The sequence below is a fragment of the Sphingobium sp. DC-2 genome, assembly GCF_000722555.1.
Taxonomy (GTDB): domain Bacteria; phylum Pseudomonadota; class Alphaproteobacteria; order Sphingomonadales; family Sphingomonadaceae; genus Sphingobium; species Sphingobium quisquiliarum.
On sequence record NZ_JNAC01000035.1, the window covers coordinates 1 to 56,278 of the forward strand.

Annotated in this window: 56 protein-coding genes (1 of these 56 cut by a window edge); 20 read left to right on the top strand and 36 right to left on the bottom strand. The window is 64.1% G+C overall.

All coding sequences use genetic code 11. The features are described from left to right. Window positions 1-244 (top strand): hypothetical protein (locus ET21_RS28395; protein ID WP_237751500.1); only part of this gene is annotated, 244 nt, incomplete at its 5' end. Window positions 245-404: 160 nt separating this feature from the next. Here the strand turns inward: ET21_RS28395 and ET21_RS0106555 are convergent. Then, window positions 405-833 (bottom strand): CBS domain-containing protein, encoded by a 429-nt coding sequence (locus ET21_RS0106555; RefSeq protein WP_030539016.1) that lies wholly within the window; start codon window positions 831-833, stop codon window positions 405-407. A 75-nt stretch (window positions 834-908) separates the two neighbouring features. Between ET21_RS0106555 and ET21_RS0106560 the strand changes: the two genes are divergently transcribed. After that, window positions 909-1,208, top strand: a complete 300-nt coding sequence (locus ET21_RS0106560; protein ID WP_030539017.1) for a hypothetical protein — start codon at window positions 909-911, stop codon at window positions 1,206-1,208. After that, window positions 1,198-1,578 carry an acyl-CoA thioesterase gene (locus ET21_RS0106565; protein WP_030539018.1) on the top strand — a complete coding sequence of 127 codons (381 nt, stop codon included), beginning with the start codon at window positions 1,198-1,200 and terminating at the stop codon, window positions 1,576-1,578. Before ET21_RS0106560 ends, ET21_RS0106565 begins: the two co-directional genes overlap by 11 nt. 129 nt (window positions 1,579-1,707) lie before the next feature. On the opposite strand, the gene ET21_RS0106570 is transcribed toward ET21_RS0106565, so the two are convergent. The 4 genes from ET21_RS0106570 to hisS form a co-directional block, all read right to left on the bottom strand. Beyond that, window positions 1,708-2,466 (bottom strand): DUF4167 domain-containing protein, encoded by a 759-nt coding sequence (locus ET21_RS0106570; RefSeq protein WP_030539019.1) that lies wholly within the window; start codon window positions 2,464-2,466, stop codon window positions 1,708-1,710. A 312-nt stretch (window positions 2,467-2,778) separates the two neighbouring features. After that, window positions 2,779-3,609 carry a peptide chain release factor N(5)-glutamine methyltransferase gene (gene prmC / locus ET21_RS0106575; RefSeq protein ID WP_030539020.1) on the bottom strand — a complete coding sequence of 277 codons (831 nt, stop codon included), beginning with the start codon at window positions 3,607-3,609 and terminating at the stop codon, window positions 2,779-2,781. After that, window positions 3,606-4,700 (bottom strand): peptide chain release factor 1, encoded by a 1,095-nt coding sequence (gene prfA, locus ET21_RS0106580; protein ID WP_193378966.1) that lies wholly within the window; start codon window positions 4,698-4,700, stop codon window positions 3,606-3,608. Before prfA ends, prmC begins: the two co-directional genes overlap by 4 nt. Continuing rightward, entirely contained in the window at window positions 4,697-5,959 is a 1,263-nt protein-coding gene (gene hisS, locus ET21_RS0106585) for a histidine--tRNA ligase (RefSeq protein ID WP_021238524.1), read from the bottom strand. Before hisS ends, prfA begins: the two co-directional genes overlap by 4 nt. A gap of 152 nt (window positions 5,960-6,111) precedes the next feature. Here hisS and ET21_RS0106590 point away from each other — a divergent pair, with 152 nt between their 5' ends. Continuing rightward, the gene (locus ET21_RS0106590; protein ID WP_030539022.1) at window positions 6,112-8,025 is read left to right on the top strand and encodes a M61 family metallopeptidase; all 1,914 of its coding nucleotides are present in this window, start codon (window positions 6,112-6,114) and stop codon (window positions 8,023-8,025) included. 40 nt (window positions 8,026-8,065) lie between these two features. Further along, window positions 8,066-8,608, top strand: a complete 543-nt coding sequence (gene ppa / locus ET21_RS0106595) for an inorganic diphosphatase (RefSeq protein WP_021238526.1) — start codon at window positions 8,066-8,068, stop codon at window positions 8,606-8,608. A 77-nt stretch (window positions 8,609-8,685) separates the two neighbouring features. Here ppa and ET21_RS0106600 read toward each other — a convergent pair whose 3' ends face one another. Both ET21_RS0106600 and ET21_RS0106605 read right to left on the bottom strand, forming a co-directional pair. Further along, on the bottom strand, window positions 8,686-10,155 hold the full coding sequence (locus ET21_RS0106600) for a PLP-dependent aminotransferase family protein (RefSeq protein ID WP_030539023.1): 1,470 nt from the start codon (window positions 10,153-10,155) through the stop codon (window positions 8,686-8,688). A gap of 154 nt (window positions 10,156-10,309) precedes the next feature. Continuing rightward, complete coding sequence (locus ET21_RS0106605; protein WP_021238528.1) at window positions 10,310-10,795, bottom strand: hypothetical protein; 486 nt, start codon at window positions 10,793-10,795, stop codon at window positions 10,310-10,312. A gap of 86 nt (window positions 10,796-10,881) precedes the next feature. Between ET21_RS0106605 and gyrB the strand changes: the two genes are divergently transcribed. Beyond that, a complete protein-coding gene (gene gyrB, locus ET21_RS0106610; RefSeq protein ID WP_030539024.1) occupies window positions 10,882-13,389 on the top strand; it encodes a DNA topoisomerase (ATP-hydrolyzing) subunit B in 2,508 nt (835 codons plus the stop codon). A 2-nt stretch (window positions 13,390-13,391) separates the two neighbouring features. Further along, the gene (locus tag ET21_RS0106615) at window positions 13,392-13,931 is read left to right on the top strand and encodes a COG3650 family protein (protein WP_237751501.1); all 540 of its coding nucleotides are present in this window, start codon (window positions 13,392-13,394) and stop codon (window positions 13,929-13,931) included. On the opposite strand, the gene ET21_RS0106620 is transcribed toward ET21_RS0106615, so the two are convergent. Next, on the bottom strand, window positions 13,928-16,336 hold the full coding sequence (locus ET21_RS0106620; protein WP_030539026.1) for a ligase-associated DNA damage response DEXH box helicase: 2,409 nt from the start codon (window positions 16,334-16,336) through the stop codon (window positions 13,928-13,930). The genes ET21_RS0106615 and ET21_RS0106620 overlap by 4 nt on opposite strands. A gap of 199 nt (window positions 16,337-16,535) precedes the next feature. Between ET21_RS0106620 and ET21_RS0106625 the strand changes: the two genes are divergently transcribed. Continuing rightward, window positions 16,536-17,861, top strand: coding sequence for a cystathionine gamma-synthase family protein (locus ET21_RS0106625; RefSeq protein ID WP_030539027.1), 1,326 nt, complete (start codon window positions 16,536-16,538; stop codon window positions 17,859-17,861). Between the two features lie 114 nt (window positions 17,862-17,975). Here ET21_RS0106625 and ET21_RS0106630 read toward each other — a convergent pair whose 3' ends face one another. After that, entirely contained in the window at window positions 17,976-18,650 is a 675-nt protein-coding gene (locus ET21_RS0106630; RefSeq protein WP_030539028.1) for an HAD family phosphatase, read from the bottom strand. Between the two features lie 99 nt (window positions 18,651-18,749). Between ET21_RS0106630 and ET21_RS0106635 the strand changes: the two genes are divergently transcribed. From ET21_RS0106635 to ET21_RS0106650, 4 genes are read left to right on the top strand one after another with little or no spacing between them, the layout of a single operon-like run. Further along, window positions 18,750-19,859: an MlaE family lipid ABC transporter permease subunit gene (locus ET21_RS0106635; RefSeq protein ID WP_030539029.1), complete on the top strand. Its 1,110-nt coding sequence runs from the start codon at window positions 18,750-18,752 to the stop codon at window positions 19,857-19,859. Continuing rightward, the gene (locus ET21_RS0106640; protein WP_030539030.1) at window positions 19,859-20,731 is read left to right on the top strand and encodes an ABC transporter ATP-binding protein; all 873 of its coding nucleotides are present in this window, start codon (window positions 19,859-19,861) and stop codon (window positions 20,729-20,731) included. The genes ET21_RS0106635 and ET21_RS0106640 overlap by 1 nt, the downstream gene beginning before the upstream one ends. A 3-nt stretch (window positions 20,732-20,734) precedes the next feature. After that, window positions 20,735-21,697 (top strand): MlaD family protein, encoded by a 963-nt coding sequence (locus tag ET21_RS0106645; protein WP_030539031.1) that lies wholly within the window; start codon window positions 20,735-20,737, stop codon window positions 21,695-21,697. 14 nt (window positions 21,698-21,711) lie between these two features. Next, window positions 21,712-22,326 (top strand): ABC-type transport auxiliary lipoprotein family protein, encoded by a 615-nt coding sequence (locus tag ET21_RS0106650; protein WP_030539032.1) that lies wholly within the window; start codon window positions 21,712-21,714, stop codon window positions 22,324-22,326. Window positions 22,327-22,356: 30 nt separating this feature from the next. On the opposite strand, the gene pepN is transcribed toward ET21_RS0106650, so the two are convergent. The 7 genes from pepN to ET21_RS0106685 all read right to left on the bottom strand — a co-directional run bounded on the left by pepN (window position 22,357) and on the right by ET21_RS0106685 (window position 30,726). Continuing rightward, window positions 22,357-24,957 carry an aminopeptidase N gene (gene pepN / locus ET21_RS0106655; protein WP_030539033.1) on the bottom strand — a complete coding sequence of 867 codons (2,601 nt, stop codon included), beginning with the start codon at window positions 24,955-24,957 and terminating at the stop codon, window positions 22,357-22,359. Window positions 24,958-25,025: 68 nt separating this feature from the next. Beyond that, window positions 25,026-25,949, bottom strand: coding sequence for a ParB/RepB/Spo0J family partition protein (locus ET21_RS0106660; protein WP_030539034.1), 924 nt, complete (start codon window positions 25,947-25,949; stop codon window positions 25,026-25,028). Further along, the gene (locus ET21_RS0106665; protein WP_030539035.1) at window positions 25,946-26,728 is read right to left on the bottom strand and encodes a ParA family protein; all 783 of its coding nucleotides are present in this window, start codon (window positions 26,726-26,728) and stop codon (window positions 25,946-25,948) included. Before ET21_RS0106665 ends, ET21_RS0106660 begins: the two co-directional genes overlap by 4 nt. Beyond that, window positions 26,725-27,366, bottom strand: a complete 642-nt coding sequence (rsmG, locus tag ET21_RS0106670; RefSeq protein ID WP_030539036.1) for a 16S rRNA (guanine(527)-N(7))-methyltransferase RsmG — start codon at window positions 27,364-27,366, stop codon at window positions 26,725-26,727. The genes ET21_RS0106665 and rsmG overlap by 4 nt, the downstream gene beginning before the upstream one ends. Then, a complete protein-coding gene (gene mnmG / locus ET21_RS0106675) occupies window positions 27,363-29,210 on the bottom strand; it encodes a tRNA uridine-5-carboxymethylaminomethyl(34) synthesis enzyme MnmG (RefSeq protein ID WP_030539037.1) in 1,848 nt (615 codons plus the stop codon). Before mnmG ends, rsmG begins: the two co-directional genes overlap by 4 nt. 60 nt (window positions 29,211-29,270) lie before the next feature. Further along, the gene (gene mnmE, locus ET21_RS0106680; RefSeq protein ID WP_030539038.1) at window positions 29,271-30,464 is read right to left on the bottom strand and encodes a tRNA uridine-5-carboxymethylaminomethyl(34) synthesis GTPase MnmE; all 1,194 of its coding nucleotides are present in this window, start codon (window positions 30,462-30,464) and stop codon (window positions 29,271-29,273) included. Between the two features lie 4 nt (window positions 30,465-30,468). Further along, the gene (locus ET21_RS0106685; protein WP_021238544.1) at window positions 30,469-30,726 is read right to left on the bottom strand and encodes a DUF6489 family protein; all 258 of its coding nucleotides are present in this window, start codon (window positions 30,724-30,726) and stop codon (window positions 30,469-30,471) included. 152 nt (window positions 30,727-30,878) lie between these two features. Between ET21_RS0106685 and ET21_RS0106690 the strand changes: the two genes are divergently transcribed. Both ET21_RS0106690 and ET21_RS0106695 read left to right on the top strand, forming a co-directional pair. After that, complete coding sequence (locus ET21_RS0106690; protein ID WP_030539039.1) at window positions 30,879-31,577, top strand: dienelactone hydrolase family protein; 699 nt, start codon at window positions 30,879-30,881, stop codon at window positions 31,575-31,577. A 15-nt stretch (window positions 31,578-31,592) separates the two neighbouring features. After that, the gene (locus tag ET21_RS0106695; RefSeq protein WP_030539040.1) at window positions 31,593-32,561 is read left to right on the top strand and encodes a quinone oxidoreductase; all 969 of its coding nucleotides are present in this window, start codon (window positions 31,593-31,595) and stop codon (window positions 32,559-32,561) included. A 45-nt stretch (window positions 32,562-32,606) separates the two neighbouring features. Here ET21_RS0106695 and ET21_RS0106700 read toward each other — a convergent pair whose 3' ends face one another. Beyond that, on the bottom strand, window positions 32,607-33,329 hold the full coding sequence (locus tag ET21_RS0106700) for a YjbE family putative metal transport protein (protein WP_030539041.1): 723 nt from the start codon (window positions 33,327-33,329) through the stop codon (window positions 32,607-32,609). A 110-nt stretch (window positions 33,330-33,439) separates the two neighbouring features. After that, window positions 33,440-34,696 carry a transcription termination factor Rho gene (rho, locus tag ET21_RS0106705; RefSeq protein WP_030539042.1) on the bottom strand — a complete coding sequence of 419 codons (1,257 nt, stop codon included), beginning with the start codon at window positions 34,694-34,696 and terminating at the stop codon, window positions 33,440-33,442. A gap of 270 nt (window positions 34,697-34,966) precedes the next feature. Here rho and ET21_RS0106710 point away from each other — a divergent pair, with 270 nt between their 5' ends. Beyond that, complete coding sequence (locus tag ET21_RS0106710; RefSeq protein ID WP_030539043.1) at window positions 34,967-35,917, top strand: retroviral-like aspartic protease family protein; 951 nt, start codon at window positions 34,967-34,969, stop codon at window positions 35,915-35,917. Window positions 35,918-35,919: 2 nt separating this feature from the next. Here the strand turns inward: ET21_RS0106710 and ET21_RS0106715 are convergent, their stop codons facing one another. From ET21_RS0106715 to ET21_RS0106740, 6 genes are all read right to left on the bottom strand, one after another. Beyond that, window positions 35,920-37,992, bottom strand: a complete 2,073-nt coding sequence (locus ET21_RS0106715) for a transglycosylase domain-containing protein (protein WP_030539044.1) — start codon at window positions 37,990-37,992, stop codon at window positions 35,920-35,922. Window positions 37,993-38,102: 110 nt separating this feature from the next. After that, window positions 38,103-38,507, bottom strand: coding sequence for a peptide-methionine (R)-S-oxide reductase MsrB (gene msrB, locus ET21_RS0106720; protein ID WP_021238551.1), 405 nt, complete (start codon window positions 38,505-38,507; stop codon window positions 38,103-38,105). A 77-nt stretch (window positions 38,508-38,584) separates the two neighbouring features. Next, window positions 38,585-39,610 (bottom strand): DNA polymerase III subunit delta, encoded by a 1,026-nt coding sequence (gene holA, locus ET21_RS0106725; protein WP_030539045.1) that lies wholly within the window; start codon window positions 39,608-39,610, stop codon window positions 38,585-38,587. Continuing rightward, window positions 39,607-40,101: an LPS assembly lipoprotein LptE gene (gene lptE, locus ET21_RS0106730; RefSeq protein ID WP_030539046.1), complete on the bottom strand. Its 495-nt coding sequence runs from the start codon at window positions 40,099-40,101 to the stop codon at window positions 39,607-39,609. Before lptE ends, holA begins: the two co-directional genes overlap by 4 nt. Window positions 40,102-40,155: 54 nt before the next feature. Beyond that, complete coding sequence (gene leuS / locus ET21_RS0106735; protein WP_030539047.1) at window positions 40,156-42,687, bottom strand: leucine--tRNA ligase; 2,532 nt, start codon at window positions 42,685-42,687, stop codon at window positions 40,156-40,158. An 84-nt stretch (window positions 42,688-42,771) separates the two neighbouring features. Then, the gene (locus tag ET21_RS0106740; protein WP_021238555.1) at window positions 42,772-43,221 is read right to left on the bottom strand and encodes a DUF3576 domain-containing protein; all 450 of its coding nucleotides are present in this window, start codon (window positions 43,219-43,221) and stop codon (window positions 42,772-42,774) included. Between the two features lie 222 nt (window positions 43,222-43,443). On the opposite strand from ET21_RS0106740, the gene ET21_RS0106745 reads away from it, so the two are divergent. Continuing rightward, window positions 43,444-44,172, top strand: coding sequence for a hypothetical protein (locus tag ET21_RS0106745; protein ID WP_021238556.1), 729 nt, complete (start codon window positions 43,444-43,446; stop codon window positions 44,170-44,172). A 207-nt stretch (window positions 44,173-44,379) separates the two neighbouring features. On the opposite strand, the gene ET21_RS0106750 is transcribed toward ET21_RS0106745, so the two are convergent. Next, window positions 44,380-44,937, bottom strand: coding sequence for a thiamine phosphate synthase (locus ET21_RS0106750; RefSeq protein WP_030539048.1), 558 nt, complete (start codon window positions 44,935-44,937; stop codon window positions 44,380-44,382). Between the two features lie 23 nt (window positions 44,938-44,960). Between ET21_RS0106750 and ET21_RS0106755 the strand changes: the two genes are divergently transcribed. Beyond that, window positions 44,961-45,695: a YggS family pyridoxal phosphate-dependent enzyme gene (locus ET21_RS0106755; RefSeq protein WP_030539049.1), complete on the top strand. Its 735-nt coding sequence runs from the start codon at window positions 44,961-44,963 to the stop codon at window positions 45,693-45,695. Here the strand turns inward: ET21_RS0106755 and ET21_RS0106760 are convergent. Together ET21_RS0106760 and pdeM are read right to left on the bottom strand one after the other, a co-directional pair. Next, window positions 45,673-48,438, bottom strand: a complete 2,766-nt coding sequence (locus ET21_RS0106760) for a TonB-dependent receptor (RefSeq protein WP_030539050.1) — start codon at window positions 48,436-48,438, stop codon at window positions 45,673-45,675. The genes ET21_RS0106755 and ET21_RS0106760 overlap by 23 nt on opposite strands. Window positions 48,439-48,631: 193 nt before the next feature. Then, the gene (gene pdeM / locus ET21_RS0106765; protein ID WP_021238560.1) at window positions 48,632-49,291 is read right to left on the bottom strand and encodes a ligase-associated DNA damage response endonuclease PdeM; all 660 of its coding nucleotides are present in this window, start codon (window positions 49,289-49,291) and stop codon (window positions 48,632-48,634) included. A 64-nt stretch (window positions 49,292-49,355) separates the two neighbouring features. On the opposite strand from pdeM, the gene ET21_RS0106770 reads away from it, so the two are divergent. Next, window positions 49,356-50,171 (top strand): rhodanese-related sulfurtransferase, encoded by an 816-nt coding sequence (locus ET21_RS0106770; protein ID WP_051768031.1) that lies wholly within the window; start codon window positions 49,356-49,358, stop codon window positions 50,169-50,171. Here ET21_RS0106770 and ET21_RS0106775 read toward each other — a convergent pair. The 3 genes from ET21_RS0106775 to ET21_RS0106785 are packed head-to-tail and all read right to left on the bottom strand — an operon-like array spanning window position 50,168 to window position 51,941. Then, window positions 50,168-50,878 carry a M48 family metallopeptidase gene (locus ET21_RS0106775; RefSeq protein WP_030539052.1) on the bottom strand — a complete coding sequence of 237 codons (711 nt, stop codon included), beginning with the start codon at window positions 50,876-50,878 and terminating at the stop codon, window positions 50,168-50,170. The two genes, ET21_RS0106770 and ET21_RS0106775, sit on opposite strands and share 4 nt — an antisense overlap. Further along, window positions 50,859-51,284, bottom strand: a complete 426-nt coding sequence (locus ET21_RS0106780; protein WP_021238563.1) for a YcgN family cysteine cluster protein — start codon at window positions 51,282-51,284, stop codon at window positions 50,859-50,861. The genes ET21_RS0106775 and ET21_RS0106780 overlap by 20 nt, the downstream gene beginning before the upstream one ends. Before the next feature lie 3 nt (window positions 51,285-51,287). Further along, a complete protein-coding gene (locus ET21_RS0106785; RefSeq protein WP_021238564.1) occupies window positions 51,288-51,941 on the bottom strand; it encodes an SCO family protein in 654 nt (217 codons plus the stop codon). Between the two features lie 71 nt (window positions 51,942-52,012). Between ET21_RS0106785 and ET21_RS0106790 the strand changes: the two genes are divergently transcribed. After that, on the top strand, window positions 52,013-52,612 hold the full coding sequence (locus tag ET21_RS0106790; protein ID WP_021238565.1) for an ankyrin repeat domain-containing protein: 600 nt from the start codon (window positions 52,013-52,015) through the stop codon (window positions 52,610-52,612). 87 nt (window positions 52,613-52,699) lie between these two features. Beyond that, window positions 52,700-52,936: a hypothetical protein gene (locus tag ET21_RS0106795; RefSeq protein WP_030539054.1), complete on the top strand. Its 237-nt coding sequence runs from the start codon at window positions 52,700-52,702 to the stop codon at window positions 52,934-52,936. A gap of 10 nt (window positions 52,937-52,946) precedes the next feature. Here ET21_RS0106795 and ET21_RS0106800 read toward each other — a convergent pair whose 3' ends face one another. The 6 genes from ET21_RS0106800 to raiA form a co-directional block, all read right to left on the bottom strand. Continuing rightward, window positions 52,947-53,450, bottom strand: a complete 504-nt coding sequence (locus ET21_RS0106800; RefSeq protein WP_030539055.1) for an MmcB family DNA repair protein — start codon at window positions 53,448-53,450, stop codon at window positions 52,947-52,949. Between the two features lie 91 nt (window positions 53,451-53,541). Further along, window positions 53,542-54,183: a cell wall hydrolase gene (locus tag ET21_RS0106805; RefSeq protein ID WP_030539056.1), complete on the bottom strand. Its 642-nt coding sequence runs from the start codon at window positions 54,181-54,183 to the stop codon at window positions 53,542-53,544. A gap of 178 nt (window positions 54,184-54,361) precedes the next feature. Further along, window positions 54,362-54,700 carry a DUF1491 family protein gene (locus tag ET21_RS0106810; RefSeq protein ID WP_030539057.1) on the bottom strand — a complete coding sequence of 113 codons (339 nt, stop codon included), beginning with the start codon at window positions 54,698-54,700 and terminating at the stop codon, window positions 54,362-54,364. After that, a complete protein-coding gene (locus tag ET21_RS0106815; RefSeq protein WP_021238570.1) occupies window positions 54,690-55,160 on the bottom strand; it encodes a PaaI family thioesterase in 471 nt (156 codons plus the stop codon). Before ET21_RS0106815 ends, ET21_RS0106810 begins: the two co-directional genes overlap by 11 nt. Then, window positions 55,147-55,614 (bottom strand): PTS sugar transporter subunit IIA, encoded by a 468-nt coding sequence (locus ET21_RS0106820; RefSeq protein ID WP_021238571.1) that lies wholly within the window; start codon window positions 55,612-55,614, stop codon window positions 55,147-55,149. The genes ET21_RS0106815 and ET21_RS0106820 overlap by 14 nt, the downstream gene beginning before the upstream one ends. A 127-nt stretch (window positions 55,615-55,741) precedes the next feature. Next, on the bottom strand, window positions 55,742-56,278 hold the 3' portion of the coding sequence (raiA, locus tag ET21_RS0106825) for a ribosome-associated translation inhibitor RaiA (protein ID WP_021238572.1). 57 nt of this gene lie beyond the right edge of the window; 537 of the gene's 594 nt are visible here — the last part of the coding sequence; its start codon lies beyond the right edge, outside the window; the stop codon is at window positions 55,742-55,744.

Genomic DNA, 56,278 nt, shown 5'->3' on the forward strand with positions numbered 1-56,278 from the left:
GCCGCCGCCCACATGTCCCTTCATCAATCAACAATGTCAAAGAACTCGACAACTTAAGAGGGACAGCCATTCTTCCTCGAAACCTGTTCCGAGGGAGATGCGTCCCGTCTATGTTGGCGACCGTCCGTTTCAGCGCCGCGTTGGCGTCGTTCCGTCCGGTGAGGCGGCATATATGGAGGGCTTCCCGAACCGTCAAACACTTTTTGCACTTTTGTTTCAGAAATTTTTGGGGGTTAGGCTGTGAGGCTTGGGGACCGGCTGATGGCGCCGAAGACATTGCTCCCCAGCCAATGGAAAATGCAGAAGGCCCTCGCACCGCATCACACTGCCGTTCTGCAAGGCGGTGCGGCTGCTGCTTTTCTATCCGCTTTACCTGACGGCCTAGCTGCCGGCGGCGCTGGCGATCAGGCCGACTGGATATAGTTGCGCAGTGCGGCAGCTTCCGATTCGATGCTGTCTATGCGGAACTTGACCAGATCGCCGATGGACACCAGCCCGGCCAGATTGCCTTCCACGACGACCGGCAGATGCCGTATCCGCCGCTTCGTCATCAGCGACAGGCAGTGGATGACCGGAGTCTTCTCATCGATCGTGATCGCGGGCGCGGTCATAACGTCGCGGACCCGGCGGTCCAGCGCCGCCGCCCCATCCCGCGCGACATGGTGAAGGAGGTCGCGTTCGGAGAAAACCCCGACGACCTGGCCATCATCCACCACCGGCACGCAGCCGATCCGCTTTTCCGACAGCAGCCGCACGGCCGAAAGCACGCTTTCATCAGAGCTGACCTGGATGACCTCGCGTCCCTTGCCTTGCAGAATCGCGCTGATCGTCATGGTCCACCTCCTCATCACCCGGACATTGTGCGCCCGTCACTTGATGATCCCACTTTCACTCCCCAAAGAAAAGGGATGAGAGACAAACAGGGGTTGGATGACCCGCAAATCGCGGCGGCCGCATGGGGCCGGTTCCGCCGGATCATGCTGTGGATGGCGCTGGGCGGAGCGGCCTGCGTCGGCCTGGCACTGATCGCGCTGCGCTTGTGGGCAGGGCCGATGCCGCTGCACATGATCCTGGCGACGATCATCGGGGTGTGGTTGACTTTCATGCTGGGCACCGGATTGATGGCGCTGGTCTTCCTGTCCAGCGGAAGCGGGCATGACCAGCAGGTCATCGACCCGATGAAAGACGAGGTGTCCATTGACGACTGACGAAAGGGGCGAGGTGGTTCTGCGCGTTGTGCCGCACCTCAGCCAGATCAACACCAACGGCCATATCTTCGGCGGATGGATATTGAGCCAGATGGACATAGCAGGCGGCATCGTCGCCGGACGCATCGCGCAAGGGGCGGTGGCCACGGTCGCGATCGAAAGCATGAAGTTCATTTCGCCCATGCTGGTGGGCGATATCGTGTCAGTCTATGCGCGGGAGGAAAGGCGGGGGCGCAGCTCGGTCGGGGTGAGGGTCGACGTTGTTGCGACGAGGGGCCGCGAGCAGCAGCAGATCGACCTCACCAGCGGCCTGTTCACCTTCGTCGCGCTGGACGAGAATCACCGGCCCCGGGAGTTGCCAGCCAGTTGACGCTAGCGCGGCGAGTAAAGAAAGGCTGTGCGATTCCGATTCACGAGCCGCAACATGCGCTTTCATACGCAAGAAGGACGACGCATGATGCGCCGTCCTTCCTGATTTCTTCCACTAAATAGGCCGCGATTACTCAGCCGCTTCCGCAGCGGGGCGTGCCCGGCGAGTGCGCTTGCGCGGCGCTTCCTCGACGGGCTCCGCATCATTGTCGGCGCGGGCGATGGAGGGAGGCAGCACGGCAACGTCCAGACCCGCATCATCAGTGGCTTGCGCCGCCTCGGTCTTGCGCGGACGGCCACGGCGGGGACGGGGCCCTTCGGCCTCCGGCTGGGGCGCAGGCGCGCTTTCCGCCACAGGAGCTTCGGCAACGGCAGCGTCCTGCTCCGGCTGGTCGGCGGCTTCGGCATAGACCGGCCGTTCCCGGCGGCCGCGATCACGGCGGTTGTTCCGGTCGCCACGGTCTTCCCGCTGCTCGCGGGGCTGGTCACGGCGGCGATCGCCTTCGAAGGAGCGCTCGGACTGCGGCTGTTCGGCACGGCCTTCCTCGCCCGAAAAGTCGGATGTGTCGAAATCGTCGCCCTCATAATCGAAATTATCGTCCGGGCGCCGGAAGCGTTGCTGCTGTTCTTCCTGCCGGGCGCGGTTGTCGGCCAGCACGCGGAAATAATGATCCGCAAATTGCAGATAATATTCCGCGTTCACGCGGTCCCCGGCCATCTGCGCGTCGCGGGCCATGTTCTTGTATTTTTCAAGAAGCTGGGCCGCATTGCCACGCGCGCGGCTGTCGATCCGGTTGCCATTGTCCCCGCCGCCCCGGTTGCCGCCATTGGGACGCCCATTATTGTTCCGGCCGCGATTACGGCGACCGGCCTGCCTGTTGTTGATCAAGAGCTGGTCCTTGCGTTCACTTTGCCATCATTCACTGAAAACACTGTTCAGTCGCCATCCTAAAGCACCGCCTGCTCATCAGGCCGGTAGGGCTCCGCCGGACAGGGGCCGCAAGCCAGCCCTTGCCCTCATGCTGCCAGTGGCGCCTGCGCAGCAGCGCCATCGTGACGTTGAAGGAGCGGGTAAACGGCCTCTTCTAGTCGCGGCCCCACAGGGCAGATCCTCAGGATAGTGCCGTCCCTGCACTTCATGTAGTGGCTCCGTGGCAATAAACCAAGCGATTTTCACTTGGACCGGCCGCAATTTCCTTCCTCAGTCCGCAAGGCGTCCGCGCTTCGCGATCAGGCAGCGCGCATGGCCCGCCAGATCGTGCCGTGCGCGCACCTCAAGCCCTTGATCGCACAGCAATTTGGTAACGCTCTCGCGCTGATCATGGCCGATCTCGATCGCCGCCATGCCGCCATCTGCCAGCAGGCGCGGCAGCATGGGCGCGATCCGGCGATAATCGTCCAGCCCTTCCGGCCCGGCGAACAAGGCCCCTTCCGGCTCGCGCAGGACGTCGCCGGTCAAATCTGCATCTCGCGCGATATAGGGCGGATTGATCAGGATCAGGTCGAACCTGCCCTCCAACTCTTCCGCCCAATCGCCCAGGCGGAAACCGGCTCGCCCGGCCACACCCAGCCGTTCGGCGTTGCCCAGCGCCACCGCCAGCGCGGCGGGCGAAATGTCAATGCCCAGCCCCCGCGCCTGCGGCCATTGGTCAAGCGCCGCCAGCAGCAAGGCGCCCGACCCCGTGCCCAGATCGAGGATGCTGCGGGGCGAATGCGGGCCGAAATGATCGATGGCGGCTTCGATCAACGTCTCGCTGTCGGGCCGTGGAATGAGGACATCGGGCGTCACATGCAGGCTGATCGTCCAGAAATCGCGCGTGCCAATAATATAGGCCACCGGCTCCCCGCCCAGCCGCCGTTCCATCAGCCCGGCAAAAGCGGCAGGCACGGTCAGTTCCTGCTGACGAAGCAGCATTTCGCCGCGATTGATCCCCAATGCATGGGCAAGCAGCAATTCGGCGTCCAGCCGGGCCGTGCCGCTGACCGGTTGCAGGATAAGCGCCGCATCCCGCAGCGCCTGCGCGATGCTCACCCCGCACTGTCCAGTTGCGCCAGCCGCGCCGCTTCATCCTCGGCCACCAGCGCGTCTATCACCTCGGCAAGGCCGGGGCCTTCCAAAATCTCCGGCAGGCGGTGCAGGGTCAGGTTGATGCGGTGATCAGTGACGCGGCCTTGGGGGAAATTATAGGTGCGGATGCGTTCCGAACGGTCGCCGGAGCCCACCATCGCCTTGCGCGCGCCTGCCTGCTCGCTCTGCGCGCGGTCGCGCTCGGCTTCGTAAAGGCGCGCGCGCAACACCTGCATCGCCTTGGCCTTGTTCTTGTGCTGCGACCGTTCATCCTGCTGGGTGACGACGATGCCGCTGGGCAAATGGGTGATGCGCACAGCGCTGTCGGTCGTGTTGACATGCTGCCCTCCCGCCCCCGAAGCGCGATAGATGTCGATCTTGAGGTCGCCGTCGGCGATCTGCACATCGACTTCCTCCGGTTCCGGCAGCACCGCGACCGTGGCGGCGGAGGTGTGGATTCGCCCGCCGCTTTCGGTGACGGGCACGCGCTGGACCCGGTGGACGCCGCTTTCGAACTTGAGTTTGGCGAAGACGCCGGTGCCAGTGACGCTGGCGACGACTTCCTTGAACCCGCCGACTTCGGCCGCGTTGGCGGAGATCATCTCCATCTTCCAACCCTGCGCATCGGCATAGCGCTGATACATGCGGAACAGGTCGCCAGCGAACAGCGCGGCTTCATCGCCGCCCGTCCCGGCGCGAATTTCCAGCATCGCCGGGCGGGCGTCGGCGGCGTCGCGGGGAAGCAATTGCAGCGCCAGCGCGCGTTCGGCCTCGGGAAGCTGCTGCTTGATCAGCTGCATCTCCTCCTGCGCCATTTCCCGCATCAGCGGGTCGGCCTCCGCCTCGTCGCCGCCCGCCATATATTCGAGCGCCTTCAATTCCTGCCGCAGCCTGCGCACTTCATGCGCGGCCTTGGCCACCGGCTCGATCTCGGCATATTCCTTCGACAGCCGCACAAACTCTTCGGGCGGCAGGTCGGCGCGCGTCATCGACGCCTGCACCTCGTCCCGGCGCGCCTCGATCTGCGCGATGCGTTCGGCGGAGATCTGCATCAGAGCGCCGTCAGCTTCTCGACCAGGGCAGCGAGAGGAACCGCCTGCTGCTCGCCCGATCGCAGGTCGCGCAGCGCTGCTTCACCGCGCGCCAGTTCATCGTCGCCAAGGATGATCGCCCAGGCGGCGCCCGAAGCATTGGCGCGCTGCATCCGCTTCTTCATATTGCCGCGATACCCCATGTCGCACGCGACGCCGTTGCGGCGCAGATCGGCGATGATGCCGGTGGCCTTGGTTTCGGCCGCCTCGCCCATCGGGATGACCGCGACGCTGGGCCTGTCCTGCTGAGGCGCGTCGATCAGCATCGCCAGCCGTTCGATGCCCGCCGCCCATCCAACGGCGGGAGTGGCCGGTCCGCCCAGATTCTCGATCAGCCCGTCATAGCGGCCGCCGCCCAGCACTGTGCCCTGCGCGCCAAGGCGGTCCGTGATGAATTCGAACGCGGTATGGCGGTAATAGTCCAGTCCGCGCACCAGCCGGGAATTGCGTTCCCATGCGACGCCCGCCGCGTCCAGCCCCGCCGTCACCTTGTCGAAGAAGGCTTTTGCTTCATCGGTCAGATAGGCATCTATGTCCGGCGCGCTGTCGGCGACGGGCCGGTCGCGCGGGTCCTTGCTGTCCAGGATGCGCAGCGGATTGCGGTTCAGCCGGTCCAGGCTTTCCTCGGAAAGCTGGTCGCGATGCGCCTCGAAATGCGCGATCAGCGCCGCGCGCCAGGCTTCGCGGCTCTGCGCGTCGCCCAACGTGTTGAGATTGAGCGTCACGCCTTCGGACACGCCAAGTTCACGCAAAAGCTGGTCGGCGAAGACCAGCAATTCGATATCGGCGCCTGGTTCGCCCGCGCCGATAATCTCCGCGTCAAGCTGATGGAACTGGCGGAAGCGGCCCTTTTGCGGGCGTTCATAACGGAACAGCGGACCGTTGGTCGCCACTTTCAGCGGCGCATATTGCTGCCAGCCTTCGGTCACATAGGCGCGGGCGATCCCGGCGGTGAATTCGGGACGCAAAGTGATGCTGTCGCCGCCGCGATCGTCGAACGTGTACATTTCCTTTGAAACCACGTCGGTGCTTTCGCCCAGGGAACGGGCGAACACGGCGGTCGCTTCGAAGACGGGCACTTCGACGCGTTGAAAGCCATAGAGCCTGCGCACCTTGTCGAACGCCGCCACGACATGCGCGAAACGTTCCTGGAACGCTTCCGCCGTGCCCCCCAGCATGTCCTGCGTGCCGCGCACCGGGCGCGGGGTTTCGATTTTCGCCATGGGAATGCGCCTTTAGCGACAAAGAACGCCCAAGGAAACGCGCTTTTTTGTCAGATTATGTCGCAGCTCTTCTTGGGGGTGGACGCGGGCATTTTGGCTCGTCATGCTGATTTCATAAGGCATTCCAGCCTCATCTTTTTTCGGAGTCAGCCATGATCCGCAGCCTTGCTGCCGCCCTCCTGCTTTCCACTGCCGTCATCAGCCCCCTCGCCGCCCAGGATGCCATAAGGTCAAAACCCACGGCCCTGCCGGTCAGCGACGCCACCCCCGCCCCGCGCGACATTCCCTATCCCGGCGGCACCATCAGGCTGGAGATTGACGCCAGCGACACCACCCAGCGCATCTTCCGCGTGAAGGAACGTATTCCCGTCGCGTCCAGCGGCCCGATGACGCTGCTCCTGCCTGAATGGATACCGGGCAATCACGCCCCGCGCGGGCAGGTCGAAAAGATCAGCGGCCTCAGCTTCACCGCCGATGGCAAGCCGGTCGGCTGGAAACGCGATCCGCTCAACGTCTATGGCTTCATCATCGACGTGCCGCAGGGCGCGCGCGAAGTGGCCGCCTCCTTCCAGTTCCTGTCCGCGACCCAGCCCAACCAGGGCCGCGTGGTTGTGACGCCCAAGATGCTGAACATACAGTGGGAGTCCATGTCGCTCTATCCGGCGGGCTATTATACGCGGCAGATCCCTGTCCAGGCGACCGTCACCTATCCCGAAGGATGGCAGGCGGCGACCGCGCTGCGCGGCAGGAAAAGCGGATCGACCGTCACCTACGACACGATCGACTATGAAGCGCTCCAGGATTCGCCGGTCTTTGCCGGACGCTATTTCAAGCCCTTCGACCTGGGCCATAACGTCACGCTCAACATCGTCGCCGACGATGCGGACGAACTGGACGCGAAGCCGGAACAGATCGCCAGGCACAAGAAGCTGGTCGATGAAGCGGGCGCGCTGTTCGGCGCCTATCATTTCGATCATTATGACTTCCTGCTCGCCATCACCGACGAAATGGGCGGCATCGGCCTTGAACATCACCGCTCGTCGGAAAATCAGGTGGAGCCGGGCTATTTCAAGAAATGGGGCGAAGGCGACGCGCTGCTGGACCGAAACCTTCTGCCGCATGAGTTCACCCATAGCTGGGACGGCAAGTTCCGCCGCCCGGACCTGCTGTGGACCCCCGATTTCAACGTGCCGATGCAGGACAATCTGCTGTGGGTCTATGAAGGGCAGACCCAATTCTGGGGCTATGTGCTGGGCGCGCGCTCAGGCCTCTTCACCAAGCAGGAGACTCTGGACGCCTATGCCCATATCGCGGCCAAGCTGGACACGGCGCGAGGCCGGGAATGGCGGCCTATGGAGGACACCACGCATGACCCCATCATCTCCGCGCGGCGGCCCAAGGGCTGGTCGAGCTGGCAGCGGTCGGAGGACTATTATAATGAAGGGATGATGATCTGGCTGGAGGCGGACGCCATCATCCGCCGCCAGACGCGCGGGGCGAAGGGGCTGGACGATTTCGCCAAAGCCTTCTTCGGCATCAATCCGGGCGACTGGGGTCAGGTCGTCTATAATCGCGACGACGTGATCAGAACGCTGAACGGCGTCGCGCCGTATGACTGGGCGGGCTTCTTCGCCAAATATGTCGACAGCACGACGCGCGAAACGCCCAAGGGCGGCTTTGCGATGGGCGGCTACAAGCTGGTCTATAGCGACACGCCTAACGCCTTCACCAAGGCGGCGGAGGGCAAGAATGTCGACCAGAGCTTTGGCGTCGGCCTGATCGTCAAGGGCGACGGCGAGATTTCGAACGTCGTGTGGGACAGCGCCGCCTTCAAGGCCGGTCTTGTCATCGGGGCGAAGATCGTCGCGATCAATGGCGATGAATATTCGGGCGACGTCTTCAAGGCCGCGCTGAAAGCCGGAAAGCCGATGGAGATCATCGTCAAACAGGATAAATACTACCGCACTTTGACGCTCGCTTATTCCGGCGGCCTGCGCTATCCGCGCCTCGAAAAATCAGGAGAGGGTGAAGGCAGCCTCGACCGGCTGCTCAAACCAAGGACATAATCACCCGCAACGCCAACGTGCATCAAAAGGCTTGAAGTCCATGAATATCGAACTGATCCCGGTCGGCGACGATCCGCCCCACAGCCTGAACGTCATCATTGAAGTGCCGACCGGCGGCGAACCCGTGAAATATGAGTTCGATAAGGCGTCGGGCGCCTTGTTCGTGGACCGCATCCTCCACACGCCCATGCGCTATCCGGCCAATTACGGCTTCGTGCCGCACACCCTGTCGCCTGATGGCGATCCGCTCGATGCGCTGGTGATCGCCCGTTCGCCCTTCATTCCGGGTGCGGTCGTCGCCGCCCGGCCGATCGCGGTGCTGAATCTGGAGGATGAAGCGGGCGGCGATGAAAAGCTGGTCTGCGTGCCTGCCGATTCGGTCTTCCCTTATTATTCCAACGTCAGCGAGAAGGACGACCTGCCCGGCATCGTGATGGAGCAGATCGAGCATTTCTTCACCCACTATAAAGACCTGGAAAAGAAGAAGTGGGTGCGCGTCGGCACCTGGGGCGGCGCGGAAGACGCCCGCCGCATCACGCTGGAAGCGATTGAGCGCTATCAGGCGGCGAAGAAGGCGGCCTGATCCGCCTTTGGTGAGATAGAAGGCCGCGCAGGATATGTCCCGCGCGGCCTTTTTTTGTTCCCTCTCGTCCCAACGCCTCAAATCAGCCGGTCCGCCTCCAGCACCGCCGCCACCGAATCACGCCCCCGCGGCAGGCGCGCGTGGAGCCGGGCGTCCGCCTCAGCGAGCCTTTGCACCCCGCTCGTCAGCTGATCTTCTGTCAGGGTGAAAGGCAGGCGCAGGAAGCGTTCGAACGCGCCGTTGACGCCGAAGCGCGGACCCGGCGCGACACGCACGCCATGGCTTTCCGCCAGCGCTGCCAGCGCCGTCGCCTCGCCGCGCGGCAGTTCGGCCCAGAGCGACAGGCCGCCCGCAGGCGATTCGACGCGCCAGTGCGGCAAATGCTGTTCGACCATGCGGATCAGATGGTCCCGGCGCGCCCGGAGCACCCCTGCCCGCTGCCCCAGCCCCTCGCCTGCGTCGATCAGTTGCGCGGCGGCCAGTTGCTCCACGATCGGGCTCGCCATGTCCATGGTGGTGCGCAAGCGGCCCAGCGCCGCGATCGTCTGCGGATCGGCCCGAATCCAGCCGACGCGAAGGCCGCCCCAGAAGATCTTGCTCGCCGATCCCATGGTGATCACCTGCCGCCCGGACGGATCATGCACCGCGACGGGCGGCGGCGGGCTGAAATCCAACCCCATCTCCACCATCGTCTCGTCGATGATCAGCGGCGTGTGCGTGCTGGCGGCCGTTGCGGCCAGCGCCCGGCGGGTCGCGGGGTCCATGCTGCGCCCGGTGGGATTGTGAAAGTCGGGGATGAGGTAAGCAAAGCGCGGGCTCGTCTGCCGGAAGGCCGCGTCCATCGCGTCTATGTCCCACCCCTCCGCTGGAAGGCCGACAGGCACCGGCACGACATGCGCCCTTTGCAGCGCCTGTATCACATTATGATAGGTCGGATGATCGATCACCCCGCGATCGCCCGGCCGCGCCAGCCATTGCAGCAGCAGCGCGAATCCCTGCTGCGCGCCGTTGGTGACGATGATCTGGTCCGCGCTGGTCGGGCAGCCCCGCCGTTCGAACCAGGCCGCGATCGCCCGGCGCAGTAACGGCAGACCCAGCGGATCATAGCCCAACTCGCCCAGATAAGCGGGCAGCGCCTCCACCGCCGCCTGGAAGGCGCGGCCCACGCCCGGCGCGGCGGGCAAGGCGGCATGCGTCCAGTTGAGGATGTTGCCGCTCCCCTGCTCGCCGGGCAAGTCCGGCGCTTCGGGCTGATCCATCCGGCCGGGCGGAAGGCGCGTCACGCTGCCCGATCCCTGGCGGCTTTCCAGATAGCCTTCGTCGCGAAGGCGGTCGAACGCGGCCGCGATGGTCGTCCGGCTGAGACCCAGCGCCGCCGCAAGTTCCCGCTCGCCGGGCAGGCGGACATTAAGGCCGATCCGCCCGTCCAGCACCAGCATTCGCAAGGCCTGGGCGAGCTGCCGATAGGCGGGCTCTGCACTGTCCTCTACGCGCCATGCGCCTAGCAGGCGCAGAAGAGAGGGTGGCCTAAGAGCGGAAGTGGACATGCGCTTACCTGTATCTATCGGGCAACTACGGTCCACTTATAGAAATCTGGCCCTTCTGCACAATGCCAATTTCCGCCACAACAGCGATATGACTTGCCCCCTGACCGGCCGGCAAGGAGCCTCCGCCGGCCGGTCCCTTTTCATCGAAGACTGATCAGCCCGCCACCAGCCGGATCGAAGCGCTCGATACCCAGCCGCTCATGCAGGGTCCGTCATAAGGCTGTTTCCGCTCGACCGGGCTCGACACTCCGCAATCGATGCCGCCGCCGCCCGCAGCATTCGCATCTGCCGCTGGCGGCACGACGATGCCCAGCCATTTCTGATCCAGGCTGCGGGTGCAGACATGGGCGCGCGCGCCCTCCGCCAGCCGCCCGGTTTCCTCCGCTTCGGCGAAGGGCGCGGCGCGCATGGCGAGGCCGGAGGGTCCGACACGCACCACCTGTCCCATCGCCCCGCATGCGTCGAGGCGCGGGCCGTCTTCCCCGATCGTCACCGCGCGCTTGATCCGCGCCTCCAGGCGGGTTTCGGGCATCTCGTCGCGCGGCGCTCCGGCTATGGAGCTGTTGGGCAGTTGTTCCAGCACGTCGCTGCTGTCGGAACAGGCGCAAAGGAGGAGGATGAGGGACAGGATGCTGCGCATGATCAGCCTGATAGACCGAGCGCCGCCGGGGCGGAAGCCGCCATGTTTCGCTTTAGTTTCTTAGGCCAAGTCCCTATATGCCCGCCATGAGCGAGGAAAGTCAGAACACCCCCAACAGCAACAGCTATGGCGCCGACAGCATCAAGGTCCTCAAGGGGCTGGACGCGGTGCGCAAGCGGCCCGGCATGTATATCGGCGACACCGATGACGGATCGGGCCTGCACCACATGGTTTTCGAGGTGTCCGACAACGCCATCGACGAAGCGCTGGCGGGGCATTGCGACCGCATCCTGATCACGCTCAATCCAGACGGATCGGTCAGCGTGGAGGATAATGGCCGCGGCATTCCCACCGACATCCATCGGGAAGAAGGCGTGTCGGCGGCCGAAGTCATCATGACCCAGCTGCATGCGGGCGGTAAGTTCGAAAATACGTCGGACGACAATGCCTATAAGGTTTCGGGCGGCCTGCACGGCGTGGGCGTGTCGGTTGTGAACGCGCTTAGCGAATATCTGGACCTCAACATCTGGCGGGACGGCAAGGAGCATTATATGCGCTTTGCCTATGGCGACGCCGTCGCGCCGCTCAAGGTCGTAGGCGATGCGCCAGAGGGCAAGAAGGGCACGCGCGTCACCTTCCTGCCCTCGATCGAGAAGGTTCCCGGCGATGGCGGCACCTTCAAGAACCATACCGAATTCGACTTCGACAAGCTGGAGCATCGCTATCGCGAGCTGGCCTTCCTCAACAGCGGCGTGCGCCTGTTCCTGGTCGACGCGCGGCATGAGGAAAAGAAGGAGGTCGAGCTTTATTATGAAGGCGGCATCGCGGCCTTCGTGAAGTGGCTCGACCGCAACAAGCAGCCGCTGATGCCCGATCCGATCGCCATTTCCGGCACCCGTGACGAAGTGACGATCGACGTCGCGCTGGAGTGGAACGATTCCTATTATGAGAATGTACTCTGCTTCACCAACAACATCCCGCAGCGGGACGGCGGCACCCATCTGGCCGCCTTCCGCGCCGCGCTGACCCGCACGCTCAACAATTATGCGGACAAGTCAGGCCAGTTGAAGAAGGAGAAGGTCTCCCTTACCGGCGAGGACATGCGGGAAGGGCTGACGGCCATTGTGTCGGTAAAGCTGCCCGACCCCAAATTTTCCTCGCAGACCAAGGACAAGCTGGTTTCCTCCGAAGTGCGCCAGCCGCTCGAAAGCCTGATGGCCGACAAGATGGCCGAATGGCTGGAGGAAAATCCCGCAAACGGCCGCCTGATCGTGCAGAAGGTGATCGACGCCGCCGCCGCGCGGGAAGCCGCCAAGAAGGCGCGCGAACTCACCCGGCGCAAGGGCGTGATGGACATCGCCTCCCTGCCCGGCAAGCTCGCCGACTGTCAGGAGCGTGACCCCGCCAAGTCCGAACTTTTCCTGGTGGAGGGCGATTCGGCAGGCGGTTCGGCCAAGCAGGGACGCAATCGCCACAACCAGGCGATCCTGCCGCTCAAGGGCAAGATCCTGAACGTGGAGCGCGCCCGTTTCGACCGGATGCTCTCGTCCAAGGAAGTCGGCACGCTGATCCAGGCGATGGGGACCGGCATCCGCGACGATTTCAACCTGGAAAAGCTGCGCTACCACAAGATCGTCATCATGACCGACGCCGACGTCGACGGCGCGCATATCCGCACGCTGCTGCTGACCTTCTTCTACCGCCAGATGCCGCAGATCATTGAGGCGGGGCACCTCTACATCGCCCAGCCGCCCCTCTACAAGGCGACGCGCGGCCGGTCCGAGGTCTATCTCAAGAATGAAGCGGCGCTGGAGCAGTATCTGATCGACAATGGCGTCGATTCGATGGCGCTGGAAACGCAGGACGGGCGGCGCATGGGCGAGGATCTGCGCCATCTGATCGAACATGGCCGCCGGATGCGCGCGGTGATGCGCTACGTGCCCCGCCGCTACAATCCGGCGATCATCGAAGCGCTGGCGATCAACGGCGCGCTTGACCCTGAACTCAGCCACGACGCGCAGGCTGAGCGGCTGGCCGCGACTGTCCAGTGGATGGACACGCAGGACGATGAAGGCAGCTGGAGCGGCCGGATCGCCGAGGAGGGCGGCTTCCATTTCGAACGGCTGTGGCGCGGCGTGACCGATCATCACATGATCGAACATGGCTTCATCGGATCGGCCGAAGCGCGCAAGCTGCACGCCATCGCCGCGGAGGAAGCGGGCAGCTACCGCACCAGCAGCCGCTTGGTCACCGCCAAGGCGGCGCAGGCCGCCGACGAAGCGGGCGAGGATGACCTGCCGGTCGCCACAAAGGGCTCGACGCTGGTCACGCGGCCGAGCGAATTGCTGGAAGCGGTGCTGGCCGCCGGGCGCAAGGGCCTGTCGATCCAGCGCTACAAGGGGCTGGGCGAAATGAATGCCGAGCAACTGTGGGAAACCACCCTGGACCCCGACAACCGCTCCATGCTGCGGGTGGAAGTCGAGCAGGCTGACGTCGCCGACGAAATCTTCACCCGCCTGATGGGTGATGTGGTCGAACCACGGCGTGAGTTCATTCAGGACAATGCGCTGAACGTCGCCAATCTGGACGTCTGATCGTGCCGGGGCGGGCTTGCGGAAAGAGCGCCCTCGCCGCGCTCCTGCCCCTGCTGCTCGCCGCCTGCAACGCCGAACCGGCGAAGGTCGAGACTGTGCGCGAGGACAGTCCCGGCCAGCCCGCCGCCAGCGTGCCGATCATCAACCAGAGCATCGGCAACAGCCAGAATGCGGCGGAGGCGGATAGCCCACCGCCGCCCCCTGCTCCAGCGCCCCGTCGCCAGCCAGCGCCCGCACCGGCACCGGCAGAACGCTATCGAGCGATCGGCACCGAGCCTTTCTGGGCGGTGACGGTGAAGGGATCGACCGCCCTGCTGGAACGGCCGGACAAGCCGCCCCGCTCCTTCGCCGTATCGCGCAACGGCGATGAACGCGCGATCCGCTATCTGGGCGAAGGGTTCGCCATGACGATCACGCCGGGACCGTGCAGCGACGGCATGAGCGATGCCATCTGGTCCGACCGGGTGTCCGTCGCTTTCGGCGAAGGCACGCTGAACGGCTGCGGCGGCGACCGGCGGGACCCGGAGGATGGGCCGCTTTAATCCGGCCGCATCGCTTCGGCGACCAGCGCCTCAGCCTCGATCAGCAGAGCGTCTTCGGCCGCCGCCTGGGCGACCTGTTCCCGGCCAATGATGATGAGGACGGGCACGGCGAGCGGGCTGACCCGGTCCAGGCTGACATGCAGCATCGTGGCCGATGCGCGGTCGATAAGATCGCCCAGGCGGCCGACATCGGTCATGCGCGCCCGCGCATCCGCCCATGCCGCCTTCAACAGCATATGTCCGGGCTCATATTTGCGCAGCACGTCATAAATAAGGTCGGTCGAGAATGTGACCTGCCGCCCGGTCTTGCGCTTGCCGGGATGCTGCCGCTCGATCAGGCCCGATATCACCGCCACGTCGCGAAAGGCGCGCTTCAGCAGGCTCGACTGTTCGACCCAGTCGATAAATTCATGGTCCAATATGTCGGCGGAAAACAGGCTCTGCGGGTCCGTCACCGGCTTCATGCCATAGACTGCCAGCGCATAGTCGTTCGACACGAAGCCCAGCGGCATCAGTCCCTGTGCATCCATGCGGCGGGTCAGCAGCATGCCGAGCGACTGATGCGCATTCCACCCTTCGAAACTGTAGCAGACGAGATAATGGCGACCTTCATGCGGGAAGGTTTCGATCAGCAATTGCCCCGGCTGCGGCAGCGCCGAACGGTGCTTCTGCATCTCCAGCCATTCGCGCACATCTTCGGGAAAGCGGTGCCACTCGTCCGGTTCGGCGAGGAAATGGCGCACCCGGTCGGCCAGCCGCGTGGACATGGCCATGCGCGTGCCGCCCCAACTGGGAATGCGTGCCTGCTTGGCGGTGGCGCGGACCACCAGATCGGTGAGTTCGATCCGCACCACCTCCAGCGCCATGCCGGAAAAGAAGAAGCTGTCCCCCGGCCGCAGCGTCGCGGCAAAGCTCTCCTCCACCGTTCCGAGCTTGCGGCCATTGGCGAAGCGCACGTCCAGCACCGGCTGATCGACGATGATCCCGGCGTTCATCCGGTGCTGCTGGATGAAGCGCGGGTGCGAAACGCGCCATGCGCCATCCTCATCGCGGGTCAGCCGCTTGAACCGGTCATAGGCGCGCAGGGCATAGCCGCCGCCTTCGATGAAGTGCAGGACATTGGCGAAAGCCTCGTCCGTGAGCGCGCTATAGGGCAGGGCCGACCGGATCTCGCGCAGCAGATCCTCCTCCCGGAAGGGCGCGGCGCAGGCGAGGCCCATAATATGCTGGGCCAGCACGTCCAGGCTGCCGGGGCGGAAGTCGTCGGCGTCCCTCTCCCCCTCCTCCACCGCGTCCAGCGCCGCGCGCGCCTCCAGATATTCGAATCGGTTGCCGGGGATCAGGATCGCCTCGCTCGGCATGTCGAGCCGGTGATTGGCGCGGCCGATACGCTGCAACAGGCGCGAACTTCCCTTGGGCGCGCCCATCTGGATGACGCAGTCCACATCGCCCCAATCGACGCCCAGATCCAGCGAGGCCGTCGCCACCAGAGCGCGCAGCTTGCCCGCCGCCATCGCGCTTTCCACCTTGCGCCGCGCCTCTATGGACAGGCTGCCATGATGGATCGCGATCGGCAGGTTCGCCTCGTTCGCTGACCAGAGTTCCTGAAAGATGAGTTCGGCGAGCCCCCGCGTATTGCAGAAGACGAGCGTGGTGGACCGGCGCTCAATCTCCGCCATCACCTGCCTGGCCGCATATTTGCCCGAATGCCCCGACCAGGGAATGCGTCCTTCGGGAATCAGGATGGCGACATTCGGATCGGCCCCCGCTTCACCGATGACCGGCGTCACCGCGTTGATGTCTCCATCGGGCGCGAGCCAGGCGCAATAGGCGTCGATGTCGGCCACGGTCGCCGACAGCGCCACGCGCCGCAATGCCGGATTGATCGCCTGCAAACGGGCAAGCGACAGGCTGAGCAGGTCGCCGCGCTTCTGCGTGGCGAAGGCGTGGACCTCATCGACGATGACGGTCTTCAGATTGGCGAACAGCAGGAAGCTGTCGGGATAGCTCAGCAGCAGCGATAGCGATTCAGGTGTCGTCAGCAGGATTTGCGGCGGCCGGGCGCGTTGCCGGGCCTTGCGGTCCGAAGGCGTGTCGCCTGTCCGCGTTTCCACTCGAATGGGTAGCCCCATTTCCTCGATAGGGGTCAGCAGATTGCGGCGCACATCGACGGCAAGCGCCTTGAGCGGCGAGACATAGAGGGTGTGCAGCCCCTCCATGGGCGTTTCGATAAGGTCCGTCAGAGTCGGCAGGAACCCCGCCAGCGTCTTGCCCGCGCCCGTCGGCGCGACCAGCAGCGCATGCTCGCGCGCTTTTGCCGCCGCAAGCATGTCCATCTGGTGCCGCCGGGGCGTCCAGCCGCGAGAGGCGAACCATTCCCGCAGCGGCTCTGGTAAGGCGTTCATGGCAGGGATGTAGGATGCGCGGGTCAGAACTGTCACTTGCTCCTCATTCCCTGTCATTGGGCAAAGCCGCCCAAGCAAGTCAAATCCCGGTGAAATATAAAGTTTCGCCGGACGCTCTGGCTCCATCCCCTGCAAAAGCGTTATTCTCAGACCATCGGACCGGCGCGCCGGACGCGCCATGCCAAATCAGGAGAAGCCAATGACCGGCGAAACCGAAGCCGACCTCACGGGCGTAGAACCCGCGCGCGACCGCCGCCGTCCCAAGCAATCCATCATGGAAATCGACGGCCGCAAACTGAAGCCCGCGACATTGATGATGGGCCATGGCTATGACCCAAGCCTGTCGGAGGGATCGCTCAAGCCGCCCATCTTCCTGACGTCCACCTTCGCCTTCGAGAGCGCGGCGGCGGGCAAGCGGCATTTCGAAGGCGTAACCGGAATCCGGCCGGGCGGCGCGGAGGGCCTTATCTATTCGCGCTTCAACGGGCCTAATCAGGAAATCGCCGAAGACCGGCTGTCCGTGTGGGAGGAAGCGGAGGATGCGCTGCTCTTTTCCAGCGGCATGTCGGCGATCGCCACCACCCTGCTCGCGCTGGTCCAGCCGGGCGACGTGATCGTCCATTCCGCCCCCCTCTATGCCGCGACCGAATCGCTGATCGGGCGGACGCTGGGCAAGTTCGGCGTCCAGTGGCTCGACTTCCCCGCCGGGGCGAGCGGGGAAGAGATCAGCGCGGTCATCGAACGGGCGAAGCAACTTGGGCGCGTCGCCCTCATCTATCTGGAAAGCCCCGCCAACCCCACCAATGTGCTGGTCGATCTGGACGCCGTGGTGGCGCTGCGCAACCAGTTGTTCGATGGCGCCGATCATGTGCCGCCGATCGCGATCGACAACACCTTCCTGGGGCCGCTCTGGCACCATCCCATCTCCCATGGTGCGGACCTCGTCATCTACAGCCTGACCAAATATGCGGGCGGCCATAGCGATCTGGTCGCGGGCGGCGTGCTGGGCTCCAATGCACTGATCAACACGATCCGCCTGATGCGCAACACGATCGGCACCATCCTTGACCCGCACAGCGCCTGGATGCTGCTCCGCAGCCTGGAGACGCTGGAGCTGCGGATGAGCCGGGCGGGCGAGAATGCCGCGAAGGTCTGCGCCTGGCTCAAGGATCAGCCGCAGGTGGAAAGGGTCGTCTATTTGGGCTTTCCCGACAGCGACCGGCAGGCGGACATCTACCGGCGGCACTGCACCGGCGCGGGATCGACCTTCTCCCTGTATCTCAAGGGCGGGGAAGCGGAAGCCTTCGCCTTTCTCGACGCGCTCAAGATCGCCAAGCTGGCCGTGAGCCTTGGCGGCACGGAAACGCTGGCGAGCCATCCGGCGGCGATGACCCATTTGTCGGTGCCTGCCGAGCGCAAGAAAGCGCTGGCGATCAGCGACAATATGGTTCGCATCTCCATCGGCTGCGAGGACGCGGAGGACCTGATCGCCGACTTCGCGCAGGCGCTGCGGGCGGTGGGGTAGCGGGATCGCGTCCAAAATGCCCGTTCGCCCTGAGCCTGTCGAAGGGCTCTACTTCTTCAAATGAAGCGCTTCGGCAAGCTCAGCCCGGACAGATGGAGGGATCAGAAACGGCACTCAATCCCAATCCACCCGCGTCCATCCCCGCTGCGCCGCCAGCTTCGCCAGCGGCTTGTGCGGGTTGGATGCAAAGGGAAGGTCGGCGAATTCCAGCATCGGCGCGTCCGACACATGATCGGAATAGGCGCGAATATATGCGGAGGAACGGTCGATCGCTTCCGCCGCCATCCACGCCTTGATCATGCGCAGCTTGCCTGTGTCATAGCAATTTTCGCCCGCGATGCGGGCGCGGACATAGCGAAGGTCCTGGCTCAGATGATCCGTGGCGATCACGGCGTCAAAGCCCAGGCGGCGGGCGATCGGCTCGACATAGAGGCGGTAGGACGCGGTCGCGAGTACGAGGCGGCACCCATCCGCCCTGTCCCGCGCGATCTGCTCCAGCGCTCCGGCGCGGACATTTTCCGCCACCACCTTCGCCGCATAGCTTTCCACATGCGGCATCAGCTTGGCGCGCTCGACATTATAGCCGATCATCAACGCCTGATTGAGTTCTTTCAGCCGCTGCCGCGTAATCAGCTTCAGCACATAGGCGAGCATCAGCAGGATCACGCCGGGAAACAGGATCAGCCGCCACGGAGCCATGCGGCGCGCGACATGAATCAGGAAGCCGGTATAAGTGCCCGTGAAGGTCACCGTGCGATCCATGTCATATATCGCAAGCCGATGCGTCATGCCGTTCCCGAAACTTTTTGACCTTGCTCGTCGTTCTGCCTTGCGGATGGGCCGTTTCGGCTTGCCGTGCAACCGATAATGGACCACTAAACCCCCTTGATGAACAAAGCCGCCGATCTTGTGGAAGAACCGCGCGATGACGGCACTGTCGTTCGGCTCACAGGCCATCTGTCGATCGCCTGCCTGAACGATCTGCCTGCCCGCCTTGACGCAGTGACCGGCCCCGTCGCCGCCATCGACCTGTCCGGCGTCAGCCATATGGACACGATCGGCGCATGGACCGTCCATCGCGCCGCCAAACGGCTGGGGTGCGATCTTTCCGGCGCCAATGACGATGCGATGCGGCTGATCGAGACGGTGGGCACGCTGGACGAACCCGTCAGCATCCGCCCCGACTATGTCTCACCCTGGCAGCGCATCGTCGGCCAGATTGGCGAGGCCGTGGTCAATTCAGGCGTGACCCTGCTGGGCCTGCTCGGCTTTTTCGGCAGCACCCTGGTCGCGAGCTGGAACGTCATCCGCCACCCCAGCCGCTTCCGCCTCAACGCGGTGGTCCAGCGGTTCGAGGTGGTCGGCGTGTCGGCGCTGGGCATCATCGGCCTCATGAGCTTCCTGATCGGCATCGTCATCGCCCAGCAGGGATCGGTGCAGTTGCGCCAGTTCGGCATGGAAATGCTGACGATCAATCTGGTCGGCCGCCTCACCTTCCGCGAACTGGGCGTGCTGATGACCGCCATCATGGTCGCCGGGCGTTCGGGTTCCGCCTTCGCCGCGCAACTCGGCACGATGAAGCTGACCGAGGAAGTGGACGCGATGCGCACCATCGGCGTGTCGCCCATGGAGGCGCTGGTGCTGCCGCGCACCCTGGCCGTGGTGGTGATGATGCCGCTGCTCGGCTTCTATTCCTCTATCATGGCGATCATCGGCGGCGGCTTCCTGTGCGCCGTGTCGCTGGAAATCCCGCCGATCACCTTCGTCCAGCGCCTGCGGGAGGTCGTTCCCATAACCGACCTGTGGGTCGGCCTGATCAAGGCGCCTGTGTTCGGCGTCATCATCGCGCTCGCGGGCTGTTTCCAGGGCATGCAGGTCAAGGCCAATGCGGAGGAAGTGGGCCTGCGCACGACATCGGCGGTGGTGCAGGCGATCTTCCTCGTCATCGTCCTTGACGCCTTCTTCGCCGTCTTCTTCACCTGGGTGGGCTGGAACTGATGGCTCCCGAAGAGGAAGTTGCTGCGGAGGAAGCGCGTGTCGGGGAGGCGGTCGAGCAGAACGATATCGCCATCTCCGTCCGCGGCCTCAAGAACAGCTTCGGCGATCAGGTCGTGCATGAAGGGCTCGACCTGGACGTGCGCAAGGGCGAGATTCTGGGCGTGGTGGGCGGATCGGGCACTGGCAAGTCCGTGCTGATGCGCTCGATCATCGGCCTGCAAACGCCTGACGAGGGGGAAATCCACGTCTTCGGCGAATCGATGATCGGCCGTCTGGACGATGAAGCGCTGGCCATCCGCAAGCGCTGGGGCGTGCTGTTTCAGGGCGGCGCGCTCTTTTCCACCCTCACCGTCGCTGAAAATGTCGAAGTGCCGATCCGCGAATATTATCCCAATATCGGCGCGGAATTGCGGGACGAGATCGCGGCCTACAAGATCCGCATGACCGGCCTTCCGGCTGAGGCAGGCCCAAAATATCCCGCCGAACTGTCGGGCGGCATGAAGAAGCGCGCCGGGCTGGCCCGCGCTCTGGCGCTTGACCCGGACCTGCTGTTTCTGGACGAGCCGACGGCGGGCCTTGACCCGATCGGCGCGGCGGCTTTCGACGATCAGACCCGCAAGTTGCAGCAGACGCTGGGCCTTACCGTCTTTCTCATCACCCATGATCTCGACACGCTCTTTTCCATCTGCGACCGGGTGGCCGTGCTGGCCGACAGGAAAGTGATCGCGGTCGGGACGATCGACGAACTGCTGGCCACGGACCACCCGTGGATTCAGGAATATTTCAACGGCCCGCGCGGCCGCGCCGCGACCGCAGCCGTCGCGCGTGAAAGCGTCAAGGCAGCCGCGCACCCATCGGACGGAAGGCAATAGGATATGGAAACCCGATCCAACCATGTGCTGGTGGGCACGGTCACGCTGCTGCTTCTGGCGGCGATCATGGTCGCGGCCTTCTGGTTCTCCCGCCTTTCCGAAGGCGACAACAAGGAATATGACATCTTCTTCAAACAGTCCGTCAACGGTCTGGCGAAGGGATCGAGCGTCAACTATTCCGGCGTGCCGTCCGGCCAGGTGGAAAAGATCGAGCTGTGGAAGCGCGATCCCAGCTTCGTGAAGGTGCGCATCTCCGTGAAGGAAGGCACCCCCGTCCTTCAGGGCACCACCGCCACCATTTCCGGCGTCGGCTTCACCGGCGTCAGCGAAATCGTGCTCGACGGCGCGGTGAAGGGCGCGCCGCCCATCGTCTGCCCGGAACAAAATCCCCTGACCGCCTGCCCCGACGGCGTGCCCGTCATCCCGACCAAGCCGGGTGCGCTGGGCGAATTGCTGAACAATGCGCCGCAGCTTCTGGAGCGGCTGTCTACCCTGACCGAGCGGCTGACGGAGCTTCTCAACGACAAGAATCAGCAGTCGATCGCCGGCATCCTCGCCAATGTCGAGCGTCTGTCCGATTCGCTGGCCGACCGCAGCCCGGAAATCGCCGCGACGCTGGCTGAGGCGCGGATCGCGGTGCAGCGCACCGGCATCGCCGCCGAACAGATCGGCAAGCTGGCGTCGACCACCGACAGCCTGCTCAACGACGAAGGCCGCCCGCTGATGTCCGACCTGCGCAAGAGCGTACAGTCCGCCACGCGCAGCATCGACACGCTCGACAAGACGATCGCCGAAGCCCAGCCGGGCGTCCGCGCGTTCAGCAACCAGACCATGCCCGAAGTGAATCAGCTGGTGCGCGACCTGCGCGAAATGTCGCGGGCCTTCCGCGGCGTCGCTGAAAAACTCGACCAGCAGGGGGCGGGATCGATCGTCGGATCGCCCAAACTGCCCGACTATAAGCCATGAGAGGGGCCCTCACGATGTTCCACACAAAACAACGGGCTGTTCTGCCTGCCGCCCTCGCCCTGATGCTGTCGCTGCCGGGCTGCATTTCCTTCGGCGGAAAGCCGCCCGCGCAACTGCTCTCGCTCGATGCCGCGCAAAAGGTCGCGCCGGGCACGACGCGCAGCGCGTCGGCGGGCACCAGCATCACCGTGGCCGATCCCGACGCGCCCAAGCTGCTCGACACCGTGCGCGTGCCGGTGCGCGTGACGCCTACCTCCGTCGCCTATGTCACGGACGTGCAATGGGCCGACACGCCGCGCCACCTGTTCCAGAAGCTGCTGTCGGAAACGATCGCCGCCACCAGCAACCGCATCGTGCTGGACCCCGGCCAATATTCGGCGGATGCGGGTCAAAGGCTGATGGGCGAACTGGTGGAATTCGGCCTGGACGAAGCCAGCAACAGCGCGATCGTCACCTATGACGCGATTCTGGCGGGGCCAGGCGGCACCGCGATCGCGCGCCAGCGCTTCACCGCCAGTACCCCTGTGGGCGCGAAAATCGGCTCCACCACCATCGGCGCGCCCTTGAACAACGCCGCGAACAAGGTGGCGGCCGATGTGGCAGCCTGGCTGGCGGCTACCGGCCGCTGAGGTCACGGCGGGTAGCGGCGCTTCCCGCCTTCAATCCAGGCTCTTGCTCGCCTGCTCGGTCACATCCCTGGACAGGCCGGGCTGGGACAGGATGCGCTGCAACTCGGCGCGCATCATCGCCGCGCGCTCCTCATCGAATCGCCGCCAGCGTCCCAGCGGCGGGACCAGCCGGGCCGCCGTCTGCGGATTGATCTTGTCCAGCGCGATGATGCAATCCGCCACCATGCGATATCCCTTGCCCGATCGATGGTGGAACGCCCACTGGTTCCCGGCAAAGGCCCCGTAAAGCGACCGCACCCGGTTTGGATTGGACAGGGTAAAGTCGGGATGCCGTCCCAGTTCCTCCACCAGATCGACCGTGTCCGGGTGAAAGGCGAAGGCCTGCGTCTGAAACCATTTGTCCAGCGTCAGCGCGTCATCCCGGTAGCGGTTATAGAATATGTCGAGCGCCGCTTCCCGTTCCGCGCTCGTCCCGTTGGCAAGCGTGGCGAGTGCCGCCTGCCGCTCCGTCATATTGTCCGCGTCGCTGAACTGTCCAAAGGCAATGGCGGCCCCATCGTCAGCGCCAGACGCATTCAGGTAAAGCAGCGCCGTATTGCGTAATTTCCTCGCCCCCTTGGCGGCCGGGGAAAGCGAGAATGCGTTCGCCTGCGTCTTGCCGTGAATGTCCCGCCAAAGTGACTCAAGTTCAGCCCCGATCCGGCGCTGAAGCGAATCGCGTGCAACATGAATCGCGTCGGGATCGACCTGGCCTAGCTGGTCGCCAATATAGGCTTCGCTGGGAAGGCGGACGGCTTCGGCAATAAATGCCGGATCGAGCAGCGGGTCCGTGATCGTATCGCGGATCGCCGCGACCACGGCGGCATCGTCAACCATTTGCCCGCCGACGCGCCCGACCAGCACATTGACCATCAACTGCTGCATCGCTTCGTACCGGGCGAAAGGATCATCGTCGTGGCCAGACAGGAAGGCGAGATCAGCCTGGCTACGATCCGTCTCGATGATCACCGGCGCTGAAAAGCCGCGATTGATCGACAATATGGGCGGAGTGGCGAAATCGTCAAAGGTAAAGCTCTGCCGCGGCTGCGTCAGCATCAAAAGCTCGTCCCCGCGGCTCTTGCCGCTTGCGCGATCGAACAGGGCGACGCGCAGCGGAATGGCCATGGGCAGCTTGCCGGGCTGGCCGGGCGTCGGCGCCATGTGCTGCTCCAGCGTCAGTTCGGCCGTGCCGCTCGCCGCATCATGGGTCAGCAGCGCGCGGACATGCGGCGTCCCCGCCTGCTCATACCAGCGGCGGAATTGGGCCAGGTCGATGCCGCCCCCCTCTTCCATCGCACGAACGAAGTCCTCGCATGTCGCCGCCTCGCCGTCATGACGCTCGAAATAGAGGTCGGTGCCCGCCCGGAACCGTTCCGGCCCCAGCATCAGGGCCATCATGCGGATCAGTTCCGCACCCTTGTTATAGATGGTGGCGGTATAGAAGTTGCTGATTTCCATGTAGGATTCCGGCCGCACCGGATGGGCGAGCGGCCCTGAATCCTCCTGGAACTGCGCGGCCCGAAGGACCCGCACATCCTCGATCCGCTTGACTGCTGCGCTGCCCATGTCGGCGGAAAAATTCTGGTCGCGAAAGACCGTGAATCCTTCCTTCAACGACAGCTGGAACCAATCGCGGCATGTGACCCGGTTGCCTGACCAGTTGTGGAAATATTCATGGGCCACCACCCCCTCGACCCCGTCATAATCAAGGTCGGTCGCCGTATCAGGATCGGCCAGAATGTACCGCGAATTGAAGATGTTAAGGCCCTTATTCTCCATCGCGCCAAAGTTGAAGTCGGCCACCGCGACGATGTTGAACACGTCCAGGTCATATTCGCGGCCATAGACGCGTTCGTCCCACGCCATGCTGTTCTTCAACGCCTGCATGGCATGCGCCGTCCGGGGAAGGTCCGCCTCCTTCACCCAGATGCCCAGTTGCACATTGCGTCCGCTCTGGGTGGTGAAGCTGTCGGCATTGCAGGCAAGATTCCCCGCCACCAGCGCGAAAAGATAGCAGGGCTTGGGATAGGGATCGTTCCAGCGCGCCCAATGGCGCCCATCCGGCAAGTCGTCCTTCTCCACCGGATCGCCATTTGCCAGCAGCACGGGGTAAAGGCGCTTGTCCGCCTCCAGCCGCACCGAGTAGCGTGAAAGAACGTCTGGCCGGTCGGGAAAGAAAGTGATCCGCCGGAACCCCTCTGCTTCGCATTGGGTGCACAGCAGTCCACCGCTGGCATAGAGGCCCATCAGCTTGCTGTTGCTCTGCGGCGCGAGCGCGACCAGCGTCTCGACCTCATGCTCCTCACCACCGAGCGGGATGATGAGCGCCCCGCCCTCCATCGCCCATTGATTGGGCGTCAGCGGCTGGCCATCCACCCTCACCTCCAGCGGAGTGAGTTCGTCTCCGTCCAGCTTCAACGGCCGGTCATGGGCTCCATTCCGCCGGACCTTGAGCAGCGATCGGACTTCGGTGCGGGCGGCGTCCAGCACGAAATCGAGTGCGATATCGGGCACCAGCCAGTCAGGCGGACGGTAATCCTGACGGCGGATGATGAGGGGTGCGGTTCCAGTGGAGGATTGCATGTCTGCCATGCGGACAAGCTAGGCACTGGCCCGCGAAAAGGCCAGTAGCTCCGATCATAAAAGGCTGATCCTGGGCCTCAGATTCGCTCGCCGGACAGGCGCTGGCAGAGCATGTCCAGTTGATCCAGGGTCGAGTAGCGAAGCGATAGGGTGCCAGCGCCACCACCGGCATGGGCGATGTCCACCCGCACGCCCAGAATGTCGGCGAGATGCTGCTCCAGCGCGGCGATATCCGGGTCCTTGTCCCCCGTCTGGCGCGCCCGCTCGCGCGGGGCTGCGTCATTCCCCTTCTTGGCGCGGCGGACAAGTTCCTCCGTGTCGCGGACGGACAGCCCCTTGGCTTCCACGGTGCGGGCAAGGGCTTCGCAATCAGGCGCGCCGATCAGCGCGCGCGCGTGTCCCATGGACAGCTTCTGTTCGATCACCTGCCGCTGAACGGGCGAGGGAAGGTCGAGCAGGCGCATGAGATTGGCGATATGGCTGCGGGATTTGCCCACCAACCGGCCCAGCGCTTCCTGACTGTGATGGAACTCGGCGATCAGCTTGCGATAGGCTTCCGCCTCTTCAATGGGATTCAGGTCCTCGCGCTGGATATTTTCCACCAGCGCGATTTCCAGCGTCTCCGCCTCATCAAAGTCGCGGATAATGGCCGGGATACGATGAAGCTGCGCCCGCTGCGCCGCCCGCCAGCGGCGTTCGCCCGCAACGATCTGGAACCCGCCGCCATGCGGACGAACAATGATTGGCTGGATCACGCCGCGCTTGCTGATGCTTTCGGCCAGTTCCGCCAGCGCATCCTCATCGAAATGGCGGCGGGGCTGTTCCGGGTGAGGCTGAACAAGGGCGACTTCGATGCTCTGGATGGCCTTGCTGGAGGCCGTGGGCGTCGCGGGCGCGACAGGCTCCTCCCGGGCGACATCTCCAAGCAGTGCCGACAGGCCGCGCCCCAACCCTTGCGGGCGCTTGGCCACCTTCAGCTTTTCGTCACCATCATTGCTCAAGCAGCTATCTCCTGTGCAGGAAGCCGGGATATCAGTTCACGTGCAAGACGCATATAGGCTTCCGATCCTGAACAGCGAAAATCATAGATCAGCGCGGGCACGCCATGGCTCGGCGCCTCGGAAAGCCGCACATTACGGGGGATGACCGTATCGAACACCAGATCGCCCAGGCAGGCGCGAACATCGTCCGCAACCTGATCCGTCAGCCGGTTGCGCTTGTCGTACATGGTCAGCGCAACTCCCATGATGGAGAGTTGGGGATTGAACCGCCCTCTGATGCGCTCAACGGTCTGCAACAATTGCGACAATCCCTCCAACGCAAAAAATTCACATTGAAGCGGGACCAACAGGGATTGTGCAGCCACCATCGCGTTGATTGTCAAAAGCCCCAGGGATGGCGGGCAGTCGATCAGGCAAATATCCCAGCGGCCCGGCTGCCCTTCGCTCAAAACGCGTTCAAGGCGATGGGTACGCTGCTCATATTCGATAAGTTCGATTTCCGCGCCCGACAGATCCTGCGTCGCTGGTACGATATCAAGCTTGGGAACCCGCGTCGGGAGGACTGCATCTTCCAGAGCACAGTTGCCCACAAGAAGGTCATAGCTGGACTGGCCGCGATCGGCCTGATTCACCCCCAGCCCGGTCGAAGCATTGCCTTGCGGATCGAGATCAACGAGGAGGACCCGCAATCCCGTTGCAGCCAGCCCAGTCGCCAGGTTAATCGCGGTCGTGGTCTTACCCACCCCGCCCTTTTGGTTGGCAATGGCGATGCGGATCATGTTCGACCTTTCCTTGCCTTGGCTTTCACGGCGCGCGCAATGATGATGGCGCTCTCTGCATCCGTGATGCTGCGTTCCACGTGGAACACACCTTGCCATGCCGGCTGCACCGCCTCCAGTTCATTTTCCGCATTTCGTCCCTTTGGCAGCACCCATAGGGTTTTTTCTGTGGAAAGATGGACCGCCGACTGGAACAATTTGGGCAGCGGCGCATAGGCCCTGGCACTGATCACCGCCGCAGACATGGCAGGCACATTCTCTACCCTGCCGCCAAAAACACGGGCATGTGTCAGTCCCAGGTCATCAATAGCGGATTGCAGAAACTCGACCCGCTTGCGTCGGCTTTCAATCATGATCAACGGCCGTACCGACAAAATCGCGGCAACGATGCCCGGAAGCCCCGCACCCGATCCGAGATCAACCCAACTTCCCTCCCCTGCTTCCTCCGCCCATTTCAGAAGCTGCGCTGAATCAACGATGTGCCGCGCCCAGATGTGGGGACGGGTCGACTCCGCAATTAAATTCTGATGCTCCATCTCGGCAGTCAGGATCGCCACATAGCGCTCCAGCCGATCCCATGTTTCACGTGAAACAGTGAACTGCGCCTGCAACCAAGCGCGCGCCTCATCTTCTGTCACGCCGCCCGCCGCTTGATATGCGCCAGTAGGGCCGCCAAAGCCGCAGGCGTCACGCCCCTGATCCTGCTCGCTGCCGCAAGCGTATCCGGCCGCACCTGCTCCAACCGCTCGATCATCTCATTCGACAACCCACCAATTGAGGAGTAATCGAATTCACTCGCTATATTGATCCGCTCATTGCGGCGAAGGTCAGCGATCTCCGCTTCCTGCCGTTCGAGATAAGGTGCATAGCGCGCATCCTCCAAAAGCTCCTCCCGCTGCTCCTCATCCATCCGCATCAGCGACGGAGCTAAGGAAAACAGCAATTCGCGAGAGACTTCGGGAAAGCGCGCCCAATCGAACAAGGACCGGCGTGACCCATCCTGACGCACCGCCGCTCCCGCGCGCATCATCTCCGTAGCGCTCAACGTAGCGCTCAGCTCCTGCTCCGCTTCATCCCTCCGCGTCTGGCGGAGATCATAATAATGGCCACGCTCATCACCGATAAGGCCATGCTCGCGCCCGATCGCTTCGAGGCGTGACCCCGCATTGTCGGCGCGCAGGCGGAGACGATATTCCGCGCGCGCCGTCAGCATCCGGTATGGCTCGGTCACGCCTTGCAGAACCAGATCGTCGATCATCACCCCCATATAGCTGCTCGCGCGGTCAAGGATCATCGGCGCTTCACCCCTCACCTTCGCCGCCGCATTCGCCCCAGCGACAAGTCCCTGCGCCGCCGCCTCCTCATAGCCGGTCGTGCCGTTGATCTGCCCCGCGCAGAACAGGCCGGGCACCGCCCTCACCTCCAAGCTCGAACTCAGCGCGCGCGGATCGATATGGTCATATTCCACCGCATAGCCCGGCACGACAATCTCGGCCTTTTCCAAACCCGCCATGGACCGGACCATGGCAAGTTGAACATCGGCTGGCAGCGAGGTGCTGATGCCGTTCGGGTAGACGAGGTGATCCGCCAATCCCTCCGGTTCGAGAAATATTTGGTGCCCATCCCGATCGCCAAAGCGGATCACTTTGTCTTCAATGGAAGGACAATAGCGCGGCCCCCGCCCCTCGATCGCGCCGCTGAACAAAGGCGACCGGCCCAGCCCTTCGCGAATGATAGCGTGCGTCCGCTCGTTCGTCCGGGTAATGGCACAGCTAAGCTGCGGCAGAAGACGCTCAGTCGTGAGCGCGGACATGGTCCAGCGTCCTTCATCGGAAGGCTGCTCCTCCAGCTTTGCCCAATCGATCGTGCGTCCATTCAGCCGAGGCGGCGTGCCGGTCTTCAGCCGCGCCATCGGCAATCCCATTTCCCGCATCTGGAGGCCAAGCCGGGTTGCAGCCCGCTCTCCCGTGCGGCCACCCGCATCGACATCCTCCCCCCGGAACAGCTTACCGCCCAGGAAGGTGCCCGTCGCCAGAACCACCGCAGCAGCGGTCAGACTCCGTCCGCCCGCCAGGAGAAGGCCACCAACCTCCCCCTGAGACAGCAGCAGATCCGAGGCTTCACCTTCAACAATCTCCAGCCCGGCATAATCCTCCAGCAACTGGTGAATGGCCGCGCGATACCGGGCCCGGTCGGCCTGGATACGTGGCCCTTGCACCGCAGCCCCTTTGCTGCTGTTGAGCATCCGATAGTGGATCGCCGCGGCATCCGCTGCACGACCGATCAGACCATCAAGCGCGTCAACTTCCCTGACAAGATGCCCCTTGCCAAGCCCGCCAATCGCCGGATTGCAGGACATCGATCCAACGGTGGCGCGCGAGAAGGTCAACAGCGCCACCTTCGCGCCCTTGCGTGCCGCAGCAGCCGCTGCCTCGCAGCCGGCATGACCGCCGCCCACCACAATCACATCATATCTTTGCATGAGCGCGCCCTTACCAGAAGGAGGGGCTCAGGGTCAAAACTGTTCCACGTGGAACAGCGCTCATTTGCCGATGCAGAAACCCGCAAATAGCTGGTCTAGCATATCCTCGGTGCTCGCCTGCCCCGTCAGGCGATCAATGGCCCCCCGCGCCCGCCGCAATTCTTCCGCCGTTACAAGCAGATCCCTGGCAGCCCGTGCCGCACGCTCCAGCATGACCTGTACCAGAGCGCCCATCCCCTCGCCCGTCATGGCAGATACCGGCAACCCAGCGCGACCCGGCAGTCTATCTGCCTGAGCCGCGACCAGAATAGCATCATCGCGAGGAAGCTCATCAGCCACTCCCAGCCACAGGATGATGTCCGCTGCTTCAAGAGCCGAGCGGGCACGCTCCATCCCGATCAGTTCGATCGCATCCCCGGATTCCTCCCGCAGGCCTGCCGTGTCGGTAAAAAGGAAGGCCACCCCCTCAATGGCTGCGGGCACTTCGATCCGGTCCCGTGTTGTGCCCGCAATGTCGGACACGATCGCCGCCTCCCGCCCCACCAGCGCGTTGAGCAAAGTGGACTTGCCCGCGTTGGGCGGTCCAGCCAGAACGACGCGGATGCCATCCCGCAGCCGCTCTGCCGAAGGAGCAGCAAGGACTTTCTCCACCTGGCTCACCAGATCATTCAGCCGCGCCATTATGCGGGCCTCGATCCCATCATCCGGGACATCATCCTCATCGGAAAAGTCGAGCGCCGCTTCGGCCATTGCCGACACTTGCAGAAGCTGCTTGCGCCAATCCTCTATATGCCGGGAGAAATGCCCTTCCGCCATCAGCAAGGCGGCGCGGCGCTGCTGCTGCGTTTCGGCCGCCAGCAAATCCGACAGACCCTCCACCGCGTTGAGGTCCATGCGACCGTTCAGGAATGCGCGCCTGGTAAATTCCCCCGGCTCCGCCATGCGCAGCCCAGGCAGGGCCGCCAGCGCACTTTCGACCGCCGCGATCACGGCTCGCCCGCCATGGCAATGAAGCTCCGCCAGATCCTCCCCCGTCACCGTCGCCGGGCCGGGGAACCAGAGGACGACCGCTCTATCCAGCATTTCGCCGGTGCCGGGATCGAAAATCCGGCTAAGCCGCGCTAGCCGCGGCGCAGGCAGCGCTTTCCCGCTAACCTGCCGCAACGCATCGCCAGCCGCCGGACCGCTTATGCGGATAATCCCTATGCCCGCAGGCGGTGCACCGCTCGACAGGGCAAAAATCGTGTCCGCCACCAGTTCAGGACTTGTCGTTGCCCATTTTGGGGGTCATCCCGGACAGACCGATATCCATCATCTGCTTGAATAGCTTCATACCCGCGTCACCCATGGGAGCGAAGGTCTTCACCACGGATTCCATCTGTTCGATGCTGGTCACGCCATCGATGCTGTCGAGCACGGTCTTCACATATTTGTCGTGAATGGGCGTCACATCAGGCAGGCCGAGGAAGGCGCGCGCTTCGGCCGGGGTGCAATCAACGTCAACGCTTACCTTCATCTTCGCGGATCCTTGCCAGCGGTCGTCCCGGCTTCCGTCATGCCGCAACAGGGCCGCCCAACGCAAATTTTTTACGCGAACGGCTGGTTGGCGTGCCGCTCAAAGCCGATTACTCATAGGCCTGAAAATAACAGCTGCGGAAAGGTCTTGCCATGACAGCATATACGCCCATCCCCACCCTTGAAGGCGATGCCAGCTTCGACGCCTATATTGCGCGGCCAGCAGGCAAGCCCAAGGCGGCCATCATCGTCATTCAGGAGATTTTCGGCGTCAATGAAGGCATCCGCCGCAAATGCGGCCATTGGGCGCAGCAAGGATATCTCGCCGTCGCCCCTGACCTGTTCTGGCGCGACCAGCCGCATGTTGAGCTGGATGCCGACAAGCCGGAGGAGTTTCAGGCGGCGCTCGGCCATATGCAGCGGATGGATCAGGATCTCGCCATTCGGGATATCGAAGCGGCGATCAAGGCAGCGCGCGCCGAACTGGGCGAAGGCGGGAAGGTCGGCGTGGTCGGTTACTGCCTCGGCGGAAGGCTGGCATTCATGGCCGCTTGCAGAACGGACGGGGACGCTTTCGTCGGCTATTATGGCGTGGGCATCGACAACCTTCTGGGCGAGCAGCATGCGATTGGAAAGCCGGTGCTTCTGCATATCCCGACCGCTGATGGCTTTGTTCCTCCTGAAGCGCAGAAGAAGATGCATGAGGGCTTGAAGGACAATCGCCACGTCACCCTGCATGACTATGAAGGCCTGGACCACGGCTTTGCCGCGGAGATGGGCAATCGCCGCGACGAAGCCGCCGCGCGGCTGGCGGATCAGCGGACGGCAGATTTCTTCGCGCAGAATCTCTGACTTGGGACGCTGATGATGGCAAGACCCTGGCATATAGCCGTGCGGGCCCATGGCGGCCCGGACGTGATGGAGAAGGAGGAGTTCGATCTTCCTCCGCTTGGGCGCACCGATATCCTCATCGCGCAGGACGCGGTCGGGCTCAACTATATCGACACCTATTATCGCTCCGGGCTCTACCCTGCCGATCTGCCGCTGGTGCTCGGATCGGAAGGCGCTGGTTACGTCGCGGATATGGGCTCGGAGGTGACCGGCTTTGCCGTAGGGGACAAGGTGGGCTGCGCCAGCGGGCTTGGCGCCTATGCCACCCACCGCATCGTTCCGGCCAGCCAAGTGGTCGGGATACCGGCCGAGGTCGGCACCGATGAAGCGGCAGCGCTGATGCTGAAGGGGATGACCGCCTGCTACCTCGCCGAAGACACGGTTTCGCTTGGAGTGGGACAGGTCGCCCTTGTCCATGCGGCTGCGGGCGGTGTGGGCTCCGTGCTCGTCCCATGGTTGCGCGACAAAGGCGTCGTTGTGATCGCCCATAGCGGCTCTGCCGAAAAGGCCGCAACCGTTCAGGCCGATCATAGCCTGCACGGGCCGTTCGAGTCATTGCCCGGCCAAGTCCGCGAACTGACCGGAGGCGAGGGAGTGGATGTGGTCTATGACGGCGTGGGTAAGGATAGCTGGAGCGCGTCGCTGGATTGTCTCAAGCGGCGCGGGCTCATGGTCAGCTTCGGCAATGCCTCTGGCGCAGTGCCGCCGGTCAGCCTGCTCGATCTCAGCCGCAAGGGGTCGCTTTATGTTACCCGCCCCACCCTGTTCGACTATATCGCAACGCGCGAAGCATTGGATAATGTCGCAGCACGGCTGTTCGACCGGGTAAGCCGTGGCGTGGTGCGCGCGGTCATAGGACAACGTTTCGCTCTTGAAGACGCTGCCGAAGCCCACCGCTTGCTGGAGGCAAGGCAGACGACCGGCAGCACAGTGCTGATCCCCTGATCCATCTGTCCGATCCCGCACTGGACCGCGCGGGATCGGCAATTGTCACACAAAGAGCGTCAATATCCCGACCTGATTATCGACGATGCCGTCATAGATCATCTTGACCGCGACATAGATGATGACCGCCAGACCAACGTAGGCGATCCACCGGAACCGCTCGATATATTTGGCGATGATGTTCGCCGCCACGCCCATGAGGGCTACGGACAGGATCAGGCCGATGATCAGGATGCCGGGATGATCGCGCGCCGCGCCAGCGACGGCCAGCACATTGTCCAGGCTCATGGAAACGTCAGCGACTGCGACCGCCCAGGCGGCGCCAGCGAAGCTCTTGGCGGGACGCAGGCCGGAAACATCATCGTCGGTGGGGTCGTCAGGCGTCTCGGTCCCGCGCTTGGGATGCAGTTCGCGCCACATCTTCCAGCTCACCCACAGGAGGAGCAAACCGCCCGCCAGGATCAGGCCGACGATCTGCATCAACTGCGTGACCACCAGCGCAAAGCCGATCCGCAGGACCAGAGCGGCGATGATACCAATCAGGATGACCCGCTGGCGCTGCTGCACCGGAAGACCGGCCGCCAGTGCGCCGACGACGATGGCGTTATCGCCCGCCAGCAATATGTCGATCATCAACACCTGGCCAAAGGCTGCAAGCGCCTGAGGCGACCCGATATTGCTGAAATCGTTGACGATATGGCCCCAGATATCGGCGGGAGAGCCAAAACCCTGGGCCGCAGCAGCGGCAGTGGCAAAAAGGTCGATCATGGCGGCCTGATGTCCCCTAGTCGATATCGATCAGTAAAGATGACGGGCGGATTGCACGCCCCGCAATATGGCGAAGCGATCAAGCCGCAGCCTGAACGCTTCCCCCATGCTTATTGATTCATGGAATCGAAGAAATCCTCATTGGTCTTGGAATCCTTCATCTTGTCGAGCAGGAATTCCATCGCGTCGACCGTGCCCATCTGCATCAGGATACGGCGCAGCACCCACATCTTGCTGAGCTTGGCCTTGTCGACCAGCAATTCTTCCTTGCGGGTGCCGGACTTGCCGACATCCAGCGCCGGGAAGATGCGCTTGTCCGCCACCTTGCGGTCGAGCACGATTTCCGAATTGCCGGTGCCCTTGAACTCTTCGAAAATGACTTCATCCATGCGGCTGCCGGTATCGATCAGCGCGGTGGCGATGATGGACAGCGATCCGCCTTCCTCGATATTGCGTGCCGCGCCAAAGAAGCGCTTGGGCCGCTGCAACGCATTGGCGTCGACGCCGCCCGTCAGCACCTTGCCCGATGACGGCACGACCGTGTTGTAGGCGCGGCCAAGGCGGGTGATCGAATCGAGCAGGATCACCACATCCTTTTTATGTTCCACGAGGCGCTTGGCCTTCTCGATTACCATCTCGGCGACCTGAACGTGGCGCGAGGCAGGCTCGTCGAAGGTCGAGGACACGACCTCGCCCTTCACGCTGCGCTGCATGTCGGTGACTTCTTCCGGCCGTTCGTCAATCAGCAGGACGATCAGGAAGACTTCGGGATGATTGTCCGTGATCGCCTTGGCGATATTCTGCAACAGCACGGTCTTGCCGGTGCGGGGCGGGGCGACGATCAGGGCGCGCTGCCCCTTGCCCTGGGGCGAAACGATGTCGATGACGCGCGCCGACTTGTCCTTGACCGTGGGGTCCAGCGTGTCGAGCACCAGCTTTTCGGTCGGATAAAGCGGCGTCAGGTTGTCGAAGTTGACGCGGTGGCGGACAACTTCCGGGTTGTCGAAATTAACGGAAATGAGCTTCGTCAGCGCGAAATAGCGCTCGCCGTCCTTGGGCGCGCGGATCTCGCCTTCCACCGTATCGCCGGTGCGCAGGCCGAACTTGCGCACCTGATTGGGCGACACATAGATGTCGTCCGGTCCGGCGAGGAAATTCGCTTCGGGCGAGCGCAGGAAGCCGAAGCCGTCGGGCAGCACCTCGATCGTGCCCTCGCCCATGATCTGCTCGCCATTTTCCGCCTCGGCCTTGAGGATCGCGAACATCAGGTCCTGCTTGCGCAGGGTCGATGCGCCTTCGACGCCCAGTTCCTCCGCCATGGTGACAAGATCGGCGGGCGATTTCTTCTTGAGGTCCTTAAGGTGCATTCGACTTGAGTCCGATGGAAAGAGGATAGAGATGACGCTTCGGGAGAATAGGCCCGGCAGGGGAAGCCGGGAGCCCGCGCCGGACGGCGGGGAGAGATTGTTCCGCGTTTAGCGGCGAGGGCCGCGGCAAGTCAAGGCGGCTGCGGCCCCCGCACGCGCGGAAAACGGCATCAGGCGGGCGCTTCGCGGCAGAAGGTGCTCAAGCTGCGGCAATGGACCAGCCCCGCCCCGCCATGATATGAAGGAAGATATAGGCTGGAGAGGTGAGTCATGGAACGTCTTCGTTCCATTGCCGTGATCGCATTCCTGTCCTTTGCCGCGCCTACGCTGGCTCAAGCCCCTACGCCGCCCGCCGATGACCCGCCTTCCGTCATCCGCACCCTGCCGCAGGATGATCGAATGACGATCCCGATCCACATCGGTGGAAAGGGTCCCTGGAACTTCATCGTCGATACCGGATCGCAGCGCACCGTCCTATCGCGCGATCTGGCGGAGCGCCTCGTCCTGCCCACGCTGGAGATGGTCACGGTCATCGGCATGGCCGGGAAGGCGCAGACGCGCACGGTCGCGGTGCCGCAGCTTCGCTATGGCAGCGTCACCGTCGACGGCATCGAGGCTCCGGTGCTGGAGGCCGCGCATCTGGGCGCGCCCGGCCTCCTCGGCCTCGACAGCCTCCACGCCCGCCGCCTGCTGATCGACTTCCGCGCCGGGCGGATGGAAATCAGCAACAGCCGCCGCGCCTTGCGGGACCCCAACGCCATCATCGTCGAGGCGCGCCGCCGCAAGGGCCAGCTCATCCTTCTCCATTCGGACGTGAACGGGACGAAGGTGAACATCATATTGGATACGGGCACGCACCTCAGCGTCGGCAATCTCGCGCTGATGAACAAGCTCAGCCAAAGGAAACGCGCCCCGCCGCTCGCCCCCGTTACGCTGCTCAGCGTCACCGGAGAGGTGCTGAGCGGCCTGCTGGGCCACCTCCAGCAGATCCGCATGGGACCGATCCTGCTCAGGAATCTGCGCGTCATGTTCGCCGACGCGCCGCCCTTCGCCGAACTTGGCTTGCAGGACAAACCTTCCCTGCTGCTGGGCATGGACGCGCTCCAGTCCTTCGACAGGATCGCGATCGACTTCGGCCGGGGCAAGGTCGATTTCCTCATGCCCGATGGCAGCGCGCTCGATCACCAGCAGCTTGCGGCGAAACTGCCTGCGGCGGGATAGGATCAATGCGGCGGCTGCCTCGGCCGGTCACGGCCCAGCACCTGATCGATCCATTGCTGGTCCAGCCGCGGCGGCGCTGGACGGGCGGGCGGCGCCTGCGACACGGGGCCCTGCTCGCCCGAGTCCGGGTCTTCTTCCTCCGGCGGCGGCTTTTGCTGGCCGGAATCGACCGGCAGGCCATTCTCATCGACCATCATGCCGTTGTCGGGCTGCCCATAATAGGCTTCCTCATCCGGCTCCAGCTGCCATTCGGGCAAGGTCACCTGCGTTTCGAACTGTTCCACCGGACGGCGGGACACGGCGACCTTCATGAAATCGGCAAAGGCGCGGGCGGGCGCCCTGCCCCCCTGGAGCACGCGCACCGCGCGGGCATCGTCGCGGCCCATCCACACGCCTGTCGTGATGCCGCTGGAAAAGCCCAGGAACCAGCCATCCTTGTTGCTGTTGGTCGTGCCGGTCTTGCCTGCCACCGGGCGGCCGATCTGCGCCGCCCTGCCGGTGCCGGTGCTGACCGCCGTCTGCATGAGGTCGGTCATGCCCGCCGCCACCCAGGGCGCGACCAGCACGCGGCTGGTATCGTCCTGATGCTGGTAGAGCAGCCTTCCGTCGGCGGTCGTCACCTTGGTGATGCCATAAGGCGTCACCGCCACCCCCTTGCGCGCGATCGATGCGAAGGCGCGCGTCATGTCGATCAGGCGGACGTCCGACGTGCCCAACACCATCGAAGGATGCGTGTTGATGGGCGTGGTGATGCCGAAACGGCGCGCCATGTCGGCGATGGTCGGAAAGCCGACCTCGACCCCCAGCTTGGCCGCCACCGTATTGATGGAATAGGCGAAGGCCGTGCGAATATCGATATCGCCCGAATAGCGTCCGCTGCTGTTGCGCGGGCTCCATCCGTTGATGGTGACCGGACTGTCGGTGACGCCCGTATCGGGCGTATAACCGGCCTCCAGCGCCGCCATGTAGACGAAGATCTTCCAGGCCGAACCGGGCTGGCGCGTCGCGGTGGTCGCGCGATTATAGTTGGACGACACATAGTCGAGCCCGCCCACCATCGCCCGCACCGCCCCGTCGCGGTCCAGCGATACCAGCGCGCCCTGAGCCCCGGCAGGCGCATTGGCCTTGATCGCCGCCGTCGCCGCCTTCTGCATGCCAAGGTCGATGGTGGTATAGACCTCCAGCGGCTCATTGGGTTCGTCCACCAATATGTCGAGCTGCGGCAGCGCCCAGTCGGTGAAGTAGCGGACGCTGTTCTGCGGCGGCTCAGGCGCCATCTTGACCTCGTCCAGGTCGACGCTGGCCCGTTCGGACGCGCTGATCACGCCATTTTCCTGCATCAGGTCCAGCACGACGCCCGCGCGGCCGATGGCGGCGTCCGCGTCGGCCGTGGGCGAATAGCTTGACGGAGCCTTGACCAGACCCGCGATGATCGCCGCTTCGGGCAGGTCCAGCGTGGTCGCGGGATGGCCGAAAAATTTCCGGCTCGCCGCATCGATGCCATATGCGCCGCCACCGAAATAGACCTTGTTGAGGTACAGTTCCAATATCTGGCGCTTGGAGAATTTCCGCTCCAGCGCCAGCGCCAGGATCATCTCCCGTACCTTGCGGCCCCAGCTATAGCTGTTGTTGAGAAAGATGTTGCGCGTCACCTGCTGGGTGATGGTGGACGCGCCCTGCAAGCGCCGCCCCTTCCCCCGGTTTTCCAGCGCCACCCACGCCGCGCGCGCCATGCCGATCGGATCGACGCCGGGATGGTGGTAGAAACGCCGGTCCTCGGTCGACACCATGGCTTCGACCATCACCGCGGGGATCTGGTCATAGGCGAGCCACCGGCCAAAGCTGGGACCCAGCGACACGATCACGCTGCCATCGGCGGCATGCACGCGGATCATCTGGCCATTGGGCGACGATTTCAGCGATTCATAGCTGGGCAGCGACTGATAGGCGATCACAACGGCGATGGCGATGGCGAAGAGGCCGCCCAGCGTCGCCACCAGCCCCAGCTTCACGGCCCGCATCAGCCATAGCCGCGCCTTGCCGGGCGTTCCGTTGCTCTTGCCTGATCGTGCCATATGTGTCGCCGGATACCCGCTCAGTCGGAAGGCGGCCAGCGATCATCAGGCGCGGCCGCATGGAAAGCCTTGGTTCTCAAGAAGACTGACGCTTTACCGGGGATGAACGATTATTCAACCTCGCCGCGCGGCTTGAAATCGAGCGACGCGCTGTTCATGCAATAGCGCAGGCCGTTGACGCCCGGCCCATCGGGAAAGACATGGCCCAGATGCCCATCGCACTTGGCGCAGCGCACTTCGGTGCGGATCATGCCATGGCTGCTGTCGCGCACTTCCTCCACCGCGTCGATATCGACCGGGGCGGTGAAGCTGGGCCAGCCCGAACCGCTGTCATATTTCTCGTCCGCGTCGAACAGTTCAGCGCCGCAGCCAGCGCAATAATAGACGCCATCGGCCTTGTTGCTGTTATATTTGCCGGTGAAGGCCCGTTCCGTCCCCGCTTCGCGCAGGATATGATATTGTTCGGGGGAAAGGCGCTCGCGCCATTCGGCTTCGCTGAGGTTGAGCTTGTCCATGGCGGGAATATGGCGGTGCGCCCGCCGCCAATCAAGCGCTTAGGACGGGAAGGAAATGCGGCCGCGCCAGGCCGCCCCTACCGCTCCCGCGCCGCTTGCCGGGCGATTGCCAGCAACTCATGGCGAACCAGCAGATCGCCGATACCCCTGCCCGACCGGCTCGCCCGCTCCGCCTGCGCCAGGCGGTGGATCACGCGCGCAATCCCCTGGGCGTTCCAGAGGCGGACCTGGCGCGTGACCACGGGCTTGTCCTTCCAGAAGACCTGCTTTCCCGCCCCTTCCACCGCGGCTTCCAGACGGCCGCTGTCATCGAACGACATCCTTATGCCGGCGATCAGCATCGCCCGCGTCAGCAGCGGCCGCAGCACCGCCGCCATGGCAGTGCCGGTTTCTGTCAGGCGGCCAAGTTCCCGGTGCATAGCCCGCAGGTCGCCGCCAAGCACGGCATTGACCAGCGGAGCGGCATCCGAATCGGGATTGTCGGCCGATAGCGCATCCAGCGCCTCCGCCGTCGCCTCGCGCGGATGTTCAGGCGCCGCGTCCAGATAGAGGATCAGCTTTTCGATCTCGCCCGCCATCAGCGCGCGGTCGCCACTGGCCAGATCGACGATGCGCCTCGCCAGGTCGGGGGCCAGGCGCAGCCCGCCTTCGCGCGCCATGGCGGCGGCGATCTGTTCCGCCTCCCGCGCGTCGGGCTGATAGGATGCGAAGGCCATCGCCATGGGGCTGTCGGTGGCCAGCTTCAGCAGCTTCGACGTCCCCTTGAGCGCGCCTGCGATGGCGATGACGGGGTTCCCCGCCGCCTCCGCCTGGAGCAGCGCGGTTACGGCGGGCAGCGATTCATCGCCCATCCCGTTGACGCGAATCCAGCGGCGATCGCCGAACATGGAAAAGGAAGCGGCCTCGTCCGTCAGCCGGGCGGGGTCGTCCCGCAGCGTTTGACCGTCCAGGTCCACCCGTTCCGCCTGATCCCCCATCGCCCGCTCCAGCCGCTTGCCAAGCGCGGCGCTGCCCGCTTCGTCGGGCCCGTGCAGCAGGAAAAGGCGTATGTCGGCGGGCGGCGCATCCAGCGCCTTTTCAATCTGGCCGCGATTGGCCTTCAACGCTGCTTTTCCCGCGCGGCGAACAGGGCGATCCGGGTCACGATCTGGTCGGCGACCGTCTGCGACAACCGTTCCAGCGCCGCGTCCTCCGCCGCGATCGTCGCATATTCGCTGGACGTGACGTCGATGCCCGCGTCCGATCCCGCCGTGTCGTCGATGACCTGCGTGCCAGTCGCCATGTCGATCAGCTGATAGCGCGCGCGCAGCGTCCGGCGTTCCCGCGTAATGGCGGTGTCGGCGCGCAGGCCAAAGCCGCTGATCTGGTCATCCAGCTTCACCACGAGCTTGTAGGCCGGGCCGCCCCCACCCATGGTCGAAAGCCGGTCATTGAGCGCGTTGCGGACCAGCCAGCCGCCCTTCCCCTCGATGGGCTGCACTTCGACATTGCCCAGCGCCTGCGCGACCGCGCCATGGCTGCCGCCGCTATAGACAGGGCGAAGGCCGCATGCGGAAAGGGAGGCGAGAAGGAGGATGGGGACAACGCGTTTCATCAACCAACCTTTATCCGTTCGGGCCGATCTTGTCGAAGGGCGAACGGCCGTTGCTTAAATTACCAGATTCACCAGACGGTCCGGCACCACGATCACCTTCCTGGGCGTGGCCCCATCCAGGATGCGCGCCACATTGGGCGCGGCAAGGGCAAGCCTTTCAAGCTCCTCCTTGCTCGTGCCCTTCGGCACCGTGATGGTGTCACGCAGCTTGCCCATCACCTGGCAGGCGACAGTCACCTCATCCTCTACCAGCAGCGCCGGATCGACCTGCGGCCATGCGGCGTCGGCGATCAGCCCCTGCTCGCCCATGTCGGCCCAGGCTTCCTCGGCCAGATGCGGCGTCATCGGCGCGACCAGCAGCGCCAGCGTACGGATGGCCGCGCTGCGGCTGGCCGAAGGCTTGGCCTTTTCCACCGCGTTGGTGAGTTCGTAGATCTTCGCCACCGCCTTGTTGAAGGACAATGCCTCGATATCCTTCGCCACGCCGTCGATGGTCTGGTGCAGCTTGCGGTCCAGCGCCCGATCCTGGCCGGAAGCTTCTTGCCCCTCGGCCGCCTTGCCCGCCTCGCCGAACAGTCTCCACAGGCGATTGATGAAGCGCCAGCTTCCCTCGATGCCGCTCTCCGTCCAGGGCAGGTCGCGTTCGGGCGGGCTGTCGGACAGCATGAACCATCGCACCGCGTCCGCGCCATATTGGGCGATGATGTCATCGGGATCGACGACATTCTTCTTGGACTTGGACATTTTCTCGACGCGGCCGACAGTCACCGGCGCGCCGCTGTCGATCATCACCACCTTGTCGCCCTGCCGCTCCACATCCTGCGGAGCGAGCCATGCGCCCTCCGGCGACTTGTAGGTCTCGTGCGTCACCATGCCCTGCGTGAACAGGCCGGTGAAGGGCTCGGCAAAGCCGATCTGCCCCATATGCTGGAGCGCGCGGGTCCAGAAACGCGCATAGAGCAGGTGCAGGATCGCATGTTCCACGCCGCCGATATATTGCCCCACCGGCAGCCACTTCTCGACCGTCTCCCGGTCGAACGGCTTGTCCTCGGGCTGGCTGGCGAAGCGGATGAAGTACCAGCTGGAATCGGCGAAGGTGTCCAGCGTATCCGTCTCGCGCCGCGCCGCCTTGCCGCATTTCGGGCAATCGACATGCTTCCAGCTCGGATGCCGGTCGAGCGGATTGCCGGGAACGTCGAAGCTGACATCCTCCGGCAGCAGCACGGGCAACTGGTCCTTGGGCACGCCCACCGGGCCGCAATCCTCGCAATGGATGACCGGGATCGGCGTTCCCCAATAGCGCTGGCGCGACACGCCCCAATCGCGCAGGCGGAACACGGTGGTGCCGGTGCCCCAGCCTTCCGCCTCCGCGCGGCGGATCACTTCGGCCTTGGCATCCTCGACGCTCATGCCGTTGAGGAAATCGGAGTTCACCAGGCGGCCGGGGCCGGTATAGGCCTCGTCGCCGATACCCTTCTCCTCATCGCCCTCGGCCGCGACGACGCGCTCCACCGGCAGCATATATTTGCGCGCGAAATCCAGGTCCCGCTGGTCATGCCCCGGCACCGCCATGACCGCACCGGTGCCATAGTCCATCAGCACGAAATTGGCGACGAACAGGGGCAGCTTGCGGCCTGTGAAGGGGTGGATCACCGAAAGGCCGGTGTCATAGCCCTTCTTCTCCTGCGTCTCGATCTCCGCCGCGGCGGTGCCGCTATGACGGCATTCCTCGGCGAAGGCGGCAAGGCCAGCGTCCCTGGATTCCAACGCCAAGGCCAGCGGATGGTCCGCCGCGATCGCGGAAAAGCTCGCGCCGAAAATCGTGTCGGGGCGGGTCGAGAAGACCTCGACCTCGCTGATGCCGTCCACCGGCGTGTCGAGCTTGAAGCGGAATTGCAGGCCGACCGATTTGCCGATCCAGTTCTCCTGCATCAGCCGCACCTTTTCGGGCCACTGGTCCAGCGTCTTGAGGCCCTTGAGCAGATCGTCGGCGAACTGGGTGATCTTCAGGAACCATTGGGAAAGCTTGCGCTTCTCGACCGGCGCGCCCGACCGCCAGCCCTTGCCGTCGATCACCTGCTCATTGGCGAGCACGGTCATGTCGACCGGGTCCCAATTAACCGCCGATTCCTTGCGATAGACCAGCCCCGCTTCCATCATGTCCAGGAACAGCGCCTGTTCCTGCCCATAATAGTCCGGCTCGCAGGTCGCGAGTTCGCGGCTCCAGTCCAGCGCGAAGCCCAGCTTTTTCAGTTGCGCCCGCATCGTCGCGATGTTGGAACGCGTCCAGTCGCCCGGATGCACCTTCTTTTCCATCGCGGCATTTTCGGCGGGCATGCCGAATGCGTCCCAGCCCATAGGATGCAGCACTTCATGGCCCGTCATGCGGCGGAACCGCGCCAGCACGTCGCCCATGGAATAGTTGCGCACATGGCCGATATGGATGCGCCCGGAAGGATAGGGGAACATCTCCAGCACGTAGGAACGCGGCTTGTCGCTACTGTCCGACGCCTTGAACGTCTGCTTCTCGTCCCAGACGGCCTGCCAGCGGGCGTCGGCCTCAAGCGGATTGAAGCGCCTTTGCATCTATTTCAGTCCTTAAAATGCATGCGGGCCGAGCTTTTCCAAGCCCAGCCCAGTTATTCAGGAAAAGCGGATGAAAGGAAGGGCTTATCCCGTGATCGCCATGCGGCGCAGGTCGCGCGCCTTGGTCAGGATGATCTCTTCCAGCTTCTGCACGGTGGCCGCCTGCACCGGCGCATCGATCCATTGCCCGCCCTGATTCACCTGACGGCTGGCCGCGACGCGCAGCGCATCGGCGCGCAGGTCCTGGTCCAGGATCGACACGGTGAGTTTCATCCGTTCGTTCGGGCTGTTCGGATTGGCGTACCAGTCGGTGACGATGACCCCGCCGTTCGAATCCGTCTGCACCAGCGGCATGAAGGAAATCGTGTCCAGCGTCGCCCGCCACAAATAGCTGTTAACCCCGATCGTCGTGATCTTGGACGCGGCGAGGTCGGCCTTGGGCCGCTCCTTCGATCCGCCGCCACAGGCGGCGAGCGGCAGAAGCGCGGCCAGCAGCAGACCGGCGGAAACAGGAGCGGGAAGGCGGCGGACCATCAGGTATGTCCCATATTGAAGGAAAACGCCCCGCTTCTATAGAGGACCGGTTGCAATGGGCAAGAGGGACGCCATCTACCGGCGCGGGAGCAGCGGCCGCCCTGTGCGCGGCGGCCTGTGTGTTCCGTGCAACAGATTGTATAAAAAGGACGCCCGCACTACCCATGGCGGCGTTTCGCTTGTAGAAGAACAGAAAAGGTCGGTGGGGAAGAGATTCGCGTCATGCGTGTGAATAGGGGATATTTGGCATTGGCAGGCTCGGCGGTCGCCGTGGCCGGCTTCATGCTGTCTCCTGCTCTCGGCGCTGCGACCGATCTTGTCCGCCTGCGGGCCGATGTTCCCGTGTCGCTTGGCGCGCTGGGCAGTATTTCCTCCTTCACCCCGACCACCAAGGACCCGCGTCTGGCTGCCGCCTATGCGCGGATCGCCGCTTCGGCGGGACGGCAGAATTTCCGCTTCACCCCCACCAGTGGTTCGCTCAGCGGCCAGCGGTCCGTCACGGTGATGGTGCGCGCGGGCAATGACGATCGCGTCGCCATCAGCCGCACGCTCGACCCGGTGAACATCGCTCCGGTGGCGTTCAGCCTCAACAGCGCGCATAACTGGCGCAAGTTCGCCTTGCCTGAAACCATGGGCCGGAAGGAACTGGACCCCGTTTCGCTGGATCAGATGGCGGGCGCCAAGAATTTCTCGCTGGATCAGGATCGCAAGACCCGGTTCAGCACCAAGGTCATGATCGAAAATCGCCGTGAACCCGGTCAGGCGGTCCGCAATCCGGGCGCGGACAAGGATTATTCGCTTGATCTGGCCAGTTCCTACTCGCTGACCCGCAACCTGAACGTCACCGCCGGGCTGCGCTATAATAACAGCGTGATCGGACGCCTGACGCCGATGACCGATGACCGGCAGGACGATCAGGCGGTCTATCTGGGAACGGTCTTCAAATTCTGACCGGCTGATACTGGTGGAAGCGGCGCTTCCTGCTTCCCGTATCTGCGCTTGTGAAATTCCTGTGGTCAGCCTCACCTCTCACCCGTTCGGGCTGAGCGAAGTCGAAGCCCCCGGCTGAGCGGAGCGAAGCAGCCCCCGCTACGCACGGCAAACCTTCGACTTCACTGAGGACAAACGGCAATACCAAAAAGCCGTGGCCTACTATTTTCAACCACTTACCAGCCCATCAATAGCGGCCCATCCCGAAGCGCCCAGCGCCTTCACCATCCGGCGATGATCCGCTTTCACACCCCCCAACGCAATCACCGGCATCGATGCCGCCCGTGCCAGCGCAGCAAAGCGCACGGGGCCGAGCGTCCTTACGCCAGGATGTGACCGGGTAGCGAACAGAGGCGACAGGAACAGCAGATCGGCCCGCAATCGCTGCGCCCGCTCCACCTCCAGCCGGTCATGGGCGGCCATGCTGTGCAGCAGCAGCCTTTTCCCCCCGCCCTGCACCGGCCCATGCCACCCATCCGCTTTCCAGGCGGCCGCCAGCCTTTCCGTCCCCGCAACGAAAACCAGCAGGCGGCGGCTACGAGCAATCGCCGCCACCTGATCGAAAAGCGAGCGGCGCTGCGCGGATGGCGTGCGGTAATGACGGAAGATCACGCCAGCCCGCCCCTTGGGCAACAGCGCCACCGCATGCAGGAGCGCATCCACTGGAATCCGCTCATCGGTCATCAGCCAGACCGGCGGCAGATTTTTGCGGTGGCGGCGCGTCATCCCTCTCGCCTATAGCAGCCCCCATGACGACCGAAAGCATCGAAGCGGCTGACAGGCTGAATGCCGTGCACGAAGCCATGCAGCGCGCCGCCCGCCTGACAGGCCGCACCGCTGACGACATCAACCTGATCGCAGTGTCGAAAACGCAGGATGCCGCCGCGATCCGCCCCCTGATCGCGGCGGGCCAGCGCAGCTTCGGCGAGAACCGCGTGCAGGAAGCGCAAGGCAAATGGCCGCAGTTGCAGGAAGAAACGCCGGGCATTACCCTGCACCTTGCCGGACAGCTTCAATCCAACAAGGCGGCCGATGCGGTGGCGCTGTTCGACGTCATCCATTCGCTCGATCGTCCCTCCCTGCTCACCGCCCTTGCGCGGGCGATGGATGCGGCGGACAAACGCGTCCCCTGCTTCATCCAGGTCAATATCGGCGCTGAAGTGCAAAAAGGCGGCTGTCCGATCGCGGATACCCCTGCCCTGATCCGCAGCGCGCGCGATGCGGGCATTCCGCTGCTTGGCCTGATGTGCGTGCCGCCAGCCGATGTCGAACCCGCTCCCTATTTCGCCTTGCTGGCCAAGATGGCGCGGGAAGAAGGGCTGGACCGCCTGTCCATGGGCATGTCCGGCGATTTCGAAACCGCCATCATGCTGGGCGCGACCGACATCCGCGTCGGCACGGCGCTGTTCGGGGAAAGGCCCTCTGCCGCCCGCCCGATCCCGGCAAGCGGCAGGGGAATGATCAGAAACTCCCGCGCAACGTGATGCCGTAGGTCCTTGGCTCGGCAAGATAGGCGGAAATGAGCTGGTTCGCCATCGGCGCGCCACGGCCAAACTGACCGATTGTCGAAGTGCCGGGGCTGCTCGACTGGAGCGGGCTGCTGAACGCGACCTGGGTGTAATCCTGGTTGAAGATATTCTGCCCCCAAAATTCCACCGCCCATCGCTGTTCAGGTCCCCTGATGCCGACGCGGGCGTTGAACACGGCGTAACCGTCCTGCCGCTTTTCGGGGAACAGGTCCGACCCCGTATTGAAGTCGCTGCTCATGCGTCCGTCGACGTAGAAGAGGGCGGACAGACCGCTAGATCCGAGTTCGGGAGTCCAGGACGCGCTGACGGTCGTCACCAGCTCCGGCGCCTGCGAGTTGATCGATCCGGGCAGCAGGAACAGCGCAGGATCGAGTGGCACGCTGCCATCGGCGCTTCCGACCAGCCGGTTGGCGAACTTCGCCCGCGCATAGGTCAGCCCGCCCGCCAGGCGCACATTGCGCACCGGCGATGCGGCCAGTTCCAGCTCGACGCCCTGACTGATCAGGCCCGGCCCCACATCGCCATCGTCGCAGGTCCGCGCGGGCGACAATGTCCCGTCGCAACCATTGATATTCTGCACCACGAAGCTGGTGCCGTTGAAGGTATTCAGCTGGAAATTCTTAAACTCCTGCCGGAACGCGGCGATGTTCACGCTCCATTTCGGCTGCGTATATTTGAGGCCGATCTCGAACGCGTCGACCTTTTCTGCGGCGAAGCGCAGGCTGGTCACATCCGCGTTGCTGCGCGGCGCGAAGACCGCCGGAACCTGGTTCAGGCCGGTCGTGCCCAGCTGGAAGCGGTCAAGATTGTAGCCGCCCGCCTTATATCCGCGCGAATAGCTGCCATAGACCAGCATTTCATCGACCGGCTTCCACGACAGGACCGCCGTTCCCGAAAACTCGCCGTCGCTAATCCGGTCGTTGAGATCGAGCGCATTGAGGCCCGTGGAGCTGTTGCCCAGGCACCCCAGAGTCAGGATGCCGCCCGCCAGTGCCGCGCCATTGGAATTGAGAGGAGCACCGGGTATTTGTCCGGTCGCCAATTCATAAAGATCGTTGGCTGGACCCGGATTGCGCGTCTGCAACGCAGCGCAAGTGCTATTATTATTGTTGAAGTCGGCAGAGAAACGCTTTGTCTCGTGCGTGTAGCGAAGGCCAAGCGTCAGATCGATCCGCTTGGTCACATGAATGATGTTGTGAGTGAAGAGCGCCCAGTTTTCGCTCTTCTGGAAATAACGGGAACTCACATCGCCGACATTGCCGATATTGTAGAGCCGGTCGAGCGACCCATTGATGAGCGGCGCTAGCGGCCCGAAGGAGCCGGTAGCGGCCGCCCGGCCCGTCGGTGTCAGACAACGTTGCTGCGCCGGGTCGATGAACGGCGCCAGCGGACTCGGGCTTGCACCTGCGCCCAGCAGAAGCCTGCAAGTTGCGAACGCTCCATAATCCGCGCCGAAGACGATATTGTCCTCCAGCGTCAGCTTCTCATGCGCATAATAGCCCCCGATCAGCCAGTCGAGCACGTCATTGAAGGCGGAACCCTGCGCGCGCAATTCCTGGGTGAAGGTTCGGAACTGGCGATAGGTGTTGGGATCGCGATAGAGCAGGTCCGCGCCGCTATAATCATAATCGCCATAATCCTGGCTCTTATAATCGCGATAGGCGGTGATGCTGGTCAGCTTCACGCCGCCCAGATCATAGTTAACCTCGCCCGACAGGCCCCAATCCTTGACCTTGCTGACATAGTTGCGGCCTTCGGTGATCGTCAGCTCACGGTCATAGGGATCGGACGGGAAGACGCTGCCCTGCCCCGCCAATATGGCCGCGATGCGGTTGAAGGGCGCTGTTTCATAGCCGCCGCCGGGCAACGGCCGCCGCTCGCGCGTTTCGATATAGGCCGCGCCGCAACAGCTTTCGTCGCGATGCGTGTAATCGCCGATAAGGCGGATGGAGAGCGCGTCCGTCGGTTCGAACAGCGCCTGTCCGCGCAGGAAATAGCGGTCGCGGTCGTTCGTCTCGCCGACCTTGTCGCCGCTGGCGTCGACCAGATCGAAAAAGCCGTCGCGCTTCGACCAGACGCCGTCCAGGCTCAGCGCCAGGCTGTCGGTCACCGGCCCCGTCACCCGCCCGGACAAGCGCCAATAATCATAATTGCCGTATGTGACTTCCGCCTTGGCACCGAACTTGAACTCGGGCGCGCGGCTGATGACGTTGATCAGGCCCGCCGACGCATTGCGGCCGAACAGGGTGCCCTGCGGACCGCGCAGCACCTCGACCCGTTCGATCTCGCCCAATTCGTTGAGGCCAGCGCCCGTGCGAGAGCGATAGACGCCGTCGATGAACACCGCGACCGAGCTTTCCAGGCCGGGATTGTCGCCGACCGTGCCGATGCCGCGCACGCGGGCCGATGCATTGGCTTCCGATCCGGTGGAGGACACCAGCAGGGATGGGGCGAGCTGGTTGAGCGTGCGGATATCGCTCGCCCCGCTATTCTGCATCGCCTGCGCGCTGACGGCCGACACGGCGATCGGCACGTCCGACAGCGGACTGGCCCGCCGGGTCGCGGTGACGATGATGACGGCGCTGTCATCCTCCGCCGCTGCGGGCGCGGCGCTTTCTTCCTGCGCCTGCGCGAATGAAAATGGAGCGGTCAGGGCCGCCAATCCAGCCGAGAGCAGCCAGAGATTCCTATTGTTCATGACGGGGCCCTTTCTCTCCTGAAAAACGCACGGTGTTCCATGTCGTTGACTTTAGGTGCGATTATGCGGCCACAGAGGAGAGAAGGCAAGCGAGCCAAGCTTTTCCGGGTTCCTTCATGCATTTCGCCAACAGGCCGCTGACCCACTGTTGTTAAAGCACAACAGGTTTAGATCAGGTTTCCGTAACGGTCCATCATGCCAGCGGAAAGCGCAACAGGCGGTCGGCCACCGGCACCAGAGCCGTCGCTCCCGGCCCCACGGCACGGCGAATCTCGCCATGGCTGGCGTCAAGGCCGCCGGTCAGCGCCCCCAGAGCTGGCAGGATCAATTTGGACGAGGAACCGACAAAGCAGCGCCGAGACACATGCCGGCCGCGCAGCGACAGCCGCAGCTTGGGGTGGAAATGGCCTGAAATCTCCGGCCGTGCATCATTGGGATCGGCTTCATGCCGCAGCCAGATGCCTTCCATTTCCGCTTCGGCGAGCCGCCGCCCGCCCGGAGCGCCGGTCATTCCCGCATCATGATTGCCGGTGATCCACACCCAGTCCACCCGCTCCATCAGCGCCGCCAGACGCTCCCGCGCCTTCCGGGGGAGCCGGGCCGCGCCATCCGCATCGTGGAAGCTGTCGCCCAAGGACCAGACCGATCGCGCACCCGTCCGATCGACCAGCATGGCGATCAGGTCCAGCGTCGCCTGGCTGTCATGCGGAGGCAGGAACTGGCCGAACCGCCCGAACCAGCTCGCCTTTTCGAAATGCAGGTCAGCGACCAGCAGTGCCGATTTCGCTGGCCAGAACAGCGCGGCCTCAGGCAACGCCAGAAAGTCGTGACCAGCGAACGAAAGGGGAACCATGACCCGCCTATGCCCCCTCCCGCGCCGTCTTTCAAGAGGGCGGCGGAGCGGCTATGGGCGTGGCATGGCCGCTCCCTTCACCATTGCCGCGCTTTATTGTTTCGCCGCCTTCGATGATCCGCATCCTCTGGCGCGGGACCTGCGCGCGCTCTGCGATAGGCTCGATACCTGCGGCACGCTGATCCTCGCGAGGGAAGGGATCAACGGAACGGTCGCGGGAAGCGAAGAGGCGATCGCCGCCCTAGTCCGGCATATCCGCGCGCTTCCGGGCTGCGCGGACATGGACGTCAAATATGCGGCGGCGGACGGCGCGCCCTTCGCGCGCATGAAGGTGAAGGTGAAGCGGGAGATCGTGACTCTGGGCGCGGGCGACCTTGATCCAGCGCGACGGGCGGGGCGGCATCTCGATCCCCGTGAGTGGAACGACCTGATCGCCGATCCCGGCACGATCGTCATCGACACGCGCAACGCCTATGAAGTGTCCGTCGGCAGCTTCGAAGGCGCGATCGATCCCGGAACCCGGTCCTTCCGCGACTTTCCCGCATGGTTCGGCGCCTTTGCCGGAAAGTTGCGCGAAGAAGGCCGCAGCCCGCGTATCGCCATGTTCTGCACCGGCGGCATCCGTTGCGAAAAATCGACGGCGCTCGTCCGCGCGCGCGGCTTCGACGAAGTCTACCACCTGCGCGGCGGCATACTGCGCTATCTGGAGGAGGTGCCGGAGGCGGAAAGCCGCTGGCATGGGGAATGCTATGTCTTTGACGATCGGGTGGCGGTGGGTCACGGCCTCAAGCCCGGCACGCATCGTCTCTGCCGCGCCTGCGGCCTTCCCCATCATGCGGACGAAGATCATGTCTGCCCGGCGACCGCCAGCCGCGCCTAGCCGGTGAAACGGTGCAGCGCCGTCCCATGCGCCCTCAACCAGGCGCGCGCGGGCCGGGGGTCCTCGCCCAATATGCGCTGGTGCGCCGCATGGAATGCCGGGCTGTGATCCATATGCAACAGATGCGCCAGCTCATGGGCCACGGTCGCGCGGCGCACGGCCGGAGGACACAGGATCAACCGCCAGCTATAGCGAATGCCGCCGCCCGACGAGCAGCTGGCCCAGCGGCTGCGCGGATCGCCGATGCCGACCGACGTCACGATCAGGCCATGGTCCTGCGCCATGGCAATCGTCTCAGCCTCCAGCACCGCCCTGGCCCGCGCTTTCAGCCAGCGGAGCACGCGCTGCGGCACCGACTCCGCCGCGCCGCCCAGCATCAGCGAGCCGCCCTCTATCCTGATCGTGCGCGACGTTTCCGCGACCCAGCGAATCTGGACATCCCGCCCTTCCAGCGGAAAGATCGCGCCATCATCCAGGACGAGCACCGGCAGCCGCGAAGCCAGTTGGGTGCGGACCCACCCCTCATGCCCCTGCGCCCAGCCGAGCGCGCGTTTCAGGTCGGCGCGAAGCGGCAGGGACAGGCGCAGCTCTCCGTGCGTCCGGTCCAGTGAGAGGCGATAGGCCCGCGCCCGAGCCGACCGGCGCACGCGCACCGGCACCTTGACGCCATCGACCAGGATCGCGCCGTCAGAGTTCCCGGTCGACAAGATGGTTTTCCCAGTCGCCTGCATCCGCCTCCGCCACCGTCCAGCCGCGCACGGACTGGCCGGCGCGATGCACAGCTTCCCTGTCGCCGCTGATCAGATAATGCCATTCGGGCAGGGGCTGGCCCTCCTCCCGCAGCCGGTAGGCGCAGGTCCTCGGCAGCCAGCTTAACGTCTTGACCTTCTGCGGCGTCAAGCGGACACAGTCGGGGACGAAGCGGCGGCGGTCCTTGTAGCTGGAACACAGCCCGCTGTGGCGGTCGAGCAGCTGGCAGGCGACATTGGTGGGATAGATCCGCCCGCTATCCTCATCCTCGGCCTTGTGCAGACAGCATTTGCCGCAACCATCGCACAGCGCTTCCCATTGCGCGCGGTCGAGCTGGTGGAGAGGCTTTTCCCAGAATTCCAACGGTCACCTGATCCATTTTTCAAGGAAGGCGAACACCTGATCCGGCCCTCCTTCATCCTCGTCCGGCGTGCCGGGGTCGTCCACGGGCACCAGCGCGATGGGCTCACCCCCCGGACCGAATAGATAGGGCGTGCGGCTGTGGCTGACCAGATAGCTGCTCGTCCCCTTCCCTTCTTCCTTGCCGTAGACGACGACGAAATCCTTCGCCACCTTGGCAATGTCTTCCTTGCTGCCGGTAAGGCCGATCAGACGCGGGTGGAAGGCGGCGACATAGGTTTTGAGCACCGCGGGCGTGTCACGCTCTGGATCGAGGCTGATGAGGATAGGCTGCACCTTGGCGGCGCGCGCCGGATCGGCCTTTTCGAACCTGGTGAAGGCCTGCATGATGCGTTGCAGGTCCAGCGGGCAGACGTCGGGGCAATAGGTGTAGCCGAAATAGACCAGCCGGTATTTGCCCTTGAAGTCGTCCCAGCGCACTTTCCCGCCATTCTGGTCGATCAGCGTGAAGGGCGCGCCGATCTTCGCCCCGGCGAGGTCGCCCGGCGCGCTCTGGCTGTTGCTGGAGGCGTCTCCGCCGCCATTGTTGCAGGCGGCCGCAAAGACGCCAAGGGACAGGACGAGCGGGAGAAGCGCTTTGTTCATGGCGCCGCCAGCCATGCCCTGCTATGGCCGCTTTTGCAAACGCAACGGGGCTTTTCAGGACGATGACAGGACGTTTTTCGCTTTCGATGGGTTTGGGCCGGGCCGCTGCTCTGGCGCTGGCCCTGCTTTCGCCAGTCGCGGCCCAGGCGCAGTTTTCCGACAATTATAATTTCCTGAAGGCCGTGAAGGACGCCGATGGCCAGAAGGTGACGGACCTGATCCAGAAGCCCGGCTCGACGGTGATAAACAGCCGCGACGTGACCACTGGCGAAACCGCCCTGCATCTGGTGATCGCGCGGCGCGACGCGACCTGGCTGGGCTTTCTGCTGGGCAAGGGCGCCAATCCCAACATCGCCGACCGGCAGGGCAATACGCCGCTGATGAACGCGGTGCAGGCCCGGTTCGAGGATGGGGTGCGCACATTGCTGGCGCATGGCGCGCAAATCGACAAGACCAATGGCAGCGGGGAAACACCCCTGATCCGCGCAGTGCAATTGCGCGATCTTGGCCTCGTTCGCCTGCTGGTGGCGCAGGGCGCCGACCCGGACCGGCGCGACACTATCGCTGGCATGTCGGCGCTTGATTATGCGAAGCGGGACGGCCGCACCCCAGGGCTGGAAGAAGCGCTAAGCGCCGCCAAGAGCAAGGCCGCGCCCAAGGGCCCGGTGCAGGGCCCGGTCTTCTGAACGCTTCTGCTCCGGCCTTCTTCCCCTTGCGCGCCGGTGCCTGTCTCACCATCTTCAAAGCCTATCCGTTGCAGGATGAGGCAAGCGATGGACGGCAAGCACATCGAAATGGAGAAGGCCTGGGAACAGGCGCTCGGCAACATCTTCACACCCTATACTGGCGCTGATCATGATCCGGTGCGCAAGGCGATCAACGGCTTTGCATCGTCACTGGGATCAAGCAGCTACGAGATACGCAGGCATATGGCGCGCACCGCCGCCCGGCAGGGATCGATGGCGCTGGGCCAGTGCCTTGCCGATGAATATTGGGGCAAGCGCCCTTAGTAAGGCCCGCTCACCAGCCTAGCTCGGCCGCATGATCCGGGTCGGCGATCGCGGTCAGCCGCCGCGCCGCGCGCCGGGCGAAGCGGAGCGTTTCCGCCTTGCGCCGCGCCGCCGCCAGGGGTTCGACCGGGGCAGGGCGCAGCAATTCGGCATCATATTGATCCGCCACGATCAATCCGGTCCGGTCCGGCCACAATGCCTGGCTGTCGAAGGGAGACAGATCAAATCCCGAAGGCACGGCCCAGAAGAACCGGTCGCAATAGTCGAAATATTCCGGCCACTTCATATCGCCCAGCAGATCGGACCGGCTGCATTTGATTTCGACGATGGTGATCCGCCCGGCGCCGTCGATCGCCATGATGTCCGCCCGCCGCCCATTGGGAAGGGGCACTTCCATGATCCCGCTCATGTCGTGACGGAAGAACAGGCGCAGCGTGCCCCGCGCCACGGCAAGCGCCGTGCCGTCCGTCAGGGGCGAGCAGTCCCCGCTGGAAAGAGATGCCAATGCGGTCATGCCGCAGTCATAGAACAGTAAGGGAACAAAAGGAAAGGCCGATTTGGGCTATATCCAAACCGGCCTTCTCTCAGCTCCGTGAAAGGAGCGATCAGCGATAGAAGATATGGTTGTCGATCGCCGCCAGCTGGCGCTTGCCCCAGCCCGGCGAAACCCGGCGCGCGTGGAAGAAGAGAGCGCCTTCCGCCTGGCTGTCCCAGCTGTCTTGCATCGCGATCTGGGCGATGGCCACCGCTTCGCGCCAGCTACGGCTGGCGGTCGGGATGGGGGGCATGCCCCGGCCGCGCACGAAGCTGAACTGACCGGGCTGATAGACGACGCCGCACAGGCTGCTGGCGAAGCGGCCCGACTTCGCGCGATTGATGATGACGCGGGCAACGGCAAGCTGCCCTTCCAGGCTTTCGCCCTTCGATTCGAAATAAACTGCACCGGCGAGGCAACGCATGTCGCCATCGAGCGTTTCTGCATCACCCTGAGCGTCGACCAGAGCGGCGAGATTGTCGGCCTTGACATCGGCGCTGCCGGAAAGGGGGGCCAGCGGCTGCGCGACTTCGCGCGGCGCGGCGAAAACGACGGCGGGCTTCGTGGCCGCCGGCGGAGCTGCATTCAGCTCTGAAAAAGACTGGACCGAAGGAACTGCTTCATTGGCGCTCGACATATCGGCCGCAGTGACCGCCGCGCTGGCGGACAAAGCAAATGCCGCGGCAATCGCGGCCTTCAAACGAAAACTCATCACATCTCAAAATCGTGCGGTTCTTGGCCAGGGACGTCGTATTAACCCTTACTCGCATCGACGTCAGGCCGCCCCCCGTCTGCGTGTTTACCGTGCCCGCCCCCCACGGGCGAAAACGGCAACCTGCGCGTTCAGCGTTGCCGGGGCCAGTGCCCGCCACGGCCAAAAGAGTCAACGATCAGCAGATCGTTTCAGCGGCGAACCGTTCCACATCCGCGATATCGAGTTCGATAACCCACAGATCGGGGTCTGACCGGCGGCGGCGCGCTATATATTGCGACAGCGCCTCAGGTCCCTCTTGTGGATCCGGCCCGCAGCGAGTCAGCCGGTATCCCCCTTCCCAGTCGGGAACCCGCTCGAAAAGCCCTGAATCATGTCCCTTTTCAACGGCCTGGATCAGGATAACGCCGCTGATTTCGTCGCCTTTCACCAGCACGGTGGCAAAGCCTCCGGCAGCGGCGGCGCGGCGCACCAGCACGTTGACCAGTATCGCGCTGGTCAGCCGGTCAGCCTGCATAGCCGGGCAGGGAAGAAAGGGGGAATTGCGACCGCATGAAGGTGCCGGTGCCCCGGCCGACTTCCTCGCCTTCCATGTCGATCAGGCTCGCTTCGGCGACGAAGACTCGCCGCCTGCCGCTGATCCACCGGCCCTCGGCCCGGATTCGGCCAGGCCCGATCGGCCGCGTGAACAGCAGGTTGAACGCGGTGGTCAGCAGGAATCGATCGCTCACCAGACTGTTCGCGGCATAGAAGGCCGCATCGTCCAGCATCTTGAAATAGACCGTCCCATGCACGGCACCAGCAGCGTGGAACTGGCTTTCGTCCACGTCGAATTCGATGACGGAACGGCCCGCTTCGCTGATCGTCAGTTCTGACCGGAACAGCCTGTTGATCGGCGCGGAGCGGTAGAGATTTTCCAGCGCACGGAAATGCGCCGCCTCGCCGCTGGGAGACGCCGCCGCGTCAGGCCGCGTCACGCGCTTCGCCGCCCGCCAGCAGCGCGTGCAGCGCTTCAGGGGATTGAGCCCCGCGCAGCCGGGCGACATTGCCTTCCTCGCGCAGATATCGGGAAACCCGCGCCAGCGTCTTCAAATGCTCGGCGCCACTGTCCACCGGCGACAGCAGGGCAAAGACGATATCCACCGGCGCATCATCCACCGCATCGAAGGGCATGGCGGGGTTGAGCAAAGCAACGACGCCGCGCATCCGGTCGAGGCCGGGAATCTTCGCATGGGGAATGGCGACTCCGCCGCCAAAGCCGGTCGATCCCAGCTTTTCGCGCTCAAGCAGCGCTTCGGCCACAGCCTGGGATTCCAGGCCATAGGCTGATGCCGCGAGTTGCCCGATCTTCTGGAAAAGCGGCCTCTTGCCATTCACCGAAAGGCCTGTGGCGAGCGCATCAAGCGCGACGATATCGGTGAAATGAACCATGACCAACCCGGAACAGCCGAGCCGCACTCCGTTTCTTCAAATTGCGCGACACTCGGGGATATGAAGCCCGGCCCCATAAGCCGCCGGCCAGCGAAGGTCAACCGGCGGCCGGGGGACGGCCTTGACGTCAGGAACGCGGCTCGACCCAGCCGATCGTCCCGTCCTGACGGCGATAGACCATATTATAGGCCGACGTGCCCGCATTCAGGAACAGCAGCGCATTGGTGTTGCGCAGGTCCAGCATCATCACGGCGTCAGACACGCTGGCTTCGGGAATGTCCACGCGGGTCTCCGCCACGATCAGAGGCGCTTCGGCGGGCTCCTCCTCGTCCGACGACCCGGCAAAAATCGTATATCCCGCTCCATCCACGCCATCGAGGTCATAGCCGTTCGCGCGCTGCGCCTCGGCCGCGACGGCCTGCTGGTGCCGGTCCTTCAACCGGCGCATATAGCGCCTGAGCTGCCGTTCGATTCGTTCGGCCGCCTGATCGAAGGCGGGGTGCGCTTCCTGCGCTTCCCCCGATCCTTTCAGGATCAGCCCGGTCATGACATGGCAGACGATGTCGCAATGGAAGGCGCCGTGTGGAGCAGGCCGGAACGTGACCTGCGCGGAAATCGTGCGGGCAAAATATTTCTCGGCCATCGCCTCCAGCCGGGTCCAGAC

Coding starts and splice junctions, on each gene's coding strand:
- ET21_RS0106625 (WP_030539027.1), top strand. CDS start 16,536: ATGACCGGCGAAACCGAAGCCGACCTCACGGGCGTAGAACCCGCGCGC.
- ET21_RS0106745 (WP_021238556.1), top strand. CDS start 43,444: ATGCGTGTGAATAGGGGATATTTGGCATTGGCAGGCTCGGCGGTCGCC.
- ET21_RS0106770 (WP_051768031.1), top strand. CDS start 49,356: ATGGCCGCTCCCTTCACCATTGCCGCGCTTTATTGTTTCGCCGCCTTC.
- ET21_RS0106700 (WP_030539041.1), bottom strand. CDS start 33,329: ATGATCGACCTTTTTGCCACTGCCGCTGCTGCGGCCCAGGGTTTTGGC.
- pdeM (WP_021238560.1), bottom strand. CDS start 49,291: ATGGTTCCCCTTTCGTTCGCTGGTCACGACTTTCTGGCGTTGCCTGAG.
- ET21_RS0106635 (WP_030539029.1), top strand. CDS start 18,750: ATGAACAAAGCCGCCGATCTTGTGGAAGAACCGCGCGATGACGGCACT.
- ET21_RS0106605 (WP_021238528.1), bottom strand. CDS start 10,795: ATGCGCAGCATCCTGTCCCTCATCCTCCTCCTTTGCGCCTGTTCCGAC.
- ET21_RS0106620 (WP_030539026.1), bottom strand. CDS start 16,336: ATGAACGCCTTACCAGAGCCGCTGCGGGAATGGTTCGCCTCTCGCGGC.
- ET21_RS0106690 (WP_030539039.1), top strand. CDS start 30,879: ATGACAGCATATACGCCCATCCCCACCCTTGAAGGCGATGCCAGCTTC.
- ET21_RS0106760 (WP_030539050.1), bottom strand. CDS start 48,438: ATGAACAATAGGAATCTCTGGCTGCTCTCGGCTGGATTGGCGGCCCTG.
- lptE (WP_030539046.1), bottom strand. CDS start 40,101: ATGAAACGCGTTGTCCCCATCCTCCTTCTCGCCTCCCTTTCCGCATGC.
- ET21_RS0106810 (WP_030539057.1), bottom strand. CDS start 54,700: ATGCAGGCTGACCGGCTGACCAGCGCGATACTGGTCAACGTGCTGGTG.
- ET21_RS0106800 (WP_030539055.1), bottom strand. CDS start 53,450: ATGACCGCATTGGCATCTCTTTCCAGCGGGGACTGCTCGCCCCTGACG.
- ET21_RS0106790 (WP_021238565.1), top strand. CDS start 52,013: ATGGGTTTGGGCCGGGCCGCTGCTCTGGCGCTGGCCCTGCTTTCGCCA.
- ET21_RS0106795 (WP_030539054.1), top strand. CDS start 52,700: ATGGACGGCAAGCACATCGAAATGGAGAAGGCCTGGGAACAGGCGCTC.
- ET21_RS0106560 (WP_030539017.1), top strand. CDS start 909: ATGAGAGACAAACAGGGGTTGGATGACCCGCAAATCGCGGCGGCCGCA.
- ET21_RS0106740 (WP_021238555.1), bottom strand. CDS start 43,221: ATGGTCCGCCGCCTTCCCGCTCCTGTTTCCGCCGGTCTGCTGCTGGCC.
- ppa (WP_021238526.1), top strand. CDS start 8,066: ATGAATATCGAACTGATCCCGGTCGGCGACGATCCGCCCCACAGCCTG.
- ET21_RS0106820 (WP_021238571.1), bottom strand. CDS start 55,614: ATGGTTCATTTCACCGATATCGTCGCGCTTGATGCGCTCGCCACAGGC.
- ET21_RS0106630 (WP_030539028.1), bottom strand. CDS start 18,650: ATGACGCATCGGCTTGCGATATATGACATGGATCGCACGGTGACCTTC.
- pepN (WP_030539033.1), bottom strand. CDS start 24,957: ATGGCAGACATGCAATCCTCCACTGGAACCGCACCCCTCATCATCCGC.
- leuS (WP_030539047.1), bottom strand. CDS start 42,687: ATGCAAAGGCGCTTCAATCCGCTTGAGGCCGACGCCCGCTGGCAGGCC.
- ET21_RS0106645 (WP_030539031.1), top strand. CDS start 20,735: ATGGAAACCCGATCCAACCATGTGCTGGTGGGCACGGTCACGCTGCTG.
- rho (WP_030539042.1), bottom strand. CDS start 34,696: ATGCACCTTAAGGACCTCAAGAAGAAATCGCCCGCCGATCTTGTCACC.
- ET21_RS0106640 (WP_030539030.1), top strand. CDS start 19,859: ATGGCTCCCGAAGAGGAAGTTGCTGCGGAGGAAGCGCGTGTCGGGGAG.
- msrB (WP_021238551.1), bottom strand. CDS start 38,507: ATGGACAAGCTCAACCTCAGCGAAGCCGAATGGCGCGAGCGCCTTTCC.
- ET21_RS0106715 (WP_030539044.1), bottom strand. CDS start 37,992: ATGGCACGATCAGGCAAGAGCAACGGAACGCCCGGCAAGGCGCGGCTA.
- ET21_RS0106805 (WP_030539056.1), bottom strand. CDS start 54,183: ATGAGTTTTCGTTTGAAGGCCGCGATTGCCGCGGCATTTGCTTTGTCC.
- hisS (WP_021238524.1), bottom strand. CDS start 5,959: ATGGCGAAAATCGAAACCCCGCGCCCGGTGCGCGGCACGCAGGACATG.
- ET21_RS0106685 (WP_021238544.1), bottom strand. CDS start 30,726: ATGAAGGTAAGCGTTGACGTTGATTGCACCCCGGCCGAAGCGCGCGCC.
- gyrB (WP_030539024.1), top strand. CDS start 10,882: ATGAGCGAGGAAAGTCAGAACACCCCCAACAGCAACAGCTATGGCGCC.
- ET21_RS0106590 (WP_030539022.1), top strand. CDS start 6,112: ATGATCCGCAGCCTTGCTGCCGCCCTCCTGCTTTCCACTGCCGTCATC.
- ET21_RS0106555 (WP_030539016.1), bottom strand. CDS start 833: ATGACGATCAGCGCGATTCTGCAAGGCAAGGGACGCGAGGTCATCCAG.
- ET21_RS0106755 (WP_030539049.1), top strand. CDS start 44,961: ATGACGACCGAAAGCATCGAAGCGGCTGACAGGCTGAATGCCGTGCAC.
- mnmG (WP_030539037.1), bottom strand. CDS start 29,210: ATGCAAAGATATGATGTGATTGTGGTGGGCGGCGGTCATGCCGGCTGC.
- ET21_RS0106785 (WP_021238564.1), bottom strand. CDS start 51,941: ATGGCTGGCGGCGCCATGAACAAAGCGCTTCTCCCGCTCGTCCTGTCC.
- ET21_RS0106710 (WP_030539043.1), top strand. CDS start 34,967: ATGGAACGTCTTCGTTCCATTGCCGTGATCGCATTCCTGTCCTTTGCC.
- ET21_RS0106695 (WP_030539040.1), top strand. CDS start 31,593: ATGGCAAGACCCTGGCATATAGCCGTGCGGGCCCATGGCGGCCCGGAC.
- ET21_RS0106750 (WP_030539048.1), bottom strand. CDS start 44,937: ATGACGCGCCGCCACCGCAAAAATCTGCCGCCGGTCTGGCTGATGACC.
- ET21_RS0106600 (WP_030539023.1), bottom strand. CDS start 10,155: ATGTCCACTTCCGCTCTTAGGCCACCCTCTCTTCTGCGCCTGCTAGGC.
- ET21_RS0106665 (WP_030539035.1), bottom strand. CDS start 26,728: ATGATCCGCATCGCCATTGCCAACCAAAAGGGCGGGGTGGGTAAGACC.
- ET21_RS0106650 (WP_030539032.1), top strand. CDS start 21,712: ATGTTCCACACAAAACAACGGGCTGTTCTGCCTGCCGCCCTCGCCCTG.